Genomic DNA, 57671 nt, shown 5'->3' with positions numbered 1-57671 from the left:
AAAATTAAGAAGGGCAATTTATAGAAACGCCGTAAACAAGAGGTCTACGGCGAACATATCAAAATTAACTAGTCGCTAATGCTGATCTATTTTTTATATACTTATATAAACCAATTAATGAAGCAGCTATCCAAAATATTTCTATCACAAAGCTCGCTAAATTAAAATTATAACAAAGGCTTATTAATAATAAAATCGCCCCTGTTAGGTTCATCATGTTGTACGTCAAGCTGGTTGGTGTTGTTTTACCTAATTGAAGTAGAAAAAACGAGCCAACAACTAAAAATGTGCCTGTCATACCGATGATGTCAAATAAGAGTGCTATCACGAAACTATCCTTTATCCATTTTCAAATAACCCAAAAAACTGGCCCATTCCATGGGGAGGGTATTTTTCATTCATTGAAACAGCAAAACCGGGCGATCATAGCAACAAAGCAGTTTCAAACAAGGCCATATGTCCGCATATGTTTTTAGCTTATTTAAATGTAACTTTTCCACCTATCATTTTGTAGGCAGGTGCGCCGCGGATTAAAGCAGGTCTTGCAAAAGCCCGCTCACAACTTGGGCAAATACACGGAATTTTTGTGAAGTCTTGAGATATACGCTCTTTAAAACACTTAACAAGCGCCCCCTTCCCCCCTTTGCGATATTTAAAAAGTTGCGTTTTGCAGGACGAGCAAAAAATATCAACGGTTTTTATAGGGCCTTTTTTGTTTGGTTGTGCCAAAACACCTCCGTAATTAATAATTATATTTAACGTTAAATAAGATAAGTTTAATGAGGTAGCCCGTAAATTAAAACAGCCGTAGTGACTAGAAAGTATTTTAACCGCCCTAGTTCATGACTTATTGGCAGTAGCTAAAACATGATTTAAGTGATCAGCGAGGCATTTAAGGCTAAAGGGCTTAACAATAATGCCTGAAACTTTAGCTGCGATTACATTTTTTATAGTTTTAGAATTATCTTCGCATGTCACCATCAAGACAGGGGTTGAGGTAAGCTGTTCGTCATTTCTTATTCTATTTAGTAAATCTTTACCGTCCATTTTGGGCATATATAAATCAGTGATGACCAAATCAAAAGACTGCTTTTTTAACAGTGTGAACGCCTGAATACCATCGGTCGCTTCAACAATATCAAGATAGTTTAGATTTCTAAGCATGTTAATTAATACATGTCGCATCAGTGGTATGTCATCAACAACAAGTATTTTCATATTATTTAGTTACCTGAATAAATAAAGAAATAGGCAATTTTTTGTTTATAAATCAATTATGGCCACCCGCCTAAAATTAATCCCATCAACGAAAATTGGCTTACATAGTAACCACTGTTTATCAAAAAAAGTTTTACTGGACGCTGCTCATAAAGATAACTTAAACCCAAAGAGCTGCTCACCCAAAATAAACCAATAGCAAAACCAGTCCCTACACTCAAACCCAAGCTCGACTCGTTACCTAAAAATATCGACAGTACAAATGCAGCCAAAAATGAAAGTAAAAACGTGCCAACACATACGCGTTTTTTATTAGCACTTTGCAAGTCAAGCTCGGTCAAGCCGCAACTTTCAAGCCAAGCTTGTCTAAATAATAAGTTTGAATACCAAACACTACTTAACGTAAACGACGAAAGCGCAGCAACCAGTATCGAAATAAAATTAATATCCGAAAAATTCATACAACACTGAAATTTCCTGAATCGTAACGTCTTTTTAATGTAGTTAATATTAACTAAAGCAGCAAATACTAAAGTGTAACCGACACATAAATAACTACAAACTATTAGAACAATGCAAACGTTGCTTTTGTTAACTCAGCTACATCGTCTATGGCTAACTTTAACTCCAAACCACGCTTACCGGCACTGACATATATAATTTCAAACTCACTAGCACTGCTGTGAATATATGTTTTAAGACGTTTTTTTTGTCCTATTGGGCTCACACCTCCAAGTATATAACCGGTACTTACATTTACTTTTTGAGGCGTGGCCAAGGCCACTTTTTTTGTTTTTGCCACTTTAGCAAGCTGTTTAAGATTAACTTGTTGAGATACGGGGGTGATGGCAACGATTAATTCACCTTCATGCGTTTCTAGTACAAGTGTTTTAAATACTTGCTCACTATTTAAATTGAGTTTTTCAACTGCCTCTAAACCATAGTGACCATAGTTTGCATCGTGCTGATAGCTCAGTATTTCGAACTTTATTTTTTGTTTTTCGAGCAGTGCGATAGCGGGTGTCATTGGGTTCTCACTTTTTTAGAGGTGTTAGCAAATTTAAAGCAAAAAAAACGGCGCTGTAAAGCACCGTTTTTTTAAACAACATAATTTTTACTTTGTTAAGTCATCAAAAAACTTTTTAACACCATCAAAAAAGCCTTGCTCTTTAGGACGGTTTTTTGAGCTATCTGTGCCCATGCTTTCTTCTAACTCTTTAAGTAGTTCACGTTGGCGCTCGTTAAGATTGACAGGTGTTTCAATAACTACCTTACAAATTAAATCACCTTGTGCGCCACTTCGTACAGATTTAACACCTTTGCCACGCATACGGAACATTTTGCCGGTTTGCGTCTCTGACGGTATTTTAAGTTTTGCACGACCATCCAGTGTAGGTACTTGAATTTCACCGCCTAAACCAGATGTAGTAAAGCTAATAGGAACTTCACAATATAAATTGTTACCTTCACGTACAAATATGTCATGTTCTCTTACAGACACTTGTACGTATAAGTCACCCGCTGGTGCGCCATGAACTCCTGCTTCACCCTCACCCGATAAACGAATACGATCGCCTGTATCAACACCCGCTGGTATTTTCACCGACAACGTTTTAGTTTTTTCTACACGGCCTTGACCATGACAGCTGTTACAAGGGTCTGAAATAATTTGACCTTGTCCCTGACACGTAGGACATGTTTGCTGAACAGCAAAAAAACCTTGGCGCATTTGCACCTGGCCTGCACCATGACAGGTAGTACATGTTTTAGGTTTAGAACCCGCTTTTGCTCCGCTTCCATCACAAGGGTCACAACTTACCCATGTTGGTACTTTAATTTCAACTTCTTTACCACGAACCGCTTCTTCAAGCGTTAGATCCATGTTGTAACGTAAATCAGAACCGCGTTGCTGGCGAGATTGACGTCGGCCACCGCCGCCACCAAAAATGTCACCAAACACATCGCCAAATACGTCACCAAAATCGCCATGGCCGCCACCAAAGCCGCCATGACCACCGCCACCGCCTTGTTCAAAGGCCGCATGACCGTATTGGTCGTACATCTGGCGTTTTTGATCGTCAGTTAGAATTTCGTATGCTTCTTTTACTTCTTTGAACTTGGTCTCAAGCTCTTTATCGCCTGCGGTACGATCTGGATGATATTTCATCGCTAAGCGTTTATACGCTTTTTTTATGTCTCGCTCACTCGCATCTTTGCTTACGCCGAGGACTTCGTAATAATCGCGTTTTGACATATCTATCACACTACTCTTTCTATTTTGCAGCGTAAGCTGCGGGATAAACCGATAAATCTCATCGATTTATCATTGAATTATGAACCTTAAATACATGCAAAAGGCGCGACAAGCTATTGCTCGCGCGCCTCCTTTGTTCATCCTAACCTAAACACCTAACCGAGTTAAGTGTTTTTGGTCAGTTAGAAGCGTCGGCAACAATTACTTGTCGTCTTTTACTTCTTCAAACTCTGCATCAACAACATCATCATCTTGCTTAGCTGATTGTTGTTGCTCACCTGCGTCTGCTTGACCTTGCTGTGCTTTAGCTTGAGCAATTTCCATTAACTTTTGAGACTTTTCAGCAAGTGCTTGCGTTTTAGCTTCAATTTCGTCTTTGTTGTCGCTCTTAATTGCAGCTTCTAAGTCTACAACTGCCGCTTCAATCGCTTCTTTATCTTCACTTGGTAAAGCATCGCCCGCTTCTTCAACTTGCTTACGTGTACCGTGAACCATTGCATCTGCTTGGTTACGAACAGCTACAAGCTCTTCAAACTTTTTGTCTTCTTCAGCGTGCGCTTCTGCATCACGTACCATTTTTTCAACTTCTTCATCGCTTAAACCTGAAGACGCTTGAATAGTAATTTTTTGCTCTTTACCTGTGTCTTTATCTTTAGCAGATACATGTAAGATACCGTCAGCATCAACATCAAATGTTACTTCGATTTGTGGTGTACCACGTTGAGCAGGACGAATACCTTCAAGGTTAAATTGACCTAAAGATTTGTTGTCGCTTGAACGTTTACGCTCACCTTGTAACACATGAATTGTTACCGCAGACTGGTTATCTTCTGCTGTTGAGAACGTTTGTGATTTCTTAGTAGGAATCGTCGTGTTCTTCTCAATAAGCGCTGTCATTACAGAACCCATTGTTTCAATACCTAGAGACAATGGAGAAACGTCTAGTAATAGTACGTCTTTAACATCACCTGCTAGTACGCCACCTTGGATTGCCGCGCCTACAGCTACAGCTTCATCAGGGTTAACGTCTTTACGTGGCTCTTTACCGAAGAAATCAGCAACTGTTTTTTGTACTAAAGGCATACGTGTTTGTCCACCAACAAGAATGATGTCGTTGATGTCGCCTACTGATAAATCAGAATCAGCAAGTGCACGTTTAAGCGGCTCTAGAGATTTAGTTACTAAATCTTCAACAAGTGACTCAAGCTTAGCGCGTGTTAGTTTCACGTTCATGTGCTTAGGACCTGTTGCATCAGCAGTTACGTACGGAAGGTTAACTTCTGTAGATTGTGCTGAAGAAAGTTCAATTTTTGCTTTTTCTGCAGCTTCTTTAACACGTTGCATTGCAAGTGGATCTGTTTTTAGATCTAAGCCTTGGTCTTTCTTGAACTCTGCTACTAAGTAGTTGATAACACGGTTATCGAAATCTTCACCACCTAAGTGAGTATCACCATTGGTAGCTAGTACTTCAAATGTGTGCTCGCCTTCAACTTCATCAATTTCAATGATTGATAAATCGAACGTACCACCACCTAAATCGTATACAGCAACAATGTTTTCACCTTTGTTTTTGTCCATGCCGTAAGCAAGGGCAGCAGCAGTTGGCTCATTGATGATACGTTTAACTTCAAGACCAGCAATACGACCGGCATCTTTAGTTGCTTGACGTTGTGAATCGTTAAAGTATGCAGGTACTGTAATTACCGCTTCAGTTACTTCTTCACCTAAGAAGTCTTCTGCAGTTTTTTTCATTTTTTTCAGTACTTCAGCAGAAATTTGTGGTGCAGCGCGTTTTTCGCCGCCCGCTTCTACCCATGCATCGCCGTTATCAGCTTTGATGATTTTAAATGGCATAATGCCGATATCGCGTTGTACTTCTTCGTCTTCAAAACGACGACCAATTAAACGCTTAATTGCAAATAATGTGTTAGTAGGGTTAGTAACCGCTTGACGCTTAGCAGATTGACCTACTAATGTTTCACCGTCTTGCGTGTAAGCAATGATAGACGGGGTTGTGCGATCGCCTTCCGCGTTTTCTATAACACGTGCTTTGTCACCATCAAGTACTGCAACACAAGAGTTTGTAGTACCTAAATCGATTCCGATAATTTTACCCATGAAACTTCTCCAACTTCAAAATTCGTTATACGTTAATTCGTTCGATGACTAGTAAATAGGGATGCCCTAAAACTAATTCAACTGTAAAAATGAAAAAAAATTCATTTTTTATGATTTATTTACAAAATAACCCCAATAATTGTAAGGAATGATGATTTTTAGAGCGTTTGACACACCTTTAAATACTGGCCTGACCAGTTTGGTTGTGTTATAAATTTATTAAATTGCACTTTTAAAGGATATTTCCCATGCATTTTGACCAACTACTTGAGCAAGCCGCTAAAATAGGTCAATCAGATAAAATCGAACAATCCGCACTTACCATGCAATTTCCTGAAAATTGGTGCCAAGGAAGAACCGCTTTTGGTGGTTTATCAGCTGCATTGTTATATCAGGCTATTAGAGGCAAAGTGAATAATGACCGCCGACTTCTTTCATTAAGTACTAATTTTGTTGGGCCTTTACTCGCCGACACCCCTTTTTCACTTTATGTTGAAGTATTACGTGAGGGTAAAAACAGTACACAAGTACTCGCTAAAGCAATTCAAAATGAGCAAGTAGCCGTAATCGTGCAGGCTTGTTTTGCTAAAAATAGAGAGTCAGCTATTAATGTTCCTGTTTCAAAGTCGTTAGGTTTAAGCCCTGTTAACGAGCGTTATACGTTACCCTTCATAAAAGGCCAAATGCCTGAATTTTTTCAGCATGTGGATTTGTGCCCACAGCAAGGCGCAATGCCTTTTACAGGGGCAGACACATCTCATTTAGGTGGGTGGATGCGACTTAAACATACACCTGAAACCATTACAGAAGCGCATGTAATTGCACTAACCGATGCATGGCCGCCCACATTGTTACAAATGTTTAAACAACCCGGACCAGCAAGTAGTATGTCGTGGTATTTAGAGTTTGTTCAGTCTCCCAATTTAACGCCTGGCGAGTGGCTTGGCTTTGAAGCAATTACGCATCACTCTAAAGATGGATATGGTTTAGAGGACGGGTGTATTTGGTCACAGTCAGGTGAGCTTATTGCTCTTACCCGCCAAACTGTTGCCGTGTTTGATTAGGGTCGGTTGAACTTTGCGGATTAAAATTTGTTCAAACTAGGGGGCTATATAATAGCGGCGCGAGATTTTTAACCTAGTGGGCTCGATAACTGCTCCTGCATTACTCTACTGGCTTACATCCATGTAAGAATAAGTAAAAACTGAGTAACAAAGAGTAAATAGCCCCTAGGAAGCCCCCCCTTGGGAAGCGCCTGTTTGGCATTAATGCTACGTTCTCGCCAATTTATGGGGAATAACCATACTAAATAGGCTCTTCCTTAATACTAAACAGACTCCTTCAAATTATCCTTGAAAGGTCAACAGACCTTAATATATAAAATGCATGCCAATCAGATACTTTCTGGCTTGGCCTGTATTCAAAATTAACAGTTCGCGTTGTATTACAGCTTCAAATATTGCAAAATCAAATAAATGCATTATTGTTTGGTACTAAATTGCAAACTGTTTGCCCCTGCTGTGACCTGATCATAGATATACCAAGAATTATCGCTAAGCAAATGGCGATATGCCCGCATTGCCATCATAAATTATGCGAAGCCAACGTTAACCACGATAATCGCATAGTGGCGTTGAGCTTTAGTGCTTTGCTAATGCTATTAAGTAGTATGTTTTATCCTTTTTTATCTTTTAGTAGTAATGGTATAACCCAAACTATCACCCTCCCCGACGCAGCCCGAATATTATTCAATTACGATAGTGAATTGTTAGGCCTTTTTATTGATTTAAGCATTATTGCCTTACCAATGAGTTTATTAATTATTTTAATACCCCTTCATTTAGGTGTTTTAAAAACATTGCCACAAGGCATTGCGCGTAGGTTGCTTAAGTTTACTTTGGCACTTGAGCCATGGATTATGTCTGAGATATTTTTAATTGGTGTTTTAGTCAGCATGGTTAAAATTATGTCTTTGGCTGATATAAGCTTTGGGGCAAGTTTTTGGGCTTATGCTGGCTTTGTTATTTTATACATTGCCGCTTTAGTACACTTAAATCGTCCAAGGTTATGGGCTCAAATAAAACCAATCAAAGTGTTAGAAGGTGCCGAGCACGCTAAACGTGCTATTGATGAAAATATTAAAGCCTGTCATGTGTGTCATCAGCTTTGTACAGGTAAGATCTGCCAGCGATGCCACACCAAAACACATGTACGTAATCCTCATAGCGTTCAAAAAGCAACTGCTTGGCTCATCACATCTATTGTTTGCTATATACCAGCCAACGTATTGCCTATCATGAATACAACAAGCTTGGGTGATGAAACCCCGTCCACACTTATTGGTGGGGTTATTTTACTTTGGAAAAGTGGTTCTTATCCCATTGCAGGTATCATTTTTTTTGCGAGTGTTGTTGTTCCTTTAGCCAAAGCATTTGTACTAAGCTTTTTGTGTATTATGGTAACAAAACCTGCAAACAGGCATACAAAAAGTTACACTAGGATTTACCAACTCACTGAGTTTATTGGTAAATGGTCAATGATTGACGTTTTTGTTGTCGCCATTTTAGTGGCTTTAGTACAGCTAGGTAATTTAATGTCAGTTACACCAGGCTTAGGCATTGCATTTTTTACCGTTATGGTAATATGCCAAATGATGGCTGCTCATTCATTTGATCCACGCCTTTTATGGGATTCACCTAAAAATAAATCATCAGAGACTAAAACATGACCGAAACTGCCCAAGTAACAGATGAACCAAGAATCTCTGCTATCTGGATTATTCCAGCCATAGCGCTTTTTGTCGGCGTGTGGATGCTTTATCAATATCAAGTAAATAAAGGCCCCACTATATATATTGAGATGCCGCAAGCCGAGGGCATTATTGCAGGCAAAACAGAAATAAAAGTGCGCAGTGTAAAAATAGGGCAAATAGACAGCGTTCGTTTATCCGACTCCCAAGACAGTGTGATTGCACGGGCTCAAATAGATAAAAGCTATGAAGACTTACTTACCGACGACGCAAAAATATGGGTGGTAAAACCACGTATAGATGAAACCGGCATAAGTGGAATGAGTACTTTACTCTCTGGGGTATATTTAGAATTTGCACCGGGCGAAAGTAATACACTTAAAGAAAATTTCACCCTGCAAGAAGAACCTGCATTAATAGGCAAAGACGTGCAAGGTGGTCGCTTTAAACTACTTAGTTATAACGCAGAAGTACTTGATGTTAGTACCGGAATATTTTTTAAGAATTATAAAATTGGCCAAATAGAAACCGCCACATTTGATTGGGAAAACCAAGCAATGAAGTACGGTATATTTATAAAAGCGCCTTACCAAAACTTAATTACCAACAACTCAATTTTTTGGGTCAACGCCGGTATAGAAATTGATTTATCTGCTGATGGCATAAATATTAATACAGGCTCTTTAAGTAAGCTTTTAAAAGGCGGAATTTCAGTTGGCTTACCCGATAACCAAACACCGGGGGAAATAGCTAACGATGGCCACAATTTCTCACTTAGCCAAAGCTATAAAGAAGCACTAGAAGAACGCTTTTACGACTTTGACTATTACATAATAGATTTTGAACAATCAATTAGAGGGCTCAGACCCGGTGCCCCTGTTGAATATCGTGGTATTCGCATTGGGTCAGTAGTTGAAGCGCCTGCAAACATAATTGTTAATGGCAAACCTGCTCACTTTAAAAGTGCAAACACGTCAGTACCTGTTCTTATAAAAATAGAGTACGGGCGTATTTATCACCACAGCGCAACAGCTAAAGACTTTTGGAAAGAAAGCTTAAAAGGCTGGATAGAAATTGGCATGCGCGCCTCTTTAAAGCCCGGAAATCTTTTAACTGGTGCAGTTTATGTTGATTTTGATATGTACCCCGATGCCCCAGAAGCGGAGTTTGAAAAACTGGGCCAGTATACCGTTTTTCCTAGTATATCGAGCGGAATTACCGTACTTGCCGATCAGGTTTCTGATGTATTAAACAAAGTTAATAATTTAAAAGTTGAAGAAAGCTTAGCCCAAATACAAGTTGCCTTTGCTGACTACCAGTCTCTTGCAAATGAAATGCGCACACTATTAAATGAAAAAGATACTCAAAATTTACCCGGTGATATAAATCGTAACTTTGCAAAAATGACCAAAAGCATGGAGCAATTTGAAGTGACCATGCGACAATTTGATAAAACAATGGCGAGTTATCAGGCTGGATCTGAATTTCATCATCAATTACAACAAACACTGCGTGAATTTAAGCGCTTAAGCGAAGAAATACAACCTTTGACACGCGGCTTAAATGAGCAACCAAACATGCTAATTTTTGACAAATCACTGCCCGCAGATCCAATACCAAGGAAGCAATAATGAAAACCCTATTAATCATAACAAGTTTGCTTTTAGTATTGTCGGGCTGTAGCTCAGCAATACAAAATGCGACTCAGTATTATCAATTTGAACAGCCTATTGATTCATCATCACGAAATGTTAGTGAAACCAACGCACAGTTGAGAGTACAAACAGTTATTTTAAGAGGCGCATTAAACAACTTAGGCATAGCGATGAAAATTGATAATAATCAAATTCATGCTGCAAATTATCACTTATGGGGCGAGTCTCCTGACGTTATGCTTACTGCCACTGCCCAACAAACTTTATTTAAAAATATGCCCTCTTGGATGGTTATTAAAGGGCTACCTGTAATAACCGAGCCCGATCAGCAAACATTTTATGAGCTTGAGTACGAAATTCACCATTTTAATGGTGATATGCAAGGCAATGCTGATATCTCTGGACTATGGCGCTTATATTATACTCACCCAGAAACCGGCCGCCGTTTGATTAGTGTGCATAACTTCTCACACCTAGTGCCCATAAAAGACGACGGCTACGACGGTTTAGTAGCCACGCTTGAACAAACGTGGCTAAACATAAACTTAGATGTAGCCAAAGCAATAGAACAAGCACGACTTTAATAACCATATATATCAATGGCGGTTTTATCATCACTAATAACCGCCTTGCCTACCCTGTTAAAATCTAACTTTAATAATAGACACTAATAAACATTGTTATTATCTGTATCACCATTTGCAGCGACGCGTTTTTTATTCAGACTTCACCATGCTTACAGCACTTCGTTCTCGTTGTAACTTAATGAACTTTGGAGTTATGCAATTACCTTACACATTAATAGCAGCATCGCTGGCTGTTATGAGTTTTAAAGCACGAGATAAGTACTTTGTAGATATTGAAATAAATAAAAACCCCAATGTATCAGTACATTGGGGTTTATTTTTTGACTTATTTATCAATCTTATTTTTGTAACTTAATGCCATTGTAATAAGTATCAAGCGTAGTGATTTTGGTTTGATTAGGTAAATCAGCAAAGTCACTTTCAATAAACTTAGTACCACGCAGCTGGACATTTAAACGCGCTGCTTGTGGGTTTAGCATAGTTTGCTTGTAGTACTGTTTTATATCTGCAAGCGTTACTTTTTCTACTTCATTGATCAACTTTTGTTTTGAGTCAAAACTAAAGTTTTCTCGGTACCAATCGTTAATTAAAGGACCCATTTCATCATTTAAGTTTTTAGGTTGCTCTTTAAGTGACACCAAAGTCGCATTTTTAAGCTGTAAAAATGTGTCTTCTGTCATGTTATCAAGCTCAACCGCGTACTCTTTTTTGAACTGGTCGAAGCGAGCTTGTACTTCTTTAGGCCCTTTTACAGGGGTTTGTATGAACAAACCAACAGCAGAATAATCTTCGATTGAGCTTGCAATAGCACCTACTGCATAAGCGAGTTGTTCTTCTGTTCGCATTTTGTCAAATGCGATCGTTCTAAAGTGATCGCGTAATACAGCAGCTTGAGCCTTTTGTTTGTAACCCGGTATTGGGTGAACGGTCATATCAACCACAGCAACATCTGCTACATCTATATCTTTTTGTAATACTAACGTTTCACCGGGTTGTGGCAACCACGCTTTACTACGTGCAAACTCGCTCACCGTATGATTTTTAGGTAAAACAGCTATGAGCTCGCCTGCTATTGATTCTATATCTTGCTGGTTATAATTACCGTAGCTAAATACACGCAAATCATTATTAGAAAATGTAGCTTGTTGTAACTTTGTTAAGTCAGCAACACGTAATGATTTTGCAGTTTTGATTAATTCATCGGTATCAAAGCTACCCGTACGAGTTAGCTTAGAATAAGCACCAAAGGCTTGAGCATAAGGAAATTGCTTTTGTTGATTCAATAAGTCACGCGTGTAACGGTCAATAGCTTGCTCGAACGCTTGCGAAGTAGCCTTAACGTTTAATCCACTCAAAGCCTGTTTAAGCAATACATCTTGCTTATCAGTGAACCCATTAAGTGATAATACAAGCCCATTACTTGGTGCTAGTCTAACGCCCATACCCGCTACAGCAGCTTCAGTGCTTAATTGGCTTTGCTGAATGTTGTATAAATCTGCCCAAACAGAGTAAAGCACTTCAGCATTTATGTCGTTCAGACCCTGTTGTGTATTTATATAAACCTCAACGAGCCCTTTAGGTTGCTCAGCAAATTTTTGACTTGCTTGACGCCATACTTTTACGCCCTGCTTATCGAAAACAAGCTCTGGGTGTTTTTGCTCTTTAAATTCAGCCGTTTTAATTGCAAAACTTTCAGGTAATAAGTTGTTCACACTAGGAAGCGCTAATTTAAACTCACTTGGCTTATTCCAGCTTGCTATTTCATCATCACTAATGTCATTTATGCGGTATTTGCCGTCGTAAAAGTATAATTGAGAGTCTGTTTCTTCTTGTTGTGAAATGTACCAAATACGCAGTGAATCTGCGTTGAGCTGGTTTAGCACATCATTAACGGCGTCAGCATCAAACTTTGCATAGTGGTAAGGCGCGTTAATCGTGTGATTAAGCGGGTAAACTTGCATGCTGCCTGTTAGAGCACTTACATAGTTAAACTCGTCGCCCTTTTCTAAAAATTTAAATTGGTTATTAAGCGAGGTACGTATTTCGTTAAAGTACTTGCTATTAACCCCTTCTTTTTTTATTAAATCAATGTATTGCATAACCACTGCAACAATTGCTTCGCGGTTTTGCATACCTAAATCAGTAAGCTCAATATCGACCGTTAAGGCACCATAGTTTGCATATTGTGTTGGAGAGGCTGATGCCCCTAGCTGCGAAACCCAGCCCTTATCTCTTAGTATTTGTGCTGGGCTACCCGGCATTTCATTGCTTAATAAATATGAAACAAAACGGTTAGGTTTAACAGCAAACTCATCACTGTTGTTGGTAATTGTAAAATCAAGTTTTAACTGTTTTACATCTTCATTTGGCGAGTAAAATACGCGTTTACCGCCCGCTTTATCAAAATCTAAATTAGCAGTAACACTTGGCTTTTCGATGTTTTTATTTTTAATGTCAGCGAAGTATTTTTGCGCTTTTTGTTCCATATCGGCGATTGGCAAATTAGAAATAAGTGCGACTTTCATAATATTTGACGAATAATATTTATTGTAAAAATCAACGGTTTCTTGATGAAGCGAACTACCTTCTTTATCGCCTAGTGTTTCTAGGTTACCAATTAAAAAGCGATTAGCTGGATGCTCGCCCATCATTTTACGCGCTAATTTAAATTGGCCAAAGAAGTCCAGTTCGCGGCGCATAGACCACTCAGCATTCACTGCGTTTTTTTCTTTTTCTGTGTATTCTGGGTATAACTTAGGGGCTTTAAAAAAGTCAGAAAAGCGGTCGAGCCCTTCATCAAACGCATCGTTGTTTATTTTGAACATGTAGTTTGTAATTTCGAGCCACGTGTAGGCGTTGTGCGCTCCGCCATTTTTGGTCATGAAATCTGAATACCCTTTTGTATCAGGGTAACGTTCTGTGCCTAAAAACAGCATATGCTCTAAGTAATGCGCCATACCCTGCTGAGACATAGGATCATGCAATAACCCCACACCTACACTTAGTGAAGCAGCAGATTTTTCTGCGCTTGGATCAGACACTAAGATAACCTCAATTTCGTTAGCAAGCTTTAGTGTTTTATATTCTCTATTATCATTTGGGCTAACCACTAAAGTGTATGATAGTAACGAGGCTTGTGGCGAGGTTGCTACTGATGAAGATGTATTCGAGCAACCGCTGAGAACAGCGAGTGCGATGGCACTGAGACAAATAATTTTTTTCATTTTATTTCCATTAAAAGCATGATGCAAAAAAGGTTATGCTAATTCAAAAGCAGGTTTGATAATATAAACTAACACTTTGTACTGAATACTTTCTAGCAGTTAACGCTTTTTTGTGTAACACATTGTGAAAAATGTCTGCATACTGACTAAAACAATAACAAGGAACTACAATGGAAAAAATAATAATACTTGCCATGTTTGTGCAAGTCACCCTGTCTTTGGCTGTAATGATTATTATGGGGAGAAGACGCTTTGCAGCAGCTAAAAATAAACAGTTAAACTTAAACGACTTTGCAACGATGCGATTAGATAACGCAGGTGACCATGTAAGGGTTGCGGATAGAAACTTTACTAACCAGTTTGAAATACCCGTTTTATTTTACGCCGGTTGCTTGTTAGCTTTGCAATTAAACAGTGCAAGCGTTGTGGTTGCAATTTTGGCCTGCGTATTTGTAATAACACGCATATTACATAGCATTATTCATTTAGGATCAAATAACGTAAGAGCTCGATTTAACGTGTTTTTAATTGGCTGCGTGTCTGTATTTGCGATGTGGCTTGCGATGATTTGGCGGCTATTTATTTAATATAGGGCGCAGCTATATAATAGCTGCGCTGTTTATATTGCTCTGAATGAGGTTACTTCTTCTTTTTAAGGCGTGGAACAGCTAGTAAAAAAGCACTCAGTAACCATATTAGCGCTCCCCCCGAACTTCCATCTGAGCTACCAGAGTTATCCGCGTCAATCAGTGTATTTTCAACAACGGTCAATCCGGCTGCCGAATTAGGATCGTCGTCTAATATAGTAACGCTCTGGATTGTCACTAAATTAGCACTACTAATAGACACATCACTGCTCGCACATTGCTCTGTTGTTATATCGACTACTGGTGTTTCACCGCAATGAACAAGGGCCGCAATTTTATCAAGCGTTTCCTGACTTTCTGCTGTGATTTGTCCAAACACTGTAAACCCACCATTTTGCGTATCAAGTGCCGCACTTCCCCCACTGTTATTAGCCATATTAAAAAACCACTGGCTAGTAGCACTATTAGGGTTGCCGCCTAACTTAGCCATGGCAATAGTACCTTTAACATTAGAAAATACAGGTTCATTGATAACAGCAGGTTTAGTTGTTATTGGGTCAAGTGTGTCTGAAAATGTAAAACCACCGCCTTGAATTACAAAATTGTCTATTGAACGATGAATAACTGTTTCATTGTATGAGTCATCTTGCACATAACTTAAAAAGTTTTCTACGGTTTTTGGTGTTTGCTGGTCAAATAAATTAATCTCAATTGTGCCTTGGCTAGTTTGCATTTCGACTATGGTTGCATGGCTAGCAAAGCTTAATGAAGCGAGCAATGAACACAGTAAACGTTTTTTCATGTTAGATCCTATTATTATAGTTATTTAAAAATAAGTTTTGTTTAGGTTAATGCTACACACTAAGAAAATCGATAGCATTAAGATAGTTGATACAAATTAGACCGTTCTGGTAACATTTCAATTACACAATATTGATTTATATTTTCTATGAATATGTAAACCGAGTAAATGTTTAACTTTGCTCATTGTTAATTATTAAATAACAGAGATAACGGATACACATGACACACACACCACACACAATTTGCGACTTTGGCCTACACAAAGGCGAAGCATACACCAAACTCCCAGCAAGCTTTTTAAATTGGATGGTTACTACAAAACACGAAAAGTCACATTACGCTAGCCAAGAACTCAAACGCAGGGAAAATGCGGCTACGAGTCGTAATTAGCCAAAAATATAAATATCTGCCTTTTTTATATTTCAAACTAGTTTAAACTAGCCACCTACAACATTAAGTACAACTTAATACACAGGTATTTTATGCGCATAATTTTTATTTTTTCGATCATTTTTGGTGTACTGGGATGCACATCTGCCACAACTAATGAAAAAACATCTTCTACACAATACTTAACCGTTCTTCATACTAACGATAACCATGGTCGCTTTTGGCATAACGAAAAAGGCGAATACGGTATGGCTGCTCGCAAAACACTACTGGATCAATTACGTAGTGAAGCGAAAATAAAAGGTCATGCAGTTTTACTGCTATCAGGTGGCGACATAAATACAGGTATACCAGAATCTGATTTACAGCATGCAGAGCCTGACTTTAAAGGGATGTCTTTACTCGGCTACGATGCAATGGCATTAGGTAATCATGAATTTGATAATCCACTAAGTGTTTTAGCCAAGCAACAAAACTGGGCTAATTTCCCTCTTTTATCGGCTAATATAGTGGAAAAGTCGACAGGTAACAACGCTTTTGACGCCTATAAGATATTTGAAAAAAATGGCTTAACTATTGCCGTGATAGGTTTAACTACAACCGATACAGCAAAAATAGGAAACCCTCAGTACATTGGTCACTTAGAATTTAAAGACCCTGTTCCAGTAACAGCCAACCTAGCTAAAGAGATAAAAGCAAAATACAACCCAGACATTACTATTGCTGTTACTCACATGGGCCATTTTATTGATGCTAAACATGGCATAAACGCACCGGGGGATGTAACACTTGCTCGCTCATTGCCTGCTAATACGCTTGATATGATCATAGGTGGCCACTCACAAGAGCCTGTGTGTATGGCATCAGAAAATGTAAACGATGATAGTTTTAAACCTGGCTTAGCTTGTAATCCTGATCAGCAAAATGGCACGTGGATAATGCAAGCCCACGAGTGGGGAAAGTACGTTGGTAAGGCTGAGTTCAAATTAGAAAATGGTGAATTGAGCCTACTTGATTATAAATTAATGCCAGTTAATTTATATGTAGAAAAAACACAAGCTGACGGCACATTAAAAGAGGTACTTGCGAACGAATATATTAAGCCAGACCCGTCATTAAAAGCGTTTTTAGCTAAATACCAAGCGATTGGTGCTAAACAAATTGAGGGGACTATTGGCTCTGTTGATGCAAGATTAGAAGGTGATAGAAACAAAGTACGCTATCAACAAACAAACCTTGCTCGCGTTATCATCCAAGCACAAATGAATGTAGTAGGTGCAGATTTTGGGTTGATCAGTGGCGGTGGTATTCGCAGCTCAATTGATGCTGGTGAAATAAGCTATAAAGACATATTAAAAGTTCACCCTTTTAAAAACCGTATAACGTATATGGATTGGCAAGGTGCTGAACTATGGGACTACTTAAATACAGTAACAAGCTTCCCGGCAGACGCTGGTGCTTACTTGCAATATCACAAGCTTTCGTTTGACCGCAAAAATGGTAAGCTTACAAACGTATTTATTAACGGTAAACCGTTCGATAAAAGTAAAACATACCGCATGAGTTTAAATAGCTATAACGCATCGGGCGGTGATGGTTACCCAACTATAAATACGCTAAAAGGTTTTGTTAGCACTGACGAAACTGACGCCCAAGCACTTAAAACATTTATATCGCAACATAGTCCAATAAAAGCGGCTGAGTTTGCTCCTAAATAAACACGGTTAATAATAGGGAAGTAATATTACTTCCCTATTATTTCAACATTTCCCTTTGCAATATTTATGAGCCCGTAGCTGTGCAGACGAGAGCGAGAGCCTTCTCCATATGCTTTTGGAGGGTAATAAATCTCTTTTTCCTCAGGATATTCATTCAAAACGTCGTCAAGCGAAGCCCTTATTTCACTCAACGTTTTTTCAAGGCTATTATTGAAGTTCGGCCGTTTCCTTATCGTGTGCCCTAGTTCTGTTAAACGGTAAAAATACTTGTTGGCAAGTTCAATAAGCTCATCGGGTACATTTTTATTATGATTTAAAATGACATCACTATTAGCTGAACAATATTCAACAAGGGCTAGGTAAAAACACAATGGTTTATTAGCTAATTGAACGCTGTGCTCTTTATTATAACTATGTGAAAGTGTTTTATTGCGTAAATCAATTATGACCGCCAAAGGCATTGGCATTGATGCAACGGAGTTAATACTCTTGTTTAAGCTTACATTGTTTTTCTTACTGTCTACCACTTTTAACCACACAGCAACAAAGAGACTGATAAGTAAAAAAAACAAAAAAAAGATTTTATTACTAGGTGTCAAGTAATGCTCATCTACACTAAAAATAATATTCACAGGGCCTTCACTCGTCGCTAAGCTACTGATAAATTGCTTTGCCTTTAAATCGCTGTGAGCAATCTCGCCTGTACTGATATCGATGACACGCAAGTTACTCATTCTTAGATAACTATTTAGTGAGTCAATATAGCCAACTAAAGCATCTTTATTACCTGCATGCTTATACAGTTCATTTGGCAAATCGAGTAATGGTAAATCTAGTGCAATTTGTTTTTCAATTTGAAACTTTTGCTGCTCGCTAACACGCTCTGTTTTATTAATCATAGATATATAAAACACTAAAGAAAGCATTAAAAAAATACACGAAGACACTGCAGAAAATTTAAGCCTACTCATTATTTTCACCTATCTTAAAAACAGCTGTATTATTCTCACATTGCCAAAAGGGCAAAACATTTTGATAATAATGAAGTTCTTGGTCTTTAGACATAGCCATTAGATGTTCTTGAACAGCACACAACAAATCTGTGTTGTTTTGTTGCATTTTCAAGTACCAACGTGTGCCTGTTATGTTATTGCTTAATGGGGTGATATAGTTTTTCGAGAAACGGTCTTTATCGTTTTCTTTCCAAAACGACGCAATAATATCTACTTTACCGTTGGCTAATAAATCTCGTAGTTCATTATGAGAACTTGCGTACAAAATATTTAAATTTGCAATATTTATATCGAGATCTTTAAAGACCTGTTTTGGAAGAATATGCCCAGAGCGACTTGTTGGGTAATCAAGCAGTCCTATTTTTTTGTCTAAAAAATAAGATTTTGAAATAATTGGCTTTTCTTTTGAAGATATAAAAAATGCAGTGTAATCAGAAAAACCAACAACGGGCATATAATTATAGGTAGATTCAGCTTTAAAAGCCGCCATAATGTTGTTTTTTGCGAGTATCAGGTCTGCAATTCCTTTACCTACAAACTCTAAACTGTTTGATGTATTATACCCCCAATACCCAACAACCACTCCGTACTGTTTAGCAACGACATTATCACCACACAACTTCTGTGTAAGTTGCACTGCAATATTTTTAGAGGGTGTGAATACAATAAGCTCACTATCGTTTGCGGTCGCTGTTGTACGACATGTTGTTGATGTTTCAATAAGTACAGGAAAAGCGAGTTCATCGTCATTTACAATTAATTGACCACACACCCAAGCAAAAACTATTACCATAAACAAAAATGTAACAATTGAAGTTTTTTGCAATACCGTATTTTTAATATTCAAGCTAAAGACATCCTAAAATACATTACTTATTCATTTGAACAATTTTAATTACTTATTACAACAAGTAATTTTACCTATAGATGCTAAGGCACTGATTTATAATAAATATGAATAAGAAATTATGAATTTTATTGAGTCCTTCCTAATTTCAACAAAAGTAAGGACAATTGACCTTATTACAACGCAGCAACACCACTCCAAATTAATTAGGGAACCTTAATGCGTATCAATGTAAAATATTCGATAACGTCAGCGCTTTTAATAGGTGCCATTTTTACAAGTAGCGATTCACTTGCTTGGGGCCAAAACGGTCACCGGGTTGTAGGTAAAATTGCTGAATCTCATATAACAGACACCACAAAGTCAGCTATTAAACCATTCTTAGCGGGTGAATCACTTGCACAGGTTTCAACTTGGCCTGACGAGATGCGCTCAAACCCGGGGAAATTTTGGCAAAAGCAATCTTCTCGTTGGCACTACATTAATGCCGCACCTAACAAGTCCTTCACAATCAATCACGACCATACAAACAACAAAGAGTCGGTTAGCAATATTCTAGAAGGCATCCACTATTCTATAAAAATACTCAAAGATAAAAACAGCAGCCTAGATGCAAAGCAATTTAGTTTACGTTTTTTAGTTCACTTGGTTGGTGATAGCCATCAACCTTTCCATGCAGGAAGAAGCGAAGATAGAGGCGGAAACCGTATTAGAGTGTCGTTTTTTGGTCAAGATACAAACTTACACAGCTTGTGGGATACTAAATTAGTTGAAAACGAAAACTTATCATTTACTGAGTACGCGCAGTTTATAAATACTAATAACAGTGAACTAATTGCAGAATATTTAGAAAGTACACCAACTACTTGGATTGAAGAATCTCATAATTTAGCAAATGCACTTTATAAATCTACAAATGAAGAAGTTGGCTACAGCTATGTTTATAAAAATACACCTATCGTAAAAACACGTCTGCTACAAGCAGGTGTTCGATTGGCTGGTTTGTTAAACGCTATGTTTGACCCTTCTGCTAAAGAGCTAGAAACAGCGTTAAAAAAAGTATCTATGTAATTTGTGACACATAAAACCTACACACGGGGATTTTTTGTAAAAGCTTGTTTTACATTTCACAAGTTTGTCATAAAACATCGGTAGTATGAGCTCGCTAATAGAGTGATTACTCAAAAAAAGGTAAAAAATAGTCAAAATTTGTACTATTTATTAAAAAAACATTGCAGTTGTATTTTATTTGTAACAAACAATTGGGGTATAATAGCGATGGTTTTTAAAATATAAACCTGCATTTAGTTTATTTTTTGAAAACCAAAAAATAAAAATATAAAAATTTAATTATTAACTACACGGGAAAATTAAATGAAAACTCAAATACGCAAAACGGCCCTGTCACTTGCTATCGCAGCATGTGTTGGTGTTAGTGGCGCTGCAATTGCAAATGAAACAACATCTGCAATTAAAGGTCAAATCACTGGTCCTAACGGCAACCCTGCTGCTGGCACTAAAATTACAATTTTACACGTTCCTTCAGGCTCAGTTAAAACAACTGAAACTAATGATGCTGGTTACTTTACAGCTAAAGGCCTGCGTGTTGGTGGTCCATACAGAGTAGTTGTAGATTCTGACACTTATGCAGACCAAGAGTTCAATAACATTATTCTTAACATTGGTAACGATTACCCGGTAAATGCTTCTTTAGAGAATATCTCTAACATCGAGCAAATTGTAGTTACGGGTGCTCCTATCAGTGCAATGTCTGGTGGTACAGGTCCTGCGTCTACTTTTACGCTAACGGATCTTGAAAACCAACCAGCTATCAACCGTGATTTAAAAGACATCATCCGTATTGACCCACGTATCACAATTGATGATAGCCGTGGTTCAATCAACTGTGGTGGTGGTAACCCACGTTACAACAGCTTAACGCTTGACGGCGTTCGCATGAACGATAACTTCGGCTTAAGCTCAAACGGTTACCCTACTATCCGTGCCCCTTTCTCTTTCGACTCTATTGAACAAGTTTCAGCTGAACTAGCACCTTTTGACGTTCAATACGGTGGCTTTACATCGTGTAACATTAACGCTGTAACTAAATCTGGTGGCAACGACGTTCACGGTGGTGTTTTCTTCGATTACACAAACGATTCAATGAAAGGCGACGAAATTGAAGGTAATGAAGTTGATAACGGTAACTACACTGAAAAACGTTACGGTTTCAACGTAGGCCTTCCGCTTGTTGAAGATACATTATTCTTGTTCACTTCATACGAAAAACTTGAAGGTGTTCGCCAGTTTAATTACGACGGCCTTAGCAGTGGTAGTGTTACAGCTGATGACGTATCTCGCATTCAGAGTATTTCTCAATCAGTTTACGGCTACGATGCAGGCGGTATGCCATCAAGCATGCCTGTTGAAGATGAAAAAATCTTAGTAAAACTAGATTGGAACATCAACGAAGATCACCGTGCAAACTTAATTTATAACTACAACGACGGTAACACAATTTCTCAGTCTGATACTGGTTCTAGCCGCGTTTCTTTATCAAACCACTTCTACAATCAAAGTGCTGAGTTTACATCAATCATTGGTTCTGTATATTCTGATTGGTCAGACGATTTTTCTACTGAAATTCGTTTAGGTAAATCAGAGCTAGATGCAACGGTTCAGTCATTAGATGCTGCAAGCAGCTTTGGTGAAATGCAAATCCGCACTGATAATGGCGGTACGGTTTACATTGGTCCAGATGATTCTCGTCAATCAAACGATCTAGATTACGACACAACTACATTTAAAGTTGCTGGTACTTATTACTTAGATCAACACACAATTACTGCTGGTTACGAGTTTGAAGAGCTATCTGTTTTTAACTTGTTCGTACAGCATACAGAAGGTGAGTGGCGCTTTGACTCAATTGACGACTTTGAAGCAGGTCAAGCAGCGCGTATCTACTACAACAATGCTGCAGGTACTAATAACCCGAATGATGCGGCTGCAAGCTTTAAATATGCGCAGCATACATTCTATGTCCAAGATGAATACGCATTCACTGACTTAGATGCAACCATTCAGTTTGGTTTACGTTACGACAAGTACACAAGTGATGACGTTCCTAACTTTAACCAAAACTTCACTAACCGTTACGGTTTCAGCAACCAGTCTACATTCGACGGTATTGACTTACTGCAACCACGTGTTGGCTTCCAATGGTATGCAACTGACGAACTTGAAGTTCGTGCTGGCTTAGGCTTGTTCTCTGGTGGTAACCCGAACGTATGGCTATCTAATTCGTATTCTAACGACGGTATTACAAACATTAGTACGCAGTTCCGTGGTGTAGATTTATTTAACACAGCTAACGTAAACGGCGGTACTCCTGGTTTTGACGTACCTCAAGAAATGTTCGATATTGTTGCAAACACTGAAATTGGTGTAGGCGATGCAACTGTTAATGCTGTAGACCCTGATTTTGAAATTCCTTCAGAGTGGAAATATTCACTTGGTGCTACATACACAACTGAAGACGAATACGTAATCTCTGTAGATTACTTATACTCGAAGAAAAAAGACGCTGCATTAATGCGTGATATCGCACTTCAAGATAGCGGTGAAACTACGTTTGATGGTCGCCCAATTTACGAGTCTATCGAAGGCCGTGGTAACGAATATTTATTAACTAATGTTAGTGGCGATAGCGGCGATTCTTCAGTTATCTCTGCAGCAGTTAGCAAAATGTTTGATAACGGCGTTAACTTCAGTTTTGGTTATGCATACACAGATGCAGACGATGTAAACCCAATGACTAGCTCTGTAGCCGGTTCTAACTATGGTAACATCGCGCTTACTAATCCAGGTAACCCAGGTGTTGCGTCTTCAGATTATGAAATTCCGCATCGTTTTACTATGACGCTTGGTTACAAACATGAGTTTGTAGATGGCTTTGAAACACGCTTTAACCTTTACGGTGAAGCATACAAAGGCCTACCTTACAGCTTCACGTTTGACGGAAGTGACCGTAATGTATGGGGCGATAACAACTGGAATGGTAACCGTCAGTTATTATACGTTCCACTTGAAAACGATCCTAACGTTGTATACGACATGTCTGCAGCTGAAATCAATGAGTTCAACGACTTCATTGCTTCTGAAGGGCTTAAACGTGGTGAAATCGCAGGTCGTAACCAACAAAATGCTGACTGGTTTGTTAAGTTTAACTTTAAAGTTACACAAGAATTACCAGGCTTTATGGAAGGTCATAAAGGTGAAGCATTCTTTGTAATCGACAACCTTACAAACATGCTAAATGATGACTGGGGCGTTCTTAAGAAAGGTCCTTTCGTAGGTGCAAGCATGATCTCAACATCTTTAGATGACCAAGGTCGTTACGTTTACTCAGGCTTTAACGGCAATAACGCTAATACTTCAGTACAAACTGGTGCTTCAGTATGGGAAATGCGTGTAGGTGTACGTTACACTTTCTAATCTAAATTGTCAGATTAGTTAAAATTATAAAAGCCCATCATTTGATGGGCTTTTTTATGCCTGTAATTTATTTTTTAGCTTATTAAGTACACTTATTAATAAACCTTGTTCATGTGTGTTTAACGAAGCCAATAGTTCTTTTTCCCACTTTAACGCCTCGGGTACTATTTTTTTATACATATCTTTTCCAGCTTCACTTAATGAAAGTATGGCTGCGCGCTTATCCTCTGAATTAATTTGAGTCATTAGCAACTTTTTTTCTACTAATATTTTTATTGCACGCGACACGGTCGATTTATCCATATTTGCCTGCGTACATAAATTTTTGGCATTACTTTGACCAAATTGCGCTAAATTCGCCAAAATTCGCCATTGAGGTATCGTTAAGTCAAATTTGCTCTGGTATACCTTAGCAAGGTCATTACTTACCAAACTTGCTACATTAATTAGTTGATATGCTAAAAAAGTGTCTAAATCCAGTTTCATTGTTATCCCGTTAAATAGGTTTACTAGCTGTTCATTTATATTTACATACACATTCATTGAGCAATTTGAAATTACTCTCACTTGAGAGTATCTTAACTTAAATAAATAAAACATAAAACTAGCCTTCTCTCACAGGAGTCAGTAATGGCAGAACAGTTAAAGTACATGACCGGTTTTGGTAATGAATTTGAAACCGAAGCGCTACCCGGTGCCTTGCCTATAGGGCAATTTACTCCTCAAAAAGTTAAGTACGATCTTTACACTGAACAATTTAGCTCTACAGCATTTACCGCGCCTAGAGCAGCTAACCGCAGAACATGGCTGTATCGGTTACGCCCTTCGGTAGTGCAAGGTGATTACACCGCTGTTGATAACGGCTTGATTCGAACTGCACCTATAACTGAAGCCGTAACACCTCCGACTATGCTTCGCTGGAACCCCGTTGAAATTCCTACAAAGCCAACTGATTTTCTAGATGGACTCATAACAATGGCTGCTAACGGCAGTGCTAATGGGCAATCTGGCATCGGTATTCATGTTTATGTTGCTAACAAGTCTATGGTCGATCGCTACTTTTACAACGCTGACGGTGAAATGCTATTTGTACCCCAACAAGGCGAGCTACTCCTGCATACAGAATGCGGTAAGCTCTGTGTAAAACCAGGTGAAGTTGCAGTCATACCCCGAGGAATGAAGTTTTCTGTTGATTTAATACAATCAACGGCCCGTGGTTATATATGCGAAAACTATGGTCATGCTTTGGAGCTTGCAGAGCGAGGCCCGGTTGGTGCAAACGGCTATGCCAACGACCGTGACTTTCAATACCCAGTTGCAGCTTTTGAAGATAAAGAAGGTGATTTTGAACTGGTGTCAAAATTTAATGGTAACTTATTCAGCTGTGAGATTAAGCATTCCCCTTTCGATGTTGTTGCATGGACAGGTAATAGCGCCCCTTATAAATACGATTTATCGCGATTTAATGTAATGAATACAGTAAGCTTTGACCATCCGGATCCTTCTATATTTACCGTTTTAACCTCGCCATCAGCTACTGAAGGGATGGCTAATGTTGATTTTGTCATTTTTCCACCGCGTTGGATGGTTGCTGAAAACACGTTTCGTCCGCCCTACTATCATCGTAATATCATGAGTGAATTTATGGGGTTAATTGAAGGTGTATATGATGCAAAAGAGCATGGCTTTGTGCCAGGTGGCGCAAGTTTACATAATTGTATGTCTCCGCATGGACCTGAAGCGGATGTATTTGAAAAAGCATCTAATGCGGAACTGGTTCCACAAAAATACGAAAATACCTTAGCGTTTATGTTTGAATCCCGTTATGTCATTTCACCGACTAAATACGCATTAGAAGGTAAAGAACGTCAACCAAATTACACAGATTGTTGGCGAACAATTAAAAAACACTATTCAGGCAACAAGGATTAATTATGAAGCTTTACAGTTATTTTCGATCATCAGCTGCATACCGAGTGCGTATTGCGTTAAACCTAAAAAAAATTGACCATGAGTTGGCAATTGTAAATCTTTTAAAATCAGAGCAGCTTGAGGAAGGTTACCTAACACTAAACCCACAAGGGCTTTTACCAGCCCTTGAAACAGATGAAGGTGTACTTGGTCAATCATTAGCTATTTTAGAATGGCTTGATGAAACATACCCACAGTCACCATTAATTAGCGGCTCTGCTTGGCAAAAAGCCCAAATAAGAAACTTAAGTTTTGCAATAGCGTGTGATATTCACCCAGTGAATAATTTGCGAGTACTTAAGTATTTGTCGAATGAATTAAAAGTAGACGATGATGCTAAAAACACCTGGTACAAACATTGGGTTGAAGTAGGTTTTGATAAAATAGAAATACTACTTGGAGACGACGATTACTGTGTTGGAAACAAGCCAAGCCTTGCTGATGTTTGCTTGGTTCCTCAGGTATTTAATGCTATTCGTTTTAATGTGGATATGAGTCGTTATCCAAAAATTGCAGCCATTTATGAACGATGTAATAAATTAGCTGCGTTTAATGATGCCGCACCGCAAAATCAACCCGATGCGACCTAAATACTGCTGAGCTTAACTTTTGAGCGCGCTATGAATAATCGTAACGTGCTCAATTAAATCTAAACCCAAATCCGTTAAGTAACCGCCATCAGGGCTATCTATAACGCCTTTATCAAATAATCGTTGTGCTGCTTCTATCAAGCTTGCTTCTGCGTCAGAATGTAATTTGATACCCTGCATTTTGCTATCAAGCGGAAACTTTGCAAGTAATGTGAATTCATCTATCATCAGCTGGTTAAATTTCATGTGTGTGTACCTTTTATTGTTCTGTTTATTTTTTAGTGTGTAATATTACACTAGCATGTTTTTTAGCATTACGTACTATTTTTAAAGTCAATTTTAGGAGAATGTTATGCGCGCATTAATAATTCTATCCGCCTGTTTTTTAAGCTTATCACTCTCGTTATTTTGTAATGCCGAGCCGCATAACAGCCGCACTTTTGTGAACGCAAGTCAGTTAACTCAGCACCAAACAATGTGTTGGTACGACGACAAACGCTATAGTGAAGGCGCATTAATTAGCGTTGATACGTTCAATTTACTGTGCGGTGCCAAAAACCCCAACCAAACCAATAGCGCATTAATGTGGCTTAAGCTCAATGAGCAAGGGAAAGTTATTTACCCAAATCGACCTAAAAAGATTACAGTGAAATAGCCTGCTTATTGTATTTAAGCTACAATAAGCATAGTTTAAATAAGCAGTATGGCTATGGATAATCAACCTAAAAACCCACTACATGGGATCACACTAGAACAAATATTGGTCGAGTTAGAGCAGAGACTTGGCTGGAAAACGCTGGGCGAACAAGTAAAAATTAAGTGCTTTACGGATGCACCAAGCATAAAATCTAGCTTAAAATTTTTACGTAAAACCCCTTGGGCCAGAGACAAAGTTGAAGCGTTATATATTCATACAATAAATAACAAACCACTTCGTAAACCTAAAAGTGCGCCTCGTAAAACAACAAACAAGGCTCCAGATACAACTGACTTTATTTGGCCATCAATAAAAAAGTAAAAATATAAAGAAAGGCGCAGTTTATTGCGCCTTTATATTTTAGTTTCGCTAAATTTCTTTACTGATCACGTTAAGCGATGCTGGCAGTATTTCAATCACAAGCCTATTAGCCGTTTTCACCTCGCCATCAATGACATACTTAATCCCATTACCTGAAGATATTTCGACTTTTTTAGCATTTGTGTGTTGAGAGTTAATGGCTAAATGACTTTGCGTTATACTGCTAAACATAAGCTCGGCAATACTCAGTACCGTTGTGGAATTTTCTTTATTGGGTATAAGCCAATTTATATCAAGTAGCCCATCGCTATGATTAGGCTGCCCTCCCCCTTGAGCAAGTAGCGTTGTAAACGGTGCTGCATTAGCAACAACAAAGCTGCTTGTTGTGATCACCATTGGGTCGTTATCGTCCAATTTAACGTTGAGCTGTTGCGATTTTTGTTCAGAAAACGCCTGAAAAAATCCTGTTAAGTAAGCGAGTTGCCCAAATTTATTTTTAAATTCGCGGTCAGCTTTTTCAATCATTGCATGTTCAAAACCTATCCCGGCTAAAAGTAGCATTAAATCGTCATTACAATATGCCGTATCTATTAACGTAGATTGACCATCAATAATTAAATCACACGCTTGCTCTACAGGTATAAATTTTGAACTTATTCCCATTAAAACGTGAGCTAGCGCATTAGCAGTCCCGAGCGGAATAATACCTAACTTACAGGGTGTATTAACTAATACGTTCGCAACTTCCGCTACTGTTCCATCGCCACCGCAAGCAATAACAATATCAGGATTTTCACCAAGCGCTTGTTTGGCAAGCTCTAAACCATTAATGTCTGGGCTTGTGGTCATTACGGTTAAATCGTAATAAGTTGACAAGCGTGCAATGATAAATTGCTCTTTTTCTTGCCATATTTTTGTACCCGACACGGGATTTGCAATTAAAAATGCACGATTTTTAATTACTAATTCGCCACTTTTATGTCGCTTTGCTAGGTGGCGCAGTTGGCGTTTATTTAGATTAGCGGTTTCACGTGTTTCTTTAATTTGGGCAAGCACATCATGCACATCGGCATGTTTATTTTGACTAAGTAAGTAAGCAGCCATTACAAACACTGAACGTCCGCGGCCCAACGCACAATGCACAACCACTTTATTGTTTTTTTGGATTTGATGATGAATCCAATTTATTGCTTGGTTAAGCTGAGAGTGTGTTGGCACGCTATGATCAAGTACTGGAATATTTAAGTAGTTAATACGCTCTTGTGTCGAGCTCCACTCTAAACCGTCAAACTCACAAGTAACATCTAATATAGCGGTAATATTATTGCTTTTTAACGTGTCTATATCCGAGGGAAATAAGCGGCATGCTAAAAAAAGGTTATCGTTAATTTGCTGAATTGGTGGTACTTTATCATGCTTACGCGACCACGCGTTGTACACTTGCGCCCCCAATAAAAAAGGAATAAACGCCCAGCGTATGTAAAATGGAATAACGCCGTTTTCTCGCTTTCTGAAAATTTTACCTATATTAAAAATGTATGCCCCACTGACCAATGACAGTGATAACGCGGTCCAGTAAAAAAATAACGAAAAATAAATTGAATGTATTTCCCAGCCTATAAAAATAAGTACACATGCTAATACCAAATAACTAATTGCAGCCCACATAAAATCTCCATTTATATTTATTGCTATTTATTAATTAACAAACAGCTTTTATAACTGTATTTGCAATTTACAAGCCACAAAATGGTAAAGCGTACGGCACCACTTTTCCACTTATGTTATTGATATTTAATATCTATTTAAATACCGTATTTATTGGTTTGTATGGACTTTGCTCTTTTTACACAATTAGTGTGTTAATTTTTCATACGTATCACAGTAGAAACTCACTAAGTCTTAGCTCCATATTAGTAAATCTGACTCACCAAGCTAATTTATTTTAAGTGTAACTTAGCGTGGCGACTCTGCTATAAACAAAAATCGGCTCAACCATTACAGATGCTTTTCTCTAATATAGTTTTTGAACTCACAGAATTATACCTAATAATAAACACAGATAGTCATTGCAAAAAAGAGCGAAAAGTATACTGTTGCAAGCTACTTAACTTTTTTGCATCCAAGTTCTAGCCTCAACCGTTTTTAAAAAGAGAATAAAAATAAATAGGATATTTATGGAAAACGATAATTTACTGTCTCTGTTATACGATACATCACAGGGTGATAAGCATGCATTTTCAACCTTGTATCAACAAACAAGTGGAAAGCTTTTTGCCATTAGCTTAAATATGCTTTCTAACAGAGCACACGCCGAAGAAGTGTTGCAAGACGCATTCATTAAAATATGGCATAACGCCTCAGAATACAATGCTTCTAAAGGCACTGTCATAAGCTGGATGATAAGTATAGTAAGGTATAGAAGTCTGGATGCGTTGCGTTACAACAAAGTAAGAAAAGAGCAAACAATGGGAGATGATGACTTTGATATTCAGAGCGTCGATGTCAACTATGACGAAAATACTAAATTAGTAAACTGTATAGAGCAGCTTGAACCCCAGCAAAAGCAGGCCATTCATTTAGCTTACTATAAGGGGCTTAGTCACAGCGAGCTAGTAGACCATATAGAGTCGCCATTAGGCACAGTTAAAAGCTGGATCAGACGCGGGCTTACACAACTTCAGAGGTGTTTAACATTATGAATTATACAAAACCCGAGCTGTTAGACGCGCTAGCAGGACAATATGTACTTGGCACACTCAAGGGGCTGGCACGAAAACGTTTTCAGCGCTTGTTACTTAGCTCAAGCAAAGCACGTGAGGCAATTTTTATGTGGGAGCAAAACCTTAATAATCTAGCAAGTGCAATTACACCACAAGCACCTAGCGATTCTGTTTGGGAAAACATTTTGCAAGGTATTGAGTCAAAAACAGTGCCTAGTCAAACAGTGGTGCAAACTAAGCCGTCGATTTGGCAGACATGGTCGTTTATAGCCACCGCCGCGTGTATTGTGTTGGCATTTTTAGTCATTCAACCGGCCAAAGAAGTGACGCAATATCAGCAAATTGCACTCGTGCAAAACCAAGATAAACAGTCTTTATGGTTTATTGAAGTAAACGAAGATGCATTAACTATTAAAGCCAGTAGTCAATTAGTTGCCCAAAGAGATAAAGATTATCAACTATGGATGATCTTAAAAGGGCAAGATTTACCTGTTTCGTTGGGTATATTACCTAAACAAGGCGGTAAATTTTTGCTAAAAGATAAACGCTTTAACGCTGACGATATCTCACTACTAGCAGTCAGTTTAGAGCCTTTAGGTGGTTCGCCAAACGGCTTACCTACCGAGGTACTTTATACAACCGAACTCGTGCTTCTTTAATCCCTTGTATGGCTGCTTATATAAGCAGCCATTTTTTATTTAAATAAAATTTAACTTTTTTGCATCCAATCTAAATTCCCCCCCGTTATTAGCTATGACTTCTATTTAAAACTAAAGGAAAAAGTCATGAAAGCTTTAACACCATCAATACTCGCAGTAGTAATATGCAGCACTTTTATTAGCGCACCAAGTAACGCATCAAGTCACCGAGAAGCGCCAAATATTAGTCGCTTTCCGACCTTAGATTCTACCGATTTTTATGTATTTAATAGCTATGAACAAGGAAAAGAAGAGTACGTCACACTAATCGCAAACTATATTCCATTACAGGATGCCTACGGCGGCCCTAATTATTTTGCAATGGACCCAGATGCAACTTACAGCATACACATAGATAACGATGGCGATGCCGTTGAAGACATTACTTTTGCATTTGATTTTCAAAGCATGCTACCAAACGATAATCAAGGTGTGCAATTAGCTGTAGGCCCAGAAGGCAACCAGCGTACTGTTTCTGTACCACTCAAAAATGTGGGTGGTGTATCAGCCGGTGATAATAGCGCAACTAACTTCAGTGAATCATATACTCTGAGTATGATTAATGGGCCGCAGCGCACAGGTGTTGCAACCTCATTAAATAATACCACTACGGGCACATCTACATTCAGTAAGCCACTTGATTATATTGGTAATAAAACATTTACCTCTAAAGCTGACTATCAAACTTACGCAGATCAATTTGTATATAATGTGTCAATCCCGGGTTGTGAAAGCATGGCACAAGTATTTGTTGGCCAAAGAAAAGATGCGTTTGTCGTTAACCTTGGTAAAACGTTCGATTTAGTAAACTACGTACCGGTAGAGGGCGACAGCGCTCCGGGTGCTGGTGACGCAGGTGGCTTCCCTGGAGGCATTACCCAATCGGCTGACAATGACGATCTTGCAGATAAAAACGTGACATCAATTGCTATTGAAGTACCAAAAAGCTGTATTGTAGGCGAAGGTAATGGCGTTATTGGTTCGTGGACCACTGCAAGTTTACCACAAGCTCGCATACTAAACCCGAATGCTAAATTTGCTAATAATGCAGTTAATGGTGGTGCACTTACTCAAGTATCGCGTTTGGGTAATCCACTTGTTAATGAGCTTGTTATCGGCATAAAGGATAAGGATACTTTCTCTACAGCACATCCCAAAGACGATGGACAGTTTTTAGATTATGTATCTCATCCAGCCCTTCCTGAACTTTTAAATATTTTATTCAAGGATGCTGTTAATACGACACTTGGCGCTAACCTCGAAACATTAGCCCCAACAAACTTTCCTCGTACCGATTTAATTACTGCATTTTTAACTGGTTTTGCTGGTGTTAATCAACAAGCAACCGTCACTCCCTCTGAAATGCTTCGTTTAAACACAAACATCGCGGCAACAGCGCAAAGTGAGCAGTCTGCATTTGGTGTTGCAGGAAACGATTTAGCTGGCTTTCCAAACGGCCGACGCCCTGGCGATGATGTTGTTGATATTGCTCTGCGCGTAGTCATGGGTCGTTTATGTCATCCTATTCCTGTTGCAGGCGAAGATACTGACCTAGGCTTATGTACTCCCGAAGATGCAAGCGTTGGTACAGTACCATTTACCGATGGCGCACCTGTTGATGCAACAATGATCGACTCAACCTTTCCGTACTTAGCTACCCCACTTGCGGGCTCTAAATAAGGAGTAAACTTATGCAACACTTAAAAATAACGCATATAGGTATTCTGCTTAGCGCATTAATACTGGGAGCGTGTAGTAATGATGACGACAATAAAAAGCCGTTGCCTGTGGTTAATACAGCGCCTTCAGTTAGCGACATCATGTTAACAACGCAAACGGAGGTAAATATTACCGACTCACTTACAGCCACAGATAAAGAAGGTGATTCACTTACTTATTCATTGGTCAGTGAGCCTTCATTAGGCATGGTAAATATTGACGCTGATGGCAACTTTACTTACACACCAAATAAAGAGGTTACGGGCACAGATAGCTTTACTTTTGGCGTATCTGATGGCGTTAACAGCCAAGTAAGTGCAATGGTTAATATCACTATTGAAGCTTTGCAAGTCGACTTTGCTCAGTTTACTAGCGATGCATTTAACCAAGCACCGAATGCAGAGCCACTCTCTGTAAATGGAAGAGAGTTTACAAATAAAGACACAGATATTAATAATTTAATTAGTAATCAGTAAATAAGCTGACTGGCCATGGATGGCTATTTTAAGGATACAAATATGAAATCACCTCTAGTAAACCTGATGATTACATTAAGCTTAGTGTGCTCATTTGAGCTTTTTGCAGCGGCTTATACACCTAATGACAACGACGTAATAGCAGTCACTAAATCGGATTTAACTGCCTCACTATCGATAAATGAAATAGAAAATCTAGTCAATAAAAGTCAATTCGTTGGACAAACGGAGCATATGCAAGGAGTACTCAAAAACAGGCTCGCAGAAATATACTTAAATGAGCCAACGCCACAGGTAGGCTATTTATATGCACGCGTTTTACAAAAAGAGCATTTGTTTAATGATGCGATAAACATTGCTAATAGTGTTTTAAAAATAACGCCTGATCACAGCAACACTCATCTATTGCTGGCTAATTTGTACATGACACAAGGCCAGTTTGAACTTGCTAAACAGCATTGCTTAGCACTAATAACAAGGGTAAGCACATTAACGGCCAGTACTTGTGTACTAGACGTGCAAAGTCAGCACGGTAATTTATTAAGAAGTTATCAATCTTTAGTAAAGCTAACGAACAATAAGCCTATTGGACTCAATACAAAACATGTCCTAGCTGAAATGAGCTTTAGATTACAAAACTACACAAACGCATTAAAGCACCTTGAAAATATAAATTTAGTAAACTCTCCAGTAAGCCTAATTGCTTTATGGGCAGACATACAACTGGGCTTAAACAAGCCACAGCAAGTGATAACCAAATTAAGTAATTTATTAAAAGAATCGCACGATCTAGAAGATGCGCTTTTGCTGCGCTTAGCCATCGCAGAAAAAAAACTAAACACAACACAATACAAATGGCAAAACGCCATGAAGCAACGAGTAAAGCTCAGAGAAATTCGCCACGACAGCTTTCACGCAAGTGACCTCGCCAACTATTATATTCACGTGCAGCCAAACAAATCTAAAGCCTTGTATTGGGCCAATATTAACTGGCAACAAGCTAAAATGAATATCGACCAAGCGCTGATTGTTCAAGCAAAAAGGATGTGAATGTTATGAGAATATTAAAACGCGTATTTTCTATTATGTTGTTAAGCTTATTATTTTCAACAGCAGCTTTTGCGCACCAGTTAAGCACCGGCTACATTACGCTCAATAGCAACAATACAGCTCAATACAGCGGCAATTGGGAAATCAATGTTGCAGATTTAGAGCACGTTATAGCACTCGACTTAGACCAAAATGCCAACATTACCTGGTCTGAAATAAAAGCAAAACGCGACTCAATTAATGCATTTATAAAAAACAATCTTATCGCAGAACAAAACGAACAAACTTGCGCACTCACTGTAAATAACAATTACCAGCTAAGTGAGCACTTTAATCAGCCTTACTTGGTATTACCTGTGTCATTTTCGTGTTTAACAAATAACGAGATTACGCTTAAGTATTCAGCCTTTTTTCAAGATGACGCAAATCACAAGGTCATTGTTAATGTGAATAACATAGCACGTGTGTTTAGTATAAATGAGCCTAGCCAAACCTTTAATACTAAGCAGTCGAGCTATTTAGATACCTTTACAGAATATGTGTATCAGGGCGTATTACACATTTGGATAGGCATCGATCATATTTTATTTTTAATTGCGCTATTACTAACTTGTGTTTTAACCCGTGATAAAAACACCTGGCAGCCCATTAGCTCTAAAAAACACATTATCAAACACACTGCATGGATTGTTACAGCATTTACGCTTGCTCATTCTATAACGCTTACAACAACAGCGCTTGATTTAATATCTCTCAATACTCGCTGGGTTGAACTAATTATTGCAATTTCTGTATTGTTTGCAGCCCTTAATAATGTTTGGCCCGTTGTTTTGCGTTTAGGCTGGCTGACATTTGCTTTTGGGTTACTTCACGGAATGGGATTTGCGAGTGTACTTGGTGAATTAGGTTTGTCGAGTAACTATCAATTAATGAGCATATTGGCATTTAATTTAGGGGTAGAGATAGGCCAACTTAGTATTTTATTAGTAGCGTTGCCTTTATTAATTGCATTTAGAAAAACCGCTTGGTATATAAAATGGTTAATGCCTGCAGGGTCTATAGGTATTGCCGTTGTGGCTCTAAACTGGTCTATTGAACGCTTTTGAACATAATTATACCCATTCGCCTAATTAAGTAATCTATTTTGAAAATGGAAAAACGTCTTGATAGCTAGGAAAAAAATTCGCTATTTAGTTGTTATCGGCAATAGCTCTGCATTCATGCAGTCGTAAATGAGAGTTTTTTAACGTAAATAGCGAGGCGTTTAGCCCCACAAAATGATTAAGTATTATTGCGGCTTGGTATTACTTTAAAAGCTTGTTAATACTATAAACCCGCTAATATAGCGGGCATATAGTTTATGCATTTTAATGGCACTATTTTAATCTTTAAACGGCATTAACAACGTTTTCATTGCCGGGCGAAGCGCAATTAAAACTGTCTCTTCGGTAAGTTCGGGGTAAAGCACTTTTCGCAAAAGTAAGCCTGCCATTACTGAAAAAATAACATTAATACGGCTTTCTAGCTCTACCTCATCTATGTCTTTTATGACACTGCGTTCACTTATTAGCAACTGGCGCATTCTATTTCGCGCTTGCGTGTCGGCATCACGTAATAGTTTAGCTACCTTTACGTTTCTACCAGCTTCAGCGAGCATTTCTAAATCAACCGCACATTCACCGGTATCCATATGCCTTTGAACGCCGATATTTAAACCGTTCAATAATACTGTGAGCGTATCTTCTGGTTGCCCTTCAAAATGCTCAAATATAGAAAACATTTCTTCCATATCTTTTTCAATAATACTTTCTATAATGGCTTCTTTACTTTCAAAGTAGTTATAAATATGCCCGGCACTCATTCCCGCTGTTCTGGATATTTCAGCCATACCTGCAGCATGAAAGCCTTTACGACGAAAGCATTCAGCCGCCGCAGTTAAAACCTGATCACGACGCGCTTTGGCTATCGCTGGATCTGTCTGTCTTTTAGTTTTCATACAAAGCTCCACTGCCAAGTGATTAGACTCGACAATAAGGCAAATACTTAATCATTTTGAAATACGCCTTTCACTCATAAATAAGTATTTAGCCCTATATAAATCTAGTTAATTAGCTGCAAAAAGGTGTTTACAGCTAAAACCCTTACTTAGTTGGTTTGATCGCTTTTCCCCCAGCCACCGCCCACTACTTTATACAGGCTAATTTGGCTAGCTAACAAAGCCTGTTGACCCAAAATTTGCTGTTGCTGTGCACTGTACCAGCTGCGTTGTGCATCAAGGACTTGTAAATAGCTATCAACACCTTTATCGTAACGCGCCTTTGATAGCGAAAACGTAGACTCTCGGCTTTGTAGTAACATATCAAGTGCACTTAATTGCGCTTGATAGCCTTCGTTGTCTGCTAACGCATCGGCGACTTCGCGAAATGCTTGCTGAATTTTTTGCTGATAAGTAACTACAGCAATTTGTTGGTCGGCCTTAGCAACATCTAGCTGAGCTTGGTTTCTGCCCATATTAAAAATAGGTAAAGTAACTGATGGAATAAAACTCCACGTACCCGAACCTGCATCAAATAAATCACTTAAATCGTTAGAGGCAGTACCCGCATTAGCCGTTAAGCTAATACTGGGGTAAAAAGCAGCACGCGCTACACCAATGTTGGCATTAGCAGCCAATAACTGATGTTCTGCTGCTTTAATATCTGGGCGTTGAGTTAATAAATCAGAAGGTAAACCAACCGGTATTTTAGGCAACGCCAATAACGAGTCCAGCACCTTATTTGGCAGAAGTTCAGGGCTTACTGGTTTTCCTACTAATAAATCAAGTGCGTTTTTATCGCGCTTTAATAAACGTTTATACGTTGCAATATCAACCTTTGCGCTGGCAACGGTACTTTTCAGTTGCTCTAACGTAATTTTAGATGCTGCGCCTAAATCAAAACTTTTTTGAGTAAGCCCAAGCGACGCTTGTTGCGATTTTAACGTTTCCTCAGCAAGCCCAAGTAACTGTTGATCGGTTGCATAATTAAGCCACGCATTAGCCAGCTCTGCTACCAGCGACACTTGCGTGCTGTATTGAGTAAGCTCAGTAGAGTATAAATTTTGCAGCGCTTGTTGAGTTTGGTTACGAACCTTACCCCATATATCTAATTCGTAAGAGGTAATACCTACAGTAGCACTGTATTGCGAGCTTATAGTGGCCTCATTAGTACTTGTTAAACTGGCAGGCAGACGCTGGCGAGTGCCCGAACCATTAACATTTAAGGACGGATACAATACTGAGTTTTCTATTTGATACAACCCACGTACCCGCTGCACATTGAGCATCGCAATTTGCAGATCTTTGTTATGCTCAAGGCTTTGACCTATAAGCACCTGTAATTTTTTATCGCTAAAAAACTGCTGCCACTTTAATGTGTTAACTGTGGCTTGCTCTGTTTGAACTGAATACGTTTCGGGTACTGGCAACGCCAAATTTTGCTGTTCAGGTGCCAACTGGCATCCACTTAAAGCAGCCAACGTAAGCACACTCAACGAAAAGGTTTTTATATGCATTATGCTGTCTCCTCGTTAGTACTTTTTTCTTTTGCAGGGAATACAAGGCGTACTAATACAAAAAACAGCGGCACAAAAACAACAACCAAAATAGAAGATGCGAGTGTTCCACCAATAATTGAAATGCCTAATGCGTTTTGCGCACCAGAGCCTGCACTTGATGCAATAGCGAGTGGAATAACACCACAAATAAAGGCCATTGAAGTCATTAAAATTGGGCGTAAACGCAGCCTTACTGCAGCCACAGCCGCTTCAACTAAATCAAGCCCTTCGTCCATTTTATGGATAGCAAATTCCACAATTAATATGGCATTTTTAGACGCTAACCCTATCGTAGTTAATAAGCCCACTTGCAGGTAAATATCGTTTGATAATCCGCTACCCAATGCAGCCATAGCAGCACCAAATATACCTAACGGAACAATCATCATAACCGCAAACGGTACCGACCAACTTTCATATAGAGCCGCTAAACATAAAAATACAAATAACAACGACAAACCATACAATAAAGGTGCTTGGCCGCTGCTAGAGCGTTCTTGAAATGAAATACCGGTCCATTCAGACGAAATACCATTTGGCAGTTGTTTTACCAAGCGCTCCATTTCATCCATTGCTTGTCCTGTGCTGTAACCAGGTGCAGCGGTTCCTTGTATTTCCATTGCTGAAAAGCCATTGTAACGCTCTAAACGCGGCGAACCATAAGTCCAATAGGCCGTTGCAAAGGCAGAAAACGGAACCATATCACCCTCATTATTACGTACATACCACTTATTTAAATCTTCAGGCACCATTCGAGATTCAGCATCGCCTTGCATATATACTTTTTTAACACGCCCACGGTCAATGAAGTCATTTACATAACTACTACCCCAAGCCGTAGCAAGGGTGTTATTAATATCGGTTTGCGACACCCCCAATGCTTGTGCTTTAGCTAAATCGGTATCGAGTTGTATTTCTGGCATATCTTCTTGACCATTAGGGCGTACACCAGCCAATATCGGGCTTTGGCTTGCTAAACCTAATAACTGATTACGTGCTGCTAAAAGCGCATCGTGGCCCAAACCTACACGGTCTTGTAAAAATATATTAAAACCATTTGCTGTTCCCAGTTCTACAATTGCTGGTGGTGGAAAAGCAAACACAAACGCTTCTTTAATACTTGAAAAGTACCCCATAGCTTTACCTGCTACACCTTGCACAGATAAATCATCACGTTGGCGTTCATCCCAATGCTTAAGATTAACAAACCCTATTGCTGAGTTTTGGCCAGAACCTGCAAAGCTAAACCCGGTAACAGTAAAAATACCGTTTACTGCTTCAGATTGTTCGTTCAAGTAGTGGTTTTCTACTTTTTTAACCACTTCAAGTGTTTGCTCGGTTGTAGAACCCGCAGGTAACGAAACTTGGTTAAATAATATGCCTTGGTCTTCATCTGGTAAAAATGCTGTTGGTAAATTTGAAAAAACATAAGCCATTCCACCTACAATTAAAAAGTATATAACAAGGTAGCGTTTAGCATGTTTGATCATACGGCTCACAAAGCTTTGCGCACCCGAGTTTGTTTTGTCGAACCCGCGGTTAAACCCTGTAAAAAATTTACCAAATAACGACTTATCATTATGAACATGGCTAGGCTTCAAAAGCGTTGCACACAGTGCCGGCGTAAGTATAAGCGCCACAAGTACCGATAAACCCATAGCAGAAACAAGGGTAATTGAGAACTGACGATAGATTATGCCCGTCGAGCCGCTAAAAAAGGCCATCGGAATAAATACAGCAGAAAGCACCATTGCAATACCAACAAGCGCGCCTTTAATTTCGTCCATTGATTTGCGGGTTGCATCAAGCGCTGAGAGTTTTTCTTCGGTCATCAATCGCTCTACGTTTTCTACAACAACAATGGCATCATCAACTAGTAAACCGATGGCAAGCACCATGGCAAACATGGTCAATGTATTAATTGAGTAACCAAAAGTGTATAAAATACCAAACGTACCCAGCAATACCACTGGCACTGCAATTGTTGGAATAAGCGTTGCTCTAAAGTTTTGTAAAAACAAGTACATAACAACAAACACCAACACAACCGCTTCTATAAGCGTATGAATTACTTTTTCAATTGAAAGCGCCACAAATGGTGTAGTGTCGTAAGGCACAACCGCTTCAAGTCCCTCAGGAAAAAATGGCTCTAATTCAGCAATGGCATCTTTTACACCCTGCGCAGTATCAAGCGCGTTGGCGCCACTGGCCAATTTAATCCCTAAGCCAGAAGCTGGTTTTCCGTCATAACGCGCGACAACCCGGTAGCTTTCTCCACCTAGCTCAACACGGGCAACATCACTCAACTTTACAAAAGAGCCATCTGCATTGGTTTTAACTAAAATATCTCTAAATTGCTCAGGAGTTTGTAAGCGGCTTTGCGCGGTCACAGTCGCGTTGAGTTGCTGTCCCGCAACTGCAGGCATAGCACCTAATTGCCCAGCCGACACTTGTGCATTTTGAGCACTGATAGATGCACTTATATCTGCAGGCGTTAATTTATAGTTTTGAAGCTTAGCCGGATCTAACCAAATACGCATTGCATACTGCGAGCCAAATAACTGTACTTCACCCACACCTTCAACACGCGAAACAATATCTTGCACGTTTGATGACACATAGTCGCCAATATCAATGTTGGTCATGCTGCCGTCTTTAGACATAAACGCATAAACCATCAAAAAGTTACGGGCTGACTTTGCAACCACAACACCTTGCCTTTGCACGGCTTCAGGTAATAGTGGCGTTGCAGTAGCTAACTTGTTTTGTACTTGAACCTGAGCAATATCAGGGTCGGTTTCAGCGCTAAACGACAGTGTGAGCGTTGCTGAACCGCTAGACTCTGACGTTGACGACATGTATAACAAGCCATCTAAGCCTTTCATTTTTTGCTCTATAACTTGTGTAACAGTATCTTCAAGCGTACGCGCCGATGCACCTGGGTAGTTAGCCGTAATACTTATTGCTGGCGGCGCTATAGACGGATACTGCGCAATAGGTAAACTTTTAATTGCTAATATACCTGCTAGCATCACTACTATGGCAAGTACCCAAGCAAATATAGGTCTATCGATAAAAAATCGTGACATGTAAACTCTCCGTTATTGCGCTTTAGCAGTTTGAACTTCAGATGGGCTAACTGGTGCGCCTGGGCGAATTTTTTGTAGCCCTTCTACAATCAGTTTATCGCCTTCCATTACGCCATCGGTTACAAGCCAATTAGATCCAATGGTGCGGTCTGTTTTCAAAACGCGGCTCTCTACAGTATTGTTTTTGCTAACAACCATTGCGGTAGCTTCACCTTTCGAGTTTCGACTAACACCGCGCTGTGGAACTAAAATAGCATCGTTTTTAACACCTTCAACAATTGAGGCACGAGCATACATCCCTGGAAGTAGTAACTTTTCAGGGTTAGGAAATTTAGCGCGTAATGTAACCGAGCCTGTACTTGGGTCAACTGTCACCTCAGAAAACTGTAAAGTGCCTTTATGAGAGTATAAAGAGCCATCTTCCATAGTAAGTTCAACATCGGTTTGACTGGTTGAATCCACACTTAGATCGCCCGAACCAATCGCTTTTTTAAGCTTAGTTAATTCGCTACTCGACTGCGTTAAATCAATATAGATAGGATCAAGTTGTGTAACTGTTGCCAAAGAAGTGGCTTGGTTGGCACTTACTAACGCACCTACGGTGACATTCGATTTACTAATTTGCCCACTAATAGGCGAAGAGACATGACTGTATTCTAAATTAATTTTTGAGGTTTGCAGCTGCGCTTGAGCAGTAAGGAGTTCGGCTTTTGCTTGCTTATAGGCTGCATCAGCCTCGTCGTAATCTTGCTGGCTAACCGCTTTAATTTTTAATAATTCACTATAGCGAGACGCTTTAGCTTTACTGCTTGCAATGCTTGCTTCAGCGCGGGCAACAGCAGCTTCACTTGCCGCTAAGTTAGCCTCAAATGTAGCAGGGTTAATTTGATAAAGCGCTTGGCCTTTTTCTACTTGAGACCCTTCGGTAAATAAACGTGATTGCACAATACCGCTTACTTGCGGGCGTATTTCCGCAATTTGAAATGCACTTATACGTCCAGGCAACTCTTGCCTTAAAGTTAGCGATTGTTTTTTAAGCGTAATAACCCCTACCGGCACAGCTTTAGGAGCAGCTGCCTGCGACTGCTCTGTCACTTGGTCACAACCAGTTAACGCAACTGAACCTATGAGAATTGAAAATACAAATAAAGCGGTGCTAGAACGCTGCATGTTAAATACCTTTAATTTAGAGTGAACGATCATTCTAAATTAAATGTTAGTGAGAATACATCTTAATAAGCTGATCTTTACACAAAATTACACTCAACTATGCGACCTCATACTTAATCACGAAGTAATGTTAATAAGGCTTTTATAATAAATATTTGCACCTACAAGCTAACTATAGTGCTCAGCGCACTGTATTTTTTAAAAATAGAAAAGTACTTACGCAAAAACCTTCTTTGTTTAAATTAAAGCCTAAAAGTAGATAGTGAAAAGATTTAAATATTATATTTCAGTTAATTAGAGGTATGGTCATTTAGCCAGATACCCATTAGGCTATAGCCAAATACAATTGTAGTAACGAACAAATTTATAAACTTTCATTAACAAAAAAGCCAAGGCGAACTTGGCTTTTTTATTCATGACGTGGTTAAGCGTTTATAAAGTGATTAGGATGGCAAGCTTTAAACTAATCTAGATACAAGCAATTGCTCTACACGAATACCTTCAACATCAACCACTTCAAATTTAAAGCCCGCATAACTTATATGCTCAGCACGTTTAGGTATACGTTTCATGGTGTAAATTAAAAAGCCTGCCACCGTCTCAAAATGTATTTGCTCTGGGAACTCCTCTATATCAAGCACTTTAGCTAAATCGGTAATTGGCGTCAGTCCGTCAACTAACCACGAGCTTTTATCTCGCTCGATTATTAGTTCATCCCCTTGGTGAGTTATTAAATCTCCCATAAAGCCTTTCATTAAATCTTTTACAGTAACAATACCAACAAGCAGCGCGTATTCGTTTACTACAATAGCAAACGGTTTAGCGGCGCTTTTAAATGCATTTAATGCCTCTGACAAACTTAATGTTTCTGGTAAGTAAAATACGTCAGTATCAACTAATTCGTCATTGATATTAGCGGCTTCACCTTTAAGTACTTGGCGTAAAATATCTTTTGATTCAACAGAGCCATGTAATTTGTCTAAGTTACCCGACACAACTAAAAAATGATTGTGCGGGTGATCAATAATTTTGGTCGCAATGTCATTACTGCTTTCGTTTAAATCGAAATACACAATTTGGTCACGCGGGGTCATTACGCTTGATAAAAAACGAGCTTCTAAATCAAACACATTACCTATTAAGTCATACTCTTGCTTTTGCAAACTACCATACTCAGCGCCAGCTTCCATCATGGCAACAATGTCTTCTGTGGTTACATTATCTTCACGCTCTGCGGGAACTTTAAACAGTCGCAGTACAAAGTTAGTCACGCCATTAAAAAACATCACTAAAGGCGTTAATGCAAATGTAACCCAACGCATTATGTTAACGACCTTAACGGCGACAGCTTCTGGCATGATCATCGCTAGTCGCTTAGGCATTAAATCGGCGAATAAAATAAATAACGAGGTAATAGTAAAAAATGAGAATAGAAAGCTAATTTTCTCTACATACGCACCCTGATAAAATAAAACCAATACTTTTTCAACGTATGGCGATAACGCTTGTTCACCTACAATGCCGCCTAATATAGCGATAGCATTAAGTGCTATTTGTATCATGGCGAAGAACGCGCCCGGATTTTCTTGCAATTTTAATACTGCAGCTGCATTTAAACTGCCTTCGTCTGCCATTACGCGAAGTTTTATTTTTCGTGACGCTGCAATTGCTATTTCCGACATAGCAAACAACGCACTGATCAAGATCAAAAGACTAATCCCGATTAAATCACCCATTTAACGCTCCAAAAAGTTAGCGCTTTTTATATAAAAAGCAGCTGATTATAGTCGCTTTTTTAATCGCAGCAATTGATATTTTCACTTTATGTTTAAGTTTTTATTATTCAGCTAGTTAAATGATTTTTAGCCACTAATTAAGAGAGAAGGTTTGTCTAAATGCAAACTGTAACTGTGTGATTAACGACTCATCCATATTTATGTTACACGCAAAATATAATGGAGATTGAGCCGTATTTAAATCAAGCACTGGCTCGAGTAAATTTAACTTTGGTGATGTTTTGAGACGGTAATTAAATTGTTTTTTACTTAGAATGACAAAATCAAGAATGTCACGGCGTGCACTAATTAACTTATCTATTTTATCTAAATTATCAATCAACAACAAATGCCGGCTTTCGTTAAAACCGCGTTCAAGTAAATAATGATGGCTAAAGTTATCTCTTAATACTGCTATTTTATAGCGTTTGGCATCATGTAAAGTCTTTAACTTTATGCCTCGAGATTTCAGCCCATAAATCGCTGACTCAAACTCTTCAAGTTCAGCTATCCACACAAAGTTATTTTCTCTTGGTGGCAAACGAACAATTGAGAAAATACAGGTGTTTTTATCTCGAAGGGCTGCGTTATAAGACACACTCCAATTGTTAGCCGACATAGTGTAACTAATACCAGCAGCATCAAGGGCGTTTTTTACCTTTTCTACAGAGCGACCTGCCAATTGGTTGTTTGCATCGAGATATTGAAAGTCAGGAAACACTTCCGTAACTATATTAATTTCGTTAGCATGCGCAATAGGGTATAAAAAACAAAGTAAAAAAACGAATCCCTTCATTGGGTAAAAACCTCAACTAAATTAGTGCAATTATTCAATAAATATAGTTGAGGCTTTATAGACTGCTAGTTTTGAGTATTTAATAAAATAAGATTAAGTCAATAGTATTGGTTTTTAAGCACTTATTTATTCATCGCATTAATTAAAAACGCTGAAATTTTTGCGCCTTCTTTTAATGTTGTTTCAGAACTTGCTTGGCCCACTAGAGAACTATCGGTAAATGGTGCTATTTCCATCATATCAGCGCCCGTAATAGGAAACTCATCGGCAATGGCTGATAAAATGTCTAGCGCGTGCTTTGGTGTTAAACCGTTATCTTCCGGTGTACCGGTTGCAGAAGCAAATTCGGCATCGAGTGCGTCAATATCAAAACTTACATACACTTCATCAACATTATCCGCTTTTAGTTGCGCGATAGTCTCTGCAGCAACAGCGGCTGCACCGCGTTCAATAATTTCATGCGCCCAATGTTGCTTAACCCCAAATGTGTTTTCCCAGTGTGATTTTGGTTTTCCACTTGAACGTATACCAAATTGAATTAAGTGATGGGGTGCAGGTAAAAACTCTAAGATATGTGTACACCAAGAGCCAAAACATAAATCTATACCCAAGCGCTCCACAAGCAAATCGGTGTGCGCATCAAAATGAATAATAGCCGTGCGCTTACCTTGCTCGCGTTTAGCTTTTAAATATGCTTTGGTTAGTGGATAACTAATAGAATGGTCGCCACCAATACCAAAAATACCTTTATCTTTAAACGTCGCGTAAAAGCTGTCGCACACATCTTCAGTAATTGATAACGGACTTACGTAGTAGTCGTTATTTTCGTTTCCGTATAGCGCTTTTTGGCAATTAGAGATAGTTGCGTCGTTTAGGTATTTGTCATGTAACAAATGCGGAATAACACGCACATCGCCTAAGTCGAACGAATGACATTCAGGGTGCTGATCAATTAATGCTGAGCGAACAAACAAAGGCCCCCAATTGGCACCACGTAAAATACCGCCACCACAATCAGAACTAATTCCAAGCATGACCGCTTTATGGGGAGAGTGAGGCAAGTCATTTAACGATTCGCGCCATAGCGTATCTACATTTTCGGTTTGACCATACAGTTTATTTCGAAGTGCCGCTTTTCGCTCTTTTGCAGTATTAACGGTAAAAACACCGTCGCCAGGAGCACATAAGCAGTGCTCTACTTTACTATTAAATGCTTGAATTTCTTGACTCATAATAAATCCTTATGAATTGTTCAGTGCGTATTTTAGTGATTATTTATGCAAAACGATTAAACAGGCCTAAACTTTAAATAATTAAAAAATTAAAAATTTTCTTTGTCTGTATCATTAAAAACCCTTTCAAAACCAACTTAAAATAAAATAATAAGCAACTGATATTTAACAAATTTTAATTAATACAGGCAATCATCATTTATGACTAACCACTTAGTTGAGTGATACTTATAATGCTTGCGCACACAAGTCAACCGCACAAGTAAACCAGCAATCCATGGGTGTGCTTGAATATTCATAGTTGATGAATAAAATACGCTAAAGCCCTATTTTACTGGCTTAAACAAGCACTCAATTATATTAATACGGACATACGTCCTGTACTTAAGAAAGGTTTCTAGCAATTATGCTAGATTGATAAAAATTATTTTAAAAAGGCTTAGATATGGAAAAGGTATTTCACTTAGGACTATGTATTGACGATCTACAAGGTGCAAAACTTGCGATTGTGCCCGGTGACCCAGATCGCGCTGCACGTATTTCTCAATTCCTAGACAACCCAACCTGCCTTGCTCAAACACGTGAGTTTCATGTTTATCTAGGTCAACTAAATGGCCACTCTGTGGTTATATGCTCAACCGGTATTGGCGGTCCATCTACATCGATTGCAGTAGAGGAACTTGCTCAATTGGGCGTGCGTCAATTTTTACGCATTGGTACTACGGGTGCTATTCAACCGCATATTAATGAAGGTGAAATTTTAATTAGCCAAGCGTCTGTGCGTTTAGACGGTGCAAGCCAACATTTTGCACCACTTAGCTACCCTGCTGTGTCTGATTTTTATGCAACACAAGCCATGGTTGAAGCATGTAAAAACTTAGACATTGACTTTCATATTGGTATTACAGCGTCTAGCGATACATTTTACCCAGGCCAAGAGCGCTACGATACTCATTCTGGTTATGTGCCAAAAGCATTCCAAGGTAGCTGTGAAGAATGGCAAAAGCTGGGCGTAATGAACTACGAAATGGAGTCGGCCACATTATTCACTATGTGTGCAGCCCTTGGCTTGCAAGCTGCCTGTGTTGCCGGTGTTTTAGTTAACCGTACTCGTCAAGAAATTCCTAACGTTGACCACGGTGAAATAGAAAGAAAATCAGTGGCTGTTGTATTAGAAGCCGCTAAAGTGTTACTAGGTTAATTTTACTTTACAAGTAAAATTATTATGAAAAAGCACAGCTAATAAGCTGTGCTTTTTTGACACTATTTAAGCGCTGCACTAATTACTTTTAGCTCTGGCAAATCAGTAAATCCCGATAGTACCGCTTTCGAAACACCCGCTTGATTTTCGTGCCCTTTAGTTTCTAAAAGTGTGATGCCTTTCACCGTCTCTTTATCAAAACTAAGGCCAGCTAAAAAGAACTGACTCAACGCGCTTTGCAAAGGCGATAAACTTGGGCTATAAGCTGCGTTTTCTGCATAACTGCCGTAAAAATCCCCATTATTGAATGTGCTTACCTTGACCGCACTAAAATTTTGACTGTACGGTACATACGCATTTAAAGCAAAGCCCGCAAAAGTCTCTTCGATCTGTTCGTCATCAAAAACCGCAAGCTGAGGCTTTGGGTTAAACAAACTAAATTCGTTACCCAAATCGGTTGGTCCAAACGAGTGAGGTAATAGCTCTGCCAATTTAAAATGTTGACTTGGAAGTAAAATATCAAATTCTTTCGCATCGGCTAATTCATTCATAAATTGGCGACAGTAGCCACACGGAGCATCGCTTATAGCAATTTTAAGAATTTTTTTAGCACCATTTAACCAAGCATTATTAATGGCAGACTGTTCTGCATGAACAACGAGACTCAGTGCTTGATGATCAAACTCTACATTAGCGCCAAAATAAAAATTAACTTGTTGCTGCTCATCTATAGCTTTTACAATTGCACCCACATGAAAATGTGACACTGGAGCCACTGAAAACTCAGACGCTAAGGGCACTAAACCTTGTAACAATGAATCGACAGAAACATTAAACTCTTTGCAAAGCTGTTCAATGTTGTTTGTGTTTAATATGCCGCGCTGCGACTTTAATTGGCTACGTAAGGACGCTGTTTGCGCTACGTTTAACGTGATATGAGAATTTGTAAGGGCTGTATCTTCTTGTACAGTAAAAGTTGCTGAAGCCATAATGTATTTTAATTATTCAATGGCTAAGTAGTTTAAAAGTTTAAGACCCAAATTGCTAGGGCCTGTTGACCTTTCAGGCTTAAAACTTGTTCAAACTAGAGACGATTTAATCGTGGCGCGAGGTTTGTAACCTAGTGAGCTAAGTAAAACCGAGCAAAACTTCCTCGTCCTGCTCATGCCCCTTACCTTCACCCATGTAGGCAACAAAGAGTTAACGCACCTAGGGCGAACCTTCGGGCAACGCGTGTTTGGTATTCATATTGCGTTATCGCCTATTTATCGGAAATAAACACACTACATAGGCGCTGTATTGCCTAAGCACCAATTACACTGCTGAAAATTTAACCGCGAAAGGTAAATAGACCTTAGGTTATTAAACACAAAAAAAGGGAACACGCCGTGTTCCCTTTCTAAATAACAAACGTTAACGATTAACCAGTATTACGCATACCCGCAGCAATACCTGTCATGGTGATCATTAATGCATTATCGATATCACCTTCATTGTGCTCCTCGTTAGAGCGAGCACGGCGAAGCAATTCAACCTGCAATACATTGAGCGGATCGGTGTACGGGTTTCGTAAACTAATCGACTCTTTTATCCAAGGCTGAGCAGCAAGTAAGCTTTTTTGCGGGCTTAACGACTGCACAAGCTCAATGGCTTCTTCAAGCTCTTTTCGCAACGTTACACCTAATGGCTTGTACATATCTTCCACCAGCGCATTATCATAGTGCTCACTTAACCAGCTATCGGCTTTACTAAATACCATTTCAAGCATTTCTAAACGAGCTCTAAAAAATGGCCAATTGAGGCTCATTTCGTTTAGTGTTTCTAAGCCATATTGGTCTAGTGCCTTTTTTAAGCCTGTTAACGCACCTAACCAAGCAGGCAACATTAACCTGTTTTGACTCCATGCAAAAATCCATGGAATAGCACGTAAACTTTCAACGCCCCCATTAGGGTTGCGTTTTGCAGGGCGAGAGCCAAGCGGAAGTTTAGAAAGCTCTAATTCTGGCGTTGCCATTCTAAAGTAAGGAACAAAGTTTTCGTCGTGGCGAACAACATTGCGGTAATGCTCACACGACTGCTCACTAATAAGCTTCATAACTTCGCGCCATTGTGGCTTAGGCTCTGGCGGTGGTAATAAGTTACTCTGCAGTACTGCCCCTGCATATATATTTAGGCTTTGTAGTGCTACATCTGGCAAACCAAATTTAAAGCGTATCATTTCGCCTTGCTCTGTTACCCGTAAACCGCCTTTAAGTGAGCCTGGCGGTTGCGAATGCAGTGCTTGTGCAGCCGGTGCACCACCTCGACCAACAGTCCCTCCTCGGCCGTGGAATAACACAAGCTCAATGCCGCGCTCGTCTGCAAGCTGCACGAGTTTATCCATTGCTTCGTATTGGGCCCAACCTGCTGCCATCATACCGGCATCTTTAGCCGAGTCTGAATAACCAATCATTACATTTTGCGTATTTTGAATATGGCCGCGGTACCACACGTTATCGAGTAGCGTCGTGATCACGTCGCTACCATTATTCAAATCGTCTAATGTTTCAAATAATGGGGCAACTGGCAATTCAAAACTACAGCCGCTTTCTTTAAGAAGTAACTGTACAGCTAAAATATCGGATGCAGTGCGTGCCATTGAAATAATATACAAACCAAATGTTTTTTCATCTTGCTTTGCAATTACATCGAAGGTGTCGAGCACTTCTTGTACATCAGGGCTTGGTTGCCAATGCTTAGGAATAAGCGGACGACGCGAATTAAGCTCCGCTAGTAAAAATGCTTGCTTGTCTTGCTCTTGCCACTGGTTGTAGTCCCCCAACCCTAAATAACGCGTAAGTTCAGAAAAAACATCGCTGTGGCGCGATGAATCTTGACGTACATCCAGTTTTGCCAAACGCAGGCCAAAGCTGTTTAAACGATGCATTAAATCAAGCAGTAAGCCATCGGCAACGACTTTCATGTTGCATTTTAATAATGAACGATAACATACCTCAATTGGGTGCTTGAGCTGGTTAATATCAGTAACAAGATCTTGTGCATCAATGCGTTTGTGTTTAATTTTTGCACCTAAATGTGCCACTGTTTCAGACACTTCGCCTTTTAGCTTCTTAAGCACAGTTCGATAGGGTTCAAAGTCTTGGCCTGCCAACTCAATGAGTTCGTCGCTAGCGTCAGACATAGATAGCTCAGCGCATAACGTATCAATATCTCGGCTATATAAATCAAGTGCCATCCAGCGACCATGGTCAAGAACTTGCGAAGTAACCTGTGCAGTAACAAATGGGTTACCGTCTCGGTCTCCACCCATCCAAGAAGTGAATTCAATTGGGCTGTAGTCAATGGGCAACTCTAGACTTAATTGCTCTTTAGCATGCTCCGAAAATTCACGTAAAAAACGCGGAACAGCATGCCAAAGACTATTTTCAATAACTGCATACCCCCATTTGGCCTCATCAACAGGCGTTGGGCGCGAACGACGAATATCGTCTGTATGCCACGCTTGGCTTATTAACTGAGCAATTCTATTTAAAATAGCTTCGCGCTCATGCTCCAAGTTATCTTTTCGCTCAAGCGATGCTAAACACTCGCTCAACTCTACGTGCTTGTTGATAATGGTACGGCGTGTAACCTCTGTGGGGTGGGCCGTTAATACTAAATTAATGTGGAGTTTTGAGAGTGTGTCAGCCAGGTGGTTAGAGTCTAGCTGACCTTCTTGTGCTTTAGCGGCTAACGTTTTTAATGTTTGAGTGAGAGGGTTTTGCTGGCCAAGACCAGCGTCATTAAAACGCGATACAGTATGAAACTGCTCTGCCACATTGGCTAAATTTAAAAAATGATTAAATGAACGGGCAACCGGTAAAAGCTCTTCATCACTAAGCGCATGTAATACTTCAATTAACGCCTTGCGATCGTCTTCATTACCACTGCGAGAGGATTTTGATAAAGCGCGAATTTCTTCTACTTTATCTAAAATTGCTTGGCCTTGGGCATCTTTTATAGTTTGACCTAATAATTGCCCAAGTAGACCCACATTACCTCGCAGGGCGGCATATTGTTCACTCATTTCTCAGTCTCCTTTGTTTCATGGAGGACTATTAATATCATTATGAGCGCATATTTAATAGATCCATTTGCAATGTCATGTCGTAAAAAAGTATAGATAAAATAATCACAAAGCACTGGTATGATCATTTTTTACGACGGTAACTGCCCACTTTGCAGCACTGAAATGCAACAGTTAAAACGGGCAGATAAACACAGCTTAATTACCCTCGAGGATTTAAATGCTCCTGATTTTAGCGAGCGCTACAGGCATATAAACAAAAACCAAGCACTTACATACCTACAAGCGCAACTAAAAAATGGCGAGTTAATTTATGGGCTAGACGTAACGTATCAAGCGTGGAAAACAGTTGGAAAACACCGCTGGTTGAAAATTTTTCGCTTGCCTGTTATTCGTATTTTTGCAGATTGGGGCTATATTTTTTTTGCAAAACATAGGCACTCTATAAGCAGGTTTTTAATGCCAAATACCCAGTGTAACAACGGCCAGTGCGCCATAAAATCAAAAGGAAAAAAATGAAGACAATTATTCTTTTTGGCGCTAGTAGCGCGATTGCTAAAGCCTACGTGAAGCACCTTCAAAACCAAACAATTGAATTTAACATTGTATGCGTCAGTTCAAGTAACCAAGCTCCACAAGACAGTAACAACATTACTTTTTACAATACTGATTACTCTACTGACAGCTTATTTGGCCTCACTCAACTTTTAAAAGATGAGCAAGCCGACATACATCAAGTAATAATTTTTAACGGTAAGTTACATAACTCCGAGCACATGCCAGAAAAAAAGCTTGAGGACATCAACGCTGATTATTTTAATTTGTTACTAAACGCAAATACGCTCACCCCATTGCTTTGCCTACAAAGTGTTTTGCCTTTAATCAATCATAAAACGCACTGCACTATAACCGCGCTAAGTGCACGAGTAGGTAGTATTAACGATAACAAAATGGGAGGCTGGTACACCTATCGGGCATCTAAATCAGCCCTTAATATGTTATTTAAAACTGCCGCAGTAGAGCTTGCTCGTCGCGCAAAGAACACCAAGCTTGTGCTATTTCATCCTGGTACAACCGACACTGACCTGTCTAAGCCTTTTCAAAAAAATGTACCCGAAGGCAAATTGTTTACACCTGAATTTGTAGCACACCAACTTTTTGACTTAACAAATAACAACCCTGATTTAGAATTAAATGGCGAGCCAGCTTATTTAGATTGGCAAGGCTCAACTATACCGTGGTAAGGATTTAAAATGCATTTTACTAAAGCGCGTATCGACGCACTTGAAAAACGTACTCGTACACATTTAATAAACTCGTTATCTGGGTTTAAAAGTGCAAACCTAATAGGCACACAAGACCTACTAGGCAACACTAATTTATCGATTGTTAGTTCGGTTATTCATTTGGGTGCTCACCCTCCCCTCGTAGGTATGATAATGCGCCCACACAGTGTACCGCGCCATACGTTTGAAAATATATTACAAACAGGTGTTTACACTATCAATCAGGTAAATAAGTCTATTTATAAACAAGCGCATCAAACCTCAGCACGCTACGACAAAGACGAATCCGAATTTGAGGAAACAGGGTTAACACCTGAGTACTTAAATGAGTTTTCGGCTCCTTTTGTCAAAGAGAGTCGCTTAAAATACTCAGTAAAATTTGTTGAAAGTAAACATCTTGAAATTAACGGAACTGAACTAGTGATTGGTGAAATTGTCGATGTGTATTTAGATGAAACCGCTCTGCAAAGCGATGGATTTCTAGATTTACAAGCCATTGATACTGTCGCGGTTACAGGCCTTGACAGCTACCACACAGCAAATAAATTAACGCGCCTTCCCTACGCAAAAAAATAACTTTTAGGGGTGTATTTCACCCCTTTATCACGGCAAACACATAAGCCAACTCAACCCCAACGCACTCACAATCCCAATCGATGTTGCTAATCGCAGAACATTGAATTTTAAAAATGCATTGCGCACAATAGCGAAAATTCCAAGGAGAATCCCATGAGCACAATCGGTATTGGCACGCAAACCCCAGAGCAAGCATTGGCCAGCTTAAGTAATATGACCCAATCGTTAACACCTATTCAGACTGACGAACACATTGAACGTATAGCAAAAGCACAAGCTTATATGACAGCTAATAACATTGATGCAATTTACCTAAATGCAGGGACCAACCTCACCTACTTTACGGGTATGAAGTGGTATGCGAGTGAACGTATGGTTGGCGCAATTTTACCTGCGATTGGTGAAGTACAGTACATAGCACCTTATTTTGAAATTGGTACTCTAGATGGCTTTAAAGTTGTCGAAGGGCCCATACACGGCTGGCAAGAGCACGAAAACCCTTATGCGCTATTTGTTAGCGTATTAAAGCAACTAAACATTAGTGACGACGCCACCATCGGCATCGATGAAAGCGCACAGTTCTTTATATTCGATGGTATTAACAAAGCACAAAAAGGATTAAATATAATCAATGCGCAAGGCGTTACTGCACATTGCCGCATGCACAAATCAGTTAACGAATTAGCACTTATGCAGTGCGCAATGGACATGACCTTAGCCGTTCACCAAGCCACTGCGAGTATGCTTTACGAAGGTATTACCACCACAGAAGTAGAAGCCTTTATAAAAAAAGCGCATCAAAAAGTAGGTGCTCCGGGCAACTATTTTTGTATTGTACTGTTTGGCGTAGCAACGTCGTTTCCACATGGTGTTAAAGATGCGCAAGTGCTTAAAAAAGGCGATATGGTATTAATAGATACCGGTTGTAAAGTACACGATTACCTTTCAGATATAACCCGCACCTATGTATTTGGTGAACCAACACCGCGCCAGCGCATGTTTTGGGATCACGAAAAAGCAGCGCAACTGGCCGCATTTAACACCGCAAACATTGGTACTACATGCGAAGATGTTGACGCAGGTGCTCGTAACTATTTAGCGGCTCAAGGGCTGGGCCCGCAGTACCAAACACCGGGTTGCCCGCATCGAACTGGCCATGGTATTGGTTTAGATATTCACGAATGGCCATACTTAGTTGGCGGTGATAAAACCCCACTTGCCCCAGGCATGTGCTTTAGTAACGAGCCAATGCTAGTGATACCCGATGAATTTGGGGTGCGTTTAGAGGATCATTTTTATATGACCGACAACGGTCCGCATTGGTTTACAGAGCCTAGCCACAGTATCGACGACCCATTTGGGCTTAACGCTTAATTCCTTCAAGAGCAGCTGTTTAGCTGCTCTTTTTATTTTATTCGTTGATAAAGTCCAGTTCATCCCAATATCCCTTTTATACAAAAGCAATCCGCAAAAGGATGAATATGAAAAATTTTAAAATTGATATCGTGTCAGACGTAATGTGCCCATGGTGTGTAGTAGGTTATAAAAATCTTGAGACAGCACTTGGCCAACTTAAAGACGAAATGAGTGCAGATATTACATGGCATCCTTTTGAGCTAAATCCTGATATGCCAGTTGAGGGGCAAGACTTAAACGAGCATTTAATGCAAAAGTACAACCTAACTGAAGAACAAGGCGATGAAAATCGTAAAAACATGTTCGAAGCAGGAAAGCGTGCTGGATTTACGTTTAACTTTGATGGCAAACGTATCATGATCAACAGCTTTAATTTGCATCGTTTATTAATGTGGGCACGCGAAGAAGGTAAGCAAACCGAGTTAAAACTCGCCTTTTTTGAAGCGCACTTCACCGATTTAAAATACTTAAACCAAGAAGACGCTCTGCTTGATGTTGTCGAAAGTGTTGGCCTTGATAAAGAAGAAGCCCGAAATATTTTGCACTCAGATAAATACGTTCAAGCTGTACGCCAAGAGCAAAATAACTTTAAACAAATGGGTATTACCTCAGTCCCTACGTTTATCATAAACGATAAATACGCACTCACTGGCGGACAACCAAGCGACTCATTTATTCAAGCACTAAAACAAATTAGCGAAGAAGAAGCCAAGCAAGACGCTTGATATACAAATAAATTTTAAAACAAAAAAAGGCTGCACATTGCAGCCTTTCTTATATATTTATGAGTTCAAAAATAATACAAACTTGTTATTTACCTTCGTTCTCTTATGGTGTCATTATAGAAACTAAATTTAACAAATCAATAATAGTACCTATAAAGGGATTTATAATGAAATATATAATTACAACACTAACTTCACTGTTTCTTTTAACTGCATGTTCGACAACACCTTTAGCTGATAGCCCTCACTCTACGCTTATAATGCCGAGTCCTCCGGAATATCCAATTAAAAACGCCCGTGAAAAGATAGAAGGTAGCGTGACAATGTCTTTTGATGTAGATACATCTGGTAAGCCAATTAATATTAAGGTGATCAAAGCTGAGCCTGTTAAAACTTTTGATAAAGCTGCAATTCGCTCTCTTTCTAAATGGCGTTACGCACCTAAAGTAGTTAATGGTATTGCAGTAGTTGATGAAGACTTAGAAATGACTATAGATTTCAATTTAGAAAAATAATAACTAACTAAAACAAAAAAGGCTGCACATTGCAGCCTTATTTATATACCCAAAGATACATCTTTAATTAAAGTGAACTAAGTACGATAAAGCACTTTAATAACATGCCAGCCAAATTTAGTTTTAACTAGGTGTGGTTCTAAAATAGCGCCATTAAAGGCTATTTTGTCAAACTGCGGAACCATTTGCCCGCGTCTAAACTCACCTAAGTCACCGCCTTTTTTACCCGATGGGCACGACGAATATTTTTTAGCTAAGGTTTGAAATTTTGCACCTTTACCTAATTGCTTAATAATGTCTTCTGCTATTTCTTTGTGCTTAACCAATATGTGGAGTGCGTGCGCTGTACTTGCCATTTCAAAGCCCTGATAATTTAAAACGCGGCGATTTTAGCATAGCCCCTGTTTGAGAGCATCTAATTGATTTTATAAATAGTGAAGTTCATCACTTTTAGAGGGAACACGGCAATACTGATATTTTCCAAATAAGGTATAGCGGTTTAAAGCAATTTTATCGTACAGCCAATTATTAAAGGTGTTTGGGAAAACACTAAAAATAGTTGCTAGTTTGTAAGGATAACCAAGCTGCTTTACTACTTCAAAAAAAGCATGGCTTTGTGTGAACACTTTGCCGTTTTGTAAGTAAACCATAGAGGCGTATTGTGTAGTTGAAAAACCAAAGTGAGTTAATAGCAATGCACCTTTTGGGGATTGCACGCTACATAATTTAAAAATAGCATTGGTATCGTTACTAATTATAAAATTACACCACGCACTACATAACTTACACTGCGCATCGAATAATATAATTTTTCGATTACGCATTAGTGTGACTGCATTTTCACTCATTTATTTTCCTTAAGCGATTAGTGCTGGACCGGCTTTTTTTGTAACTTACGTTGCAATGTGCGTCTATGCATATTTAATTGCCTAGCTGTGACCGATATATTGCCATTATTACTGTGTAGCACTTGCTGAATATGCTCCCATTCTAAGCGTTCAGGCGACATAACAGAATCATCAATACTCGTTTGAAGCTCACTTGTTTCGTTATTAAGTGCTTTTAATAATGTTGCCATATCAATAGGTTTAGTTAAATAATCGTTTGCCCCTAAGCGCATTGCTTCAACCGCAGTGGCAATGCTAGCAAACCCAGTTAATAAGACTATATGTGTATTTTCTAATAAGTTGCGCAGTGGCTTTATAAGCATTAAGCCATTGTCGTCCCCAAGTTTCATGTCCAATAAAATTGAGTCGGGTACTAATTGGCGCGCACAAAGTAACGCATCACTTTGGTTATGCGCAACATCACAGGTGAAGCCTTGCTTAGTTAAACGCCTAGCAAGCGTACTGGCTAAATTTATATCATCTTCAATTATTAGTAACTTCATTATGCTGTTTGCTCGTTATTAATAATGGCTAACTTAACCCTTGCTACGGCACCGCCTTCTTTATGGTTAAATAAGGTTAGTGAGCCATTTAGTCGCTCAAACGTGACGTTAGATAACAACACGGCCAAACCCATGCCTTGTTCGCTAGGCATTACCTGCCCCCCTAGTTCAGCTAGTTGTGAGGGCGTAAACCCATCGCCAAAATCACGGATTAATAAATCTATACATTGATCTTGCTGGTCAAGCTCCCAGCTTAACTCAAGCTCTGTTTTACCTTGTTTTTGATTTGCTATAGCCGCATTTTGCAACAAATTTAATATAGCTGGTAACAACATTGCGTCACTTAAAAGAATCGCATTAATGGAAGGTGTAGACCATTTAATATGTTGACCGGGGTATTGTAATAAAAAGGTATCGTTAATGGCTGTTTGTAATTGCGTTATGGTTATTTGATCTTTAGCATTGTTAACCCGTATTTGCTCCGATAGCGCTCTAAAACTATTAAGTTGCTCTCGACATTGCTCAAGTGGGGTTTGCATCTGTTTAACTATAATATTGTTTGGTTGCTCCTCTAATAATTCTTCAAACAACAGTTGTAAGTTAGCTATCGGTGTTGCTAACTGATGAGTTATTTGTGCTGCTGCGCCATCAAGTGATACTAACTGCTCATTTCGTAGTTGTTTTTCTCGGGCTTTGGCAATGACGCGTTCGCGATCTTTTAGTGCACGGCTCATGGCCCCTATCACAAGCGCTATTACACTGGTACTTAAAACAAAGTTAACCCACATGCCAACAAAGTGACCGCTCATGTTCATTTGATGCATACTGTGATCGGGCATGTTTATTAACAAAAAGCTGTATGCAGCAATGGCAAGCAAAGCTATGTAGGCTAAGCCTTTTTCACGTAGCGTTACCGCTGCTATCATAATAGGCAGTA

Annotated in this window: 54 protein-coding genes (1 of these 54 running past the window's edge); 27 read left to right on the top strand and 27 right to left on the bottom strand. The window is 39.2% G+C overall.

Annotated features, from left to right (window positions below):
* Positions 1–64: 64 nt before the first annotated feature.
* The 7 genes from MTP24_RS18465 to dnaK form a co-directional block, all read right to left on the bottom strand.
* The gene (locus MTP24_RS18465; RefSeq protein ID WP_008127470.1) at positions 65–328 is read right to left on the bottom strand and encodes a hypothetical protein; all 264 of its coding nucleotides are present in this window, start codon (positions 326–328) and stop codon (positions 65–67) included.
* A 149-nt stretch (positions 329–477) separates the two neighbouring features.
* Positions 478–729, bottom strand: coding sequence for a hypothetical protein (locus MTP24_RS18460; protein ID WP_008127468.1), 252 nt, complete (start codon positions 727–729; stop codon positions 478–480).
* A 111-nt stretch (positions 730–840) separates the two neighbouring features.
* Positions 841–1218 (bottom strand): response regulator, encoded by a 378-nt coding sequence (locus MTP24_RS18455; protein ID WP_006791700.1) that lies wholly within the window; start codon positions 1216–1218, stop codon positions 841–843.
* 56 nt (positions 1219–1274) lie between these two features.
* Positions 1275–1679 (bottom strand): DUF1761 domain-containing protein, encoded by a 405-nt coding sequence (locus MTP24_RS18450; protein WP_039037633.1) that lies wholly within the window; start codon positions 1677–1679, stop codon positions 1275–1277.
* Between the two features lie 104 nt (positions 1680–1783).
* Positions 1784–2245, bottom strand: a complete 462-nt coding sequence (ybaK, locus tag MTP24_RS18445) for a Cys-tRNA(Pro) deacylase (protein ID WP_243534022.1) — start codon at positions 2243–2245, stop codon at positions 1784–1786.
* Between the two features lie 87 nt (positions 2246–2332).
* Positions 2333–3472: a molecular chaperone DnaJ gene (gene dnaJ, locus MTP24_RS18440; RefSeq protein WP_006791697.1), complete on the bottom strand. Its 1140-nt coding sequence runs from the start codon at positions 3470–3472 to the stop codon at positions 2333–2335.
* A gap of 201 nt (positions 3473–3673) precedes the next feature.
* Positions 3674–5590 (bottom strand): molecular chaperone DnaK, encoded by a 1917-nt coding sequence (gene dnaK / locus MTP24_RS18435; RefSeq protein WP_008126292.1) that lies wholly within the window; start codon positions 5588–5590, stop codon positions 3674–3676.
* Between the two features lie 248 nt (positions 5591–5838).
* Here dnaK and MTP24_RS18430 point away from each other — a divergent pair, with 248 nt between their 5' ends.
* The 5 genes from MTP24_RS18430 (at position 5839) to MTP24_RS18410 (ending at position 10936) form a co-directional block, all read left to right on the top strand.
* Complete coding sequence (locus MTP24_RS18430) at positions 5839–6654, top strand: thioesterase family protein (protein WP_006791695.1); 816 nt, start codon at positions 5839–5841, stop codon at positions 6652–6654.
* Between the two features lie 497 nt (positions 6655–7151).
* A complete protein-coding gene (locus MTP24_RS18425; protein WP_243534522.1) occupies positions 7152–8318 on the top strand; it encodes a paraquat-inducible protein A in 1167 nt (388 codons plus the stop codon).
* Positions 8315–9970 (top strand): intermembrane transport protein PqiB, encoded by a 1656-nt coding sequence (gene pqiB, locus MTP24_RS18420; protein ID WP_243534020.1) that lies wholly within the window; start codon positions 8315–8317, stop codon positions 9968–9970. The genes MTP24_RS18425 and pqiB overlap by 4 nt, the downstream gene beginning before the upstream one ends.
* Positions 9970–10578 (top strand): PqiC family protein, encoded by a 609-nt coding sequence (locus MTP24_RS18415; protein WP_243534018.1) that lies wholly within the window; start codon positions 9970–9972, stop codon positions 10576–10578. Before pqiB ends, MTP24_RS18415 begins: the two co-directional genes overlap by 1 nt.
* A 148-nt stretch (positions 10579–10726) precedes the next feature.
* Entirely contained in the window at positions 10727–10936 is a 210-nt protein-coding gene (locus MTP24_RS18410; RefSeq protein ID WP_243534016.1) for a hypothetical protein, read from the top strand.
* On the opposite strand, the gene MTP24_RS18405 is transcribed toward MTP24_RS18410, so the two are convergent.
* Complete coding sequence (locus MTP24_RS18405; protein WP_243534015.1) at positions 10920–13805, bottom strand: insulinase family protein; 2886 nt, start codon at positions 13803–13805, stop codon at positions 10920–10922. The two genes, MTP24_RS18410 and MTP24_RS18405, sit on opposite strands and share 17 nt — an antisense overlap.
* A gap of 170 nt (positions 13806–13975) precedes the next feature.
* On the opposite strand from MTP24_RS18405, the gene MTP24_RS18400 reads away from it, so the two are divergent.
* Positions 13976–14392 carry an MAPEG family protein gene (locus MTP24_RS18400; RefSeq protein ID WP_006791688.1) on the top strand — a complete coding sequence of 139 codons (417 nt, stop codon included), beginning with the start codon at positions 13976–13978 and terminating at the stop codon, positions 14390–14392.
* A gap of 52 nt (positions 14393–14444) precedes the next feature.
* Here the strand turns inward: MTP24_RS18400 and MTP24_RS18395 are convergent, their stop codons facing one another.
* Positions 14445–15194: a peptidylprolyl isomerase gene (locus MTP24_RS18395; RefSeq protein ID WP_243534013.1), complete on the bottom strand. Its 750-nt coding sequence runs from the start codon at positions 15192–15194 to the stop codon at positions 14445–14447.
* A 221-nt stretch (positions 15195–15415) separates the two neighbouring features.
* On the opposite strand from MTP24_RS18395, the gene MTP24_RS18390 reads away from it, so the two are divergent.
* On the top strand, positions 15416–15586 hold the full coding sequence (locus MTP24_RS18390) for a hypothetical protein (RefSeq protein WP_243534011.1): 171 nt from the start codon (positions 15416–15418) through the stop codon (positions 15584–15586).
* A 92-nt stretch (positions 15587–15678) separates the two neighbouring features.
* Positions 15679–17304, top strand: a complete 1626-nt coding sequence (gene ushA, locus MTP24_RS18385; protein WP_243534009.1) for a bifunctional UDP-sugar hydrolase/5'-nucleotidase UshA — start codon at positions 15679–15681, stop codon at positions 17302–17304.
* 26 nt (positions 17305–17330) lie between these two features.
* Here ushA and MTP24_RS18380 read toward each other — a convergent pair whose 3' ends face one another.
* Together MTP24_RS18380 and MTP24_RS18375 are read right to left on the bottom strand one after the other, a co-directional pair.
* The gene (locus MTP24_RS18380) at positions 17331–18275 is read right to left on the bottom strand and encodes a hypothetical protein (protein ID WP_243534006.1); all 945 of its coding nucleotides are present in this window, start codon (positions 18273–18275) and stop codon (positions 17331–17333) included.
* Positions 18268–19164: a hypothetical protein gene (locus tag MTP24_RS18375; RefSeq protein WP_243534004.1), complete on the bottom strand. Its 897-nt coding sequence runs from the start codon at positions 19162–19164 to the stop codon at positions 18268–18270. The genes MTP24_RS18380 and MTP24_RS18375 overlap by 8 nt, the downstream gene beginning before the upstream one ends.
* Positions 19165–19383: 219 nt before the next feature.
* Between MTP24_RS18375 and MTP24_RS18370 the strand changes: the two genes are divergently transcribed.
* A complete protein-coding gene (locus tag MTP24_RS18370; protein WP_243534002.1) occupies positions 19384–20235 on the top strand; it encodes a S1/P1 nuclease in 852 nt (283 codons plus the stop codon).
* Between the two features lie 303 nt (positions 20236–20538).
* A complete protein-coding gene (locus MTP24_RS18365; RefSeq protein ID WP_243534000.1) occupies positions 20539–23658 on the top strand; it encodes a TonB-dependent receptor in 3120 nt (1039 codons plus the stop codon).
* Positions 23659–23712: 54 nt separating this feature from the next.
* Here MTP24_RS18365 and MTP24_RS18360 read toward each other — a convergent pair whose 3' ends face one another.
* Positions 23713–24144: a MarR family transcriptional regulator gene (locus tag MTP24_RS18360; RefSeq protein ID WP_033024862.1), complete on the bottom strand. Its 432-nt coding sequence runs from the start codon at positions 24142–24144 to the stop codon at positions 23713–23715.
* Between the two features lie 144 nt (positions 24145–24288).
* On the opposite strand from MTP24_RS18360, the gene hmgA reads away from it, so the two are divergent.
* Positions 24289–25590: a homogentisate 1,2-dioxygenase gene (hmgA, locus tag MTP24_RS18355; protein WP_243533999.1), complete on the top strand. Its 1302-nt coding sequence runs from the start codon at positions 24289–24291 to the stop codon at positions 25588–25590.
* A gap of 2 nt (positions 25591–25592) precedes the next feature.
* Complete coding sequence (maiA, locus tag MTP24_RS18350) at positions 25593–26219, top strand: maleylacetoacetate isomerase (RefSeq protein WP_010556737.1); 627 nt, start codon at positions 25593–25595, stop codon at positions 26217–26219.
* 12 nt (positions 26220–26231) lie between these two features.
* Here the strand turns inward: maiA and MTP24_RS18345 are convergent, their stop codons facing one another.
* Positions 26232–26465: a TIGR02647 family protein gene (locus MTP24_RS18345; RefSeq protein ID WP_006791677.1), complete on the bottom strand. Its 234-nt coding sequence runs from the start codon at positions 26463–26465 to the stop codon at positions 26232–26234.
* A 106-nt stretch (positions 26466–26571) separates the two neighbouring features.
* Here MTP24_RS18345 and MTP24_RS18340 point away from each other — a divergent pair, with 106 nt between their 5' ends.
* Both MTP24_RS18340 and MTP24_RS18335 read left to right on the top strand, forming a co-directional pair.
* Positions 26572–26874, top strand: a complete 303-nt coding sequence (locus MTP24_RS18340; protein WP_058429781.1) for a DUF1496 domain-containing protein — start codon at positions 26572–26574, stop codon at positions 26872–26874.
* A 54-nt stretch (positions 26875–26928) separates the two neighbouring features.
* On the top strand, positions 26929–27237 hold the full coding sequence (locus MTP24_RS18335) for a VF530 family protein (protein WP_243533997.1): 309 nt from the start codon (positions 26929–26931) through the stop codon (positions 27235–27237).
* Between the two features lie 48 nt (positions 27238–27285).
* On the opposite strand, the gene MTP24_RS18330 is transcribed toward MTP24_RS18335, so the two are convergent.
* On the bottom strand, positions 27286–28905 hold the full coding sequence (locus tag MTP24_RS18330; protein WP_243533995.1) for a diacylglycerol kinase family protein: 1620 nt from the start codon (positions 28903–28905) through the stop codon (positions 27286–27288).
* Between the two features lie 509 nt (positions 28906–29414).
* On the opposite strand from MTP24_RS18330, the gene MTP24_RS18325 reads away from it, so the two are divergent.
* From MTP24_RS18325 to MTP24_RS18300, 6 genes are all read left to right on the top strand, one after another.
* On the top strand, positions 29415–29939 hold the full coding sequence (locus MTP24_RS18325; protein WP_006791673.1) for a sigma-70 family RNA polymerase sigma factor: 525 nt from the start codon (positions 29415–29417) through the stop codon (positions 29937–29939).
* Positions 29936–30619 carry an anti-sigma factor gene (locus tag MTP24_RS18320; RefSeq protein WP_058429783.1) on the top strand — a complete coding sequence of 228 codons (684 nt, stop codon included), beginning with the start codon at positions 29936–29938 and terminating at the stop codon, positions 30617–30619. Before MTP24_RS18325 ends, MTP24_RS18320 begins: the two co-directional genes overlap by 4 nt.
* Positions 30620–30745: 126 nt before the next feature.
* Complete coding sequence (locus MTP24_RS18315; RefSeq protein WP_243533993.1) at positions 30746–32338, top strand: DUF4331 domain-containing protein; 1593 nt, start codon at positions 30746–30748, stop codon at positions 32336–32338.
* A gap of 11 nt (positions 32339–32349) precedes the next feature.
* Entirely contained in the window at positions 32350–32853 is a 504-nt protein-coding gene (locus MTP24_RS18310; RefSeq protein ID WP_243533991.1) for an Ig-like domain-containing protein, read from the top strand.
* 42 nt (positions 32854–32895) lie between these two features.
* On the top strand, positions 32896–33903 hold the full coding sequence (locus tag MTP24_RS18305) for a tetratricopeptide repeat protein (RefSeq protein ID WP_039037616.1): 1008 nt from the start codon (positions 32896–32898) through the stop codon (positions 33901–33903).
* A 5-nt stretch (positions 33904–33908) separates the two neighbouring features.
* Complete coding sequence (locus tag MTP24_RS18300; protein WP_243533989.1) at positions 33909–35009, top strand: HupE/UreJ family protein; 1101 nt, start codon at positions 33909–33911, stop codon at positions 35007–35009.
* Between the two features lie 275 nt (positions 35010–35284).
* Here MTP24_RS18300 and MTP24_RS18295 read toward each other — a convergent pair whose 3' ends face one another.
* The 7 genes from MTP24_RS18295 to MTP24_RS18265 all read right to left on the bottom strand — a co-directional run bounded on the left by MTP24_RS18295 (position 35285) and on the right by MTP24_RS18265 (position 45559).
* Entirely contained in the window at positions 35285–35899 is a 615-nt protein-coding gene (locus tag MTP24_RS18295; RefSeq protein WP_243533987.1) for a TetR/AcrR family transcriptional regulator, read from the bottom strand.
* Positions 35900–36048: 149 nt separating this feature from the next.
* Positions 36049–37455: an efflux transporter outer membrane subunit gene (locus MTP24_RS18290; protein ID WP_243533985.1), complete on the bottom strand. Its 1407-nt coding sequence runs from the start codon at positions 37453–37455 to the stop codon at positions 36049–36051.
* The gene (locus tag MTP24_RS18285; RefSeq protein WP_243533983.1) at positions 37455–40586 is read right to left on the bottom strand and encodes an efflux RND transporter permease subunit; all 3132 of its coding nucleotides are present in this window, start codon (positions 40584–40586) and stop codon (positions 37455–37457) included. Before MTP24_RS18285 ends, MTP24_RS18290 begins: the two co-directional genes overlap by 1 nt.
* Positions 40587–40598: 12 nt before the next feature.
* Complete coding sequence (locus tag MTP24_RS18280) at positions 40599–41756, bottom strand: efflux RND transporter periplasmic adaptor subunit (RefSeq protein WP_243533981.1); 1158 nt, start codon at positions 41754–41756, stop codon at positions 40599–40601.
* A gap of 458 nt (positions 41757–42214) precedes the next feature.
* Positions 42215–43492 (bottom strand): hemolysin family protein, encoded by a 1278-nt coding sequence (locus tag MTP24_RS18275; RefSeq protein ID WP_006791663.1) that lies wholly within the window; start codon positions 43490–43492, stop codon positions 42215–42217.
* 133 nt (positions 43493–43625) lie between these two features.
* On the bottom strand, positions 43626–44327 hold the full coding sequence (locus MTP24_RS18270; RefSeq protein ID WP_243533979.1) for a transporter substrate-binding domain-containing protein: 702 nt from the start codon (positions 44325–44327) through the stop codon (positions 43626–43628).
* A gap of 122 nt (positions 44328–44449) precedes the next feature.
* Entirely contained in the window at positions 44450–45559 is a 1110-nt protein-coding gene (locus MTP24_RS18265) for an arginase family protein (protein ID WP_243533977.1), read from the bottom strand.
* 445 nt (positions 45560–46004) lie between these two features.
* On the opposite strand from MTP24_RS18265, the gene udp reads away from it, so the two are divergent.
* Positions 46005–46760 (top strand): uridine phosphorylase, encoded by a 756-nt coding sequence (udp, locus tag MTP24_RS18260; RefSeq protein WP_006791660.1) that lies wholly within the window; start codon positions 46005–46007, stop codon positions 46758–46760.
* A gap of 62 nt (positions 46761–46822) precedes the next feature.
* On the opposite strand, the gene cdd is transcribed toward udp, so the two are convergent.
* Positions 46823–47749 (bottom strand): cytidine deaminase, encoded by a 927-nt coding sequence (gene cdd / locus MTP24_RS18255; protein ID WP_243533975.1) that lies wholly within the window; start codon positions 47747–47749, stop codon positions 46823–46825.
* Positions 47750–48180: 431 nt separating this feature from the next.
* The gene (gene ppc, locus MTP24_RS18250) at positions 48181–50826 is read right to left on the bottom strand and encodes a phosphoenolpyruvate carboxylase (protein WP_243533973.1); all 2646 of its coding nucleotides are present in this window, start codon (positions 50824–50826) and stop codon (positions 48181–48183) included.
* A 120-nt stretch (positions 50827–50946) separates the two neighbouring features.
* Here ppc and MTP24_RS18245 point away from each other — a divergent pair, with 120 nt between their 5' ends.
* The 6 genes from MTP24_RS18245 to MTP24_RS18220 all read left to right on the top strand — a co-directional run bounded on the left by MTP24_RS18245 (position 50947) and on the right by MTP24_RS18220 (position 55344).
* Complete coding sequence (locus MTP24_RS18245) at positions 50947–51345, top strand: DUF393 domain-containing protein (protein WP_243533971.1); 399 nt, start codon at positions 50947–50949, stop codon at positions 51343–51345.
* Positions 51342–52070: an SDR family NAD(P)-dependent oxidoreductase gene (locus MTP24_RS18240; RefSeq protein ID WP_243533969.1), complete on the top strand. Its 729-nt coding sequence runs from the start codon at positions 51342–51344 to the stop codon at positions 52068–52070. Before MTP24_RS18245 ends, MTP24_RS18240 begins: the two co-directional genes overlap by 4 nt.
* A 9-nt stretch (positions 52071–52079) precedes the next feature.
* Complete coding sequence (locus tag MTP24_RS18235; protein ID WP_006791655.1) at positions 52080–52688, top strand: flavin reductase; 609 nt, start codon at positions 52080–52082, stop codon at positions 52686–52688.
* A gap of 153 nt (positions 52689–52841) precedes the next feature.
* On the top strand, positions 52842–54062 hold the full coding sequence (locus tag MTP24_RS18230) for a Xaa-Pro peptidase family protein (protein WP_243533967.1): 1221 nt from the start codon (positions 52842–52844) through the stop codon (positions 54060–54062).
* Positions 54063–54169: 107 nt separating this feature from the next.
* Complete coding sequence (locus MTP24_RS18225; RefSeq protein WP_008126203.1) at positions 54170–54829, top strand: DsbA family oxidoreductase; 660 nt, start codon at positions 54170–54172, stop codon at positions 54827–54829.
* Between the two features lie 167 nt (positions 54830–54996).
* Positions 54997–55344, top strand: coding sequence for an energy transducer TonB (locus MTP24_RS18220; protein WP_006791652.1), 348 nt, complete (start codon positions 54997–54999; stop codon positions 55342–55344).
* Positions 55345–55421: 77 nt separating this feature from the next.
* On the opposite strand, the gene MTP24_RS18215 is transcribed toward MTP24_RS18220, so the two are convergent.
* The 4 genes from MTP24_RS18215 to MTP24_RS18200 all read right to left on the bottom strand — a co-directional run.
* Positions 55422–55700, bottom strand: coding sequence for a peptidylprolyl isomerase (locus MTP24_RS18215; RefSeq protein ID WP_004588770.1), 279 nt, complete (start codon positions 55698–55700; stop codon positions 55422–55424).
* A 69-nt stretch (positions 55701–55769) separates the two neighbouring features.
* Complete coding sequence (locus tag MTP24_RS18210; protein ID WP_243533965.1) at positions 55770–56192, bottom strand: DCC1-like thiol-disulfide oxidoreductase family protein; 423 nt, start codon at positions 56190–56192, stop codon at positions 55770–55772.
* 17 nt (positions 56193–56209) lie between these two features.
* A complete protein-coding gene (locus MTP24_RS18205; protein WP_243533963.1) occupies positions 56210–56734 on the bottom strand; it encodes a response regulator in 525 nt (174 codons plus the stop codon).
* Positions 56734–57671, bottom strand: the 3' portion of a protein-coding gene (locus tag MTP24_RS18200; RefSeq protein ID WP_243533961.1) for an ATP-binding protein. It continues 298 nt past the right edge of the window; only the last 938 of its 1236 coding nucleotides appear in the window; the start codon falls outside the window, past its right edge; its stop codon occupies positions 56734–56736. The genes MTP24_RS18205 and MTP24_RS18200 overlap by 1 nt, the downstream gene beginning before the upstream one ends.

Origin of the sequence: Pseudoalteromonas sp. APM04, from assembly GCF_022809815.1 — a bacterium.
Lineage (GTDB): Bacteria > Pseudomonadota > Gammaproteobacteria > Enterobacterales > Alteromonadaceae > Pseudoalteromonas > Pseudoalteromonas marina.
This window is presented reverse-complemented; position numbering and strand designations above follow the sequence as displayed.

What these genes read in the sequence shown, in the direction of transcription:
- MTP24_RS18455 (WP_006791700.1), bottom strand. Translation starts at nt 1,218, where the DNA reads ATGAAAATACTTGTTGTTGATGACATACCACTGATGCGACATGTATTA.
- MTP24_RS18450 (WP_039037633.1), bottom strand. Translation starts at nt 1,679, where the DNA reads ATGAATTTTTCGGATATTAATTTTATTTCGATACTGGTTGCTGCGCTT.
- ybaK (WP_243534022.1), bottom strand. Translation starts at nt 2,245, where the DNA reads ATGACACCCGCTATCGCACTGCTCGAAAAACAAAAAATAAAGTTCGAA.
- dnaJ (WP_006791697.1), bottom strand. Translation starts at nt 3,472, where the DNA reads ATGTCAAAACGCGATTATTACGAAGTCCTCGGCGTAAGCAAAGATGCG.
- dnaK (WP_008126292.1), bottom strand. Translation starts at nt 5,590, where the DNA reads ATGGGTAAAATTATCGGAATCGATTTAGGTACTACAAACTCTTGTGTT.
- MTP24_RS18430 (WP_006791695.1), top strand. Translation starts at nt 5,839, where the DNA reads ATGCATTTTGACCAACTACTTGAGCAAGCCGCTAAAATAGGTCAATCA.
- MTP24_RS18425 (WP_243534522.1), top strand. Translation starts at nt 7,152, where the DNA reads ATGGCGATATGCCCGCATTGCCATCATAAATTATGCGAAGCCAACGTT.
- pqiB (WP_243534020.1), top strand. Translation starts at nt 8,315, where the DNA reads ATGACCGAAACTGCCCAAGTAACAGATGAACCAAGAATCTCTGCTATC.
- MTP24_RS18415 (WP_243534018.1), top strand. Translation starts at nt 9,970, where the DNA reads ATGAAAACCCTATTAATCATAACAAGTTTGCTTTTAGTATTGTCGGGC.
- MTP24_RS18410 (WP_243534016.1), top strand. Translation starts at nt 10,727, where the DNA reads ATGCTTACAGCACTTCGTTCTCGTTGTAACTTAATGAACTTTGGAGTT.
- MTP24_RS18405 (WP_243534015.1), bottom strand. Translation starts at nt 13,805, where the DNA reads ATGAAAAAAATTATTTGTCTCAGTGCCATCGCACTCGCTGTTCTCAGC.
- MTP24_RS18400 (WP_006791688.1), top strand. Translation starts at nt 13,976, where the DNA reads ATGGAAAAAATAATAATACTTGCCATGTTTGTGCAAGTCACCCTGTCT.
- MTP24_RS18395 (WP_243534013.1), bottom strand. Translation starts at nt 15,194, where the DNA reads ATGAAAAAACGTTTACTGTGTTCATTGCTCGCTTCATTAAGCTTTGCT.
- MTP24_RS18390 (WP_243534011.1), top strand. Translation starts at nt 15,416, where the DNA reads ATGACACACACACCACACACAATTTGCGACTTTGGCCTACACAAAGGC.
- ushA (WP_243534009.1), top strand. Translation starts at nt 15,679, where the DNA reads ATGCGCATAATTTTTATTTTTTCGATCATTTTTGGTGTACTGGGATGC.
- MTP24_RS18380 (WP_243534006.1), bottom strand. Translation starts at nt 18,275, where the DNA reads ATGAGTAGGCTTAAATTTTCTGCAGTGTCTTCGTGTATTTTTTTAATG.
- MTP24_RS18370 (WP_243534002.1), top strand. Translation starts at nt 19,384, where the DNA reads ATGCGTATCAATGTAAAATATTCGATAACGTCAGCGCTTTTAATAGGT.
- MTP24_RS18365 (WP_243534000.1), top strand. Translation starts at nt 20,539, where the DNA reads ATGAAAACTCAAATACGCAAAACGGCCCTGTCACTTGCTATCGCAGCA.
- MTP24_RS18360 (WP_033024862.1), bottom strand. Translation starts at nt 24,144, where the DNA reads ATGAAACTGGATTTAGACACTTTTTTAGCATATCAACTAATTAATGTA.
- hmgA (WP_243533999.1), top strand. Translation starts at nt 24,289, where the DNA reads ATGGCAGAACAGTTAAAGTACATGACCGGTTTTGGTAATGAATTTGAA.
- maiA (WP_010556737.1), top strand. Translation starts at nt 25,593, where the DNA reads ATGAAGCTTTACAGTTATTTTCGATCATCAGCTGCATACCGAGTGCGT.
- MTP24_RS18345 (WP_006791677.1), bottom strand. Translation starts at nt 26,465, where the DNA reads ATGAAATTTAACCAGCTGATGATAGATGAATTCACATTACTTGCAAAG.
- MTP24_RS18340 (WP_058429781.1), top strand. Translation starts at nt 26,572, where the DNA reads ATGCGCGCATTAATAATTCTATCCGCCTGTTTTTTAAGCTTATCACTC.
- MTP24_RS18335 (WP_243533997.1), top strand. Translation starts at nt 26,929, where the DNA reads ATGGATAATCAACCTAAAAACCCACTACATGGGATCACACTAGAACAA.
- MTP24_RS18330 (WP_243533995.1), bottom strand. Translation starts at nt 28,905, where the DNA reads ATGTGGGCTGCAATTAGTTATTTGGTATTAGCATGTGTACTTATTTTT.
- MTP24_RS18325 (WP_006791673.1), top strand. Translation starts at nt 29,415, where the DNA reads ATGGAAAACGATAATTTACTGTCTCTGTTATACGATACATCACAGGGT.
- MTP24_RS18320 (WP_058429783.1), top strand. Translation starts at nt 29,936, where the DNA reads ATGAATTATACAAAACCCGAGCTGTTAGACGCGCTAGCAGGACAATAT.
- MTP24_RS18315 (WP_243533993.1), top strand. Translation starts at nt 30,746, where the DNA reads ATGAAAGCTTTAACACCATCAATACTCGCAGTAGTAATATGCAGCACT.
- MTP24_RS18310 (WP_243533991.1), top strand. Translation starts at nt 32,350, where the DNA reads ATGCAACACTTAAAAATAACGCATATAGGTATTCTGCTTAGCGCATTA.
- MTP24_RS18305 (WP_039037616.1), top strand. Translation starts at nt 32,896, where the DNA reads ATGAAATCACCTCTAGTAAACCTGATGATTACATTAAGCTTAGTGTGC.
- MTP24_RS18300 (WP_243533989.1), top strand. Translation starts at nt 33,909, where the DNA reads ATGAGAATATTAAAACGCGTATTTTCTATTATGTTGTTAAGCTTATTA.
- MTP24_RS18295 (WP_243533987.1), bottom strand. Translation starts at nt 35,899, where the DNA reads ATGAAAACTAAAAGACAGACAGATCCAGCGATAGCCAAAGCGCGTCGT.
- MTP24_RS18290 (WP_243533985.1), bottom strand. Translation starts at nt 37,455, where the DNA reads ATGCATATAAAAACCTTTTCGTTGAGTGTGCTTACGTTGGCTGCTTTA.
- MTP24_RS18285 (WP_243533983.1), bottom strand. Translation starts at nt 40,586, where the DNA reads ATGTCACGATTTTTTATCGATAGACCTATATTTGCTTGGGTACTTGCC.
- MTP24_RS18280 (WP_243533981.1), bottom strand. Translation starts at nt 41,756, where the DNA reads ATGCAGCGTTCTAGCACCGCTTTATTTGTATTTTCAATTCTCATAGGT.
- MTP24_RS18275 (WP_006791663.1), bottom strand. Translation starts at nt 43,492, where the DNA reads ATGGGTGATTTAATCGGGATTAGTCTTTTGATCTTGATCAGTGCGTTG.
- MTP24_RS18270 (WP_243533979.1), bottom strand. Translation starts at nt 44,327, where the DNA reads ATGAAGGGATTCGTTTTTTTACTTTGTTTTTTATACCCTATTGCGCAT.
- MTP24_RS18265 (WP_243533977.1), bottom strand. Translation starts at nt 45,559, where the DNA reads ATGAGTCAAGAAATTCAAGCATTTAATAGTAAAGTAGAGCACTGCTTA.
- udp (WP_006791660.1), top strand. Translation starts at nt 46,005, where the DNA reads ATGGAAAAGGTATTTCACTTAGGACTATGTATTGACGATCTACAAGGT.
- cdd (WP_243533975.1), bottom strand. Translation starts at nt 47,749, where the DNA reads ATGGCTTCAGCAACTTTTACTGTACAAGAAGATACAGCCCTTACAAAT.
- ppc (WP_243533973.1), bottom strand. Translation starts at nt 50,826, where the DNA reads ATGAGTGAACAATATGCCGCCCTGCGAGGTAATGTGGGTCTACTTGGG.
- MTP24_RS18245 (WP_243533971.1), top strand. Translation starts at nt 50,947, where the DNA reads ATGATCATTTTTTACGACGGTAACTGCCCACTTTGCAGCACTGAAATG.
- MTP24_RS18240 (WP_243533969.1), top strand. Translation starts at nt 51,342, where the DNA reads ATGAAGACAATTATTCTTTTTGGCGCTAGTAGCGCGATTGCTAAAGCC.
- MTP24_RS18235 (WP_006791655.1), top strand. Translation starts at nt 52,080, where the DNA reads ATGCATTTTACTAAAGCGCGTATCGACGCACTTGAAAAACGTACTCGT.
- MTP24_RS18230 (WP_243533967.1), top strand. Translation starts at nt 52,842, where the DNA reads ATGAGCACAATCGGTATTGGCACGCAAACCCCAGAGCAAGCATTGGCC.
- MTP24_RS18225 (WP_008126203.1), top strand. Translation starts at nt 54,170, where the DNA reads ATGAAAAATTTTAAAATTGATATCGTGTCAGACGTAATGTGCCCATGG.
- MTP24_RS18220 (WP_006791652.1), top strand. Translation starts at nt 54,997, where the DNA reads ATGAAATATATAATTACAACACTAACTTCACTGTTTCTTTTAACTGCA.
- MTP24_RS18215 (WP_004588770.1), bottom strand. Translation starts at nt 55,700, where the DNA reads ATGGCAAGTACAGCGCACGCACTCCACATATTGGTTAAGCACAAAGAA.
- MTP24_RS18210 (WP_243533965.1), bottom strand. Translation starts at nt 56,192, where the DNA reads ATGAGTGAAAATGCAGTCACACTAATGCGTAATCGAAAAATTATATTA.
- MTP24_RS18205 (WP_243533963.1), bottom strand. Translation starts at nt 56,734, where the DNA reads ATGAAGTTACTAATAATTGAAGATGATATAAATTTAGCCAGTACGCTT.